This is a genomic window from Kitasatospora arboriphila (assembly GCF_039528095.1).
Classification (GTDB): domain Bacteria; phylum Actinomycetota; class Actinomycetes; order Streptomycetales; family Streptomycetaceae; genus Kitasatospora; species Kitasatospora arboriphila.
The window spans coordinates 111,516-167,038 of record NZ_BAAALD010000005.1 but is presented as its reverse complement, the minus strand read 5'-3'; the positions used below and the strand labels follow the sequence as shown (position 1 = coordinate 167,038).

Annotated in this window: 52 protein-coding genes and 2 tRNA genes (2 of these 54 cut by a window edge); 23 read left to right on the top strand and 31 right to left on the bottom strand. The window is 73.9% G+C overall.

Translation table 11 applies throughout. The annotated features are described in order from the left end of the window. Together ABD353_RS04765 and ABD353_RS04760 are read left to right on the top strand one after the other, a co-directional pair. Positions 1-1,093, top strand: the 3' portion of a protein-coding gene (locus tag ABD353_RS04765) for a M64 family metallopeptidase (RefSeq protein WP_344622180.1). Its footprint begins 134 nt before the window's first position; 1,093 of the gene's 1,227 nt are visible here — the last part of the coding sequence; its start codon lies beyond the left edge, outside the window; the stop codon is at positions 1,091-1,093. Between the two features lie 116 nt (positions 1,094-1,209). After that, the gene (locus tag ABD353_RS04760; RefSeq protein WP_344622179.1) at positions 1,210-2,526 is read left to right on the top strand and encodes an MFS transporter; all 1,317 of its coding nucleotides are present in this window, start codon (positions 1,210-1,212) and stop codon (positions 2,524-2,526) included. An 84-nt stretch (positions 2,527-2,610) separates the two neighbouring features. Here the strand turns inward: ABD353_RS04760 and ABD353_RS04755 are convergent, their stop codons facing one another. Both ABD353_RS04755 and ABD353_RS04750 read right to left on the bottom strand, forming a co-directional pair. Continuing rightward, on the bottom strand, positions 2,611-3,420 hold the full coding sequence (locus tag ABD353_RS04755) for a BRO-N domain-containing protein (RefSeq protein ID WP_344622178.1): 810 nt from the start codon (positions 3,418-3,420) through the stop codon (positions 2,611-2,613). Positions 3,421-3,584: 164 nt separating this feature from the next. Further along, on the bottom strand, positions 3,585-4,418 hold the full coding sequence (locus tag ABD353_RS04750; RefSeq protein ID WP_344622177.1) for a maleylpyruvate isomerase family mycothiol-dependent enzyme: 834 nt from the start codon (positions 4,416-4,418) through the stop codon (positions 3,585-3,587). A gap of 156 nt (positions 4,419-4,574) precedes the next feature. On the opposite strand from ABD353_RS04750, the gene ABD353_RS04745 reads away from it, so the two are divergent. The 3 genes from ABD353_RS04745 to ABD353_RS04735 all read left to right on the top strand — a co-directional run bounded on the left by ABD353_RS04745 (position 4,575) and on the right by ABD353_RS04735 (position 7,295). Next, on the top strand, positions 4,575-5,372 hold the full coding sequence (locus tag ABD353_RS04745; protein WP_344622196.1) for a carbon-nitrogen family hydrolase: 798 nt from the start codon (positions 4,575-4,577) through the stop codon (positions 5,370-5,372). Positions 5,373-5,605: 233 nt separating this feature from the next. Then, entirely contained in the window at positions 5,606-6,523 is a 918-nt protein-coding gene (locus ABD353_RS04740) for a GntR family transcriptional regulator (protein WP_344622176.1), read from the top strand. Between the two features lie 121 nt (positions 6,524-6,644). Next, positions 6,645-7,295, top strand: a complete 651-nt coding sequence (locus tag ABD353_RS04735) for a hypothetical protein (RefSeq protein WP_344622175.1) — start codon at positions 6,645-6,647, stop codon at positions 7,293-7,295. A gap of 93 nt (positions 7,296-7,388) precedes the next feature. Here the strand turns inward: ABD353_RS04735 and ABD353_RS04730 are convergent, their stop codons facing one another. Beyond that, positions 7,389-8,174: an SLATT domain-containing protein gene (locus ABD353_RS04730; RefSeq protein ID WP_425555073.1), complete on the bottom strand. Its 786-nt coding sequence runs from the start codon at positions 8,172-8,174 to the stop codon at positions 7,389-7,391. A gap of 466 nt (positions 8,175-8,640) precedes the next feature. Between ABD353_RS04730 and purD the strand changes: the two genes are divergently transcribed. The 4 genes from purD (at position 8,641) to ABD353_RS04710 (ending at position 14,523) form a co-directional block, all read left to right on the top strand. Next, entirely contained in the window at positions 8,641-9,882 is a 1,242-nt protein-coding gene (purD, locus tag ABD353_RS04725) for a phosphoribosylamine--glycine ligase (protein ID WP_344622174.1), read from the top strand. A gap of 520 nt (positions 9,883-10,402) precedes the next feature. Next, the gene (locus ABD353_RS04720) at positions 10,403-11,875 is read left to right on the top strand and encodes a hypothetical protein (protein WP_344622173.1); all 1,473 of its coding nucleotides are present in this window, start codon (positions 10,403-10,405) and stop codon (positions 11,873-11,875) included. Positions 11,876-12,038: 163 nt separating this feature from the next. After that, positions 12,039-13,580, top strand: coding sequence for a N,N-dimethylformamidase beta subunit family domain-containing protein (locus tag ABD353_RS04715; RefSeq protein WP_344622172.1), 1,542 nt, complete (start codon positions 12,039-12,041; stop codon positions 13,578-13,580). 43 nt (positions 13,581-13,623) lie between these two features. Further along, complete coding sequence (locus tag ABD353_RS04710) at positions 13,624-14,523, top strand: phosphoribosylaminoimidazolesuccinocarboxamide synthase (RefSeq protein ID WP_344622171.1); 900 nt, start codon at positions 13,624-13,626, stop codon at positions 14,521-14,523. A gap of 173 nt (positions 14,524-14,696) precedes the next feature. On the opposite strand, the gene ABD353_RS04705 is transcribed toward ABD353_RS04710, so the two are convergent. The 7 genes from ABD353_RS04705 to ABD353_RS04675 form a co-directional block, all read right to left on the bottom strand. Continuing rightward, the gene (locus tag ABD353_RS04705; protein WP_344622170.1) at positions 14,697-15,311 is read right to left on the bottom strand and encodes a response regulator; all 615 of its coding nucleotides are present in this window, start codon (positions 15,309-15,311) and stop codon (positions 14,697-14,699) included. Next, positions 15,308-16,555, bottom strand: a complete 1,248-nt coding sequence (locus tag ABD353_RS04700; protein WP_344622169.1) for a sensor histidine kinase — start codon at positions 16,553-16,555, stop codon at positions 15,308-15,310. The genes ABD353_RS04705 and ABD353_RS04700 overlap by 4 nt, the downstream gene beginning before the upstream one ends. A gap of 113 nt (positions 16,556-16,668) precedes the next feature. Continuing rightward, a complete protein-coding gene (locus tag ABD353_RS04695; protein ID WP_344622168.1) occupies positions 16,669-17,514 on the bottom strand; it encodes an ABC transporter permease in 846 nt (281 codons plus the stop codon). After that, on the bottom strand, positions 17,511-18,485 hold the full coding sequence (locus ABD353_RS04690) for an ABC transporter ATP-binding protein (RefSeq protein ID WP_344622167.1): 975 nt from the start codon (positions 18,483-18,485) through the stop codon (positions 17,511-17,513). The genes ABD353_RS04695 and ABD353_RS04690 overlap by 4 nt, the downstream gene beginning before the upstream one ends. A gap of 160 nt (positions 18,486-18,645) precedes the next feature. Then, positions 18,646-18,718, bottom strand: a tRNA-Gly gene (locus tag ABD353_RS04685). A 54-nt stretch (positions 18,719-18,772) separates the two neighbouring features. Further along, a tRNA-Gly gene (locus ABD353_RS04680) sits at positions 18,773-18,845 on the bottom strand. A 139-nt stretch (positions 18,846-18,984) separates the two neighbouring features. Further along, a complete protein-coding gene (locus ABD353_RS04675) occupies positions 18,985-19,302 on the bottom strand; it encodes a histone-like nucleoid-structuring protein Lsr2 (protein WP_030274670.1) in 318 nt (105 codons plus the stop codon). Positions 19,303-19,755: 453 nt separating this feature from the next. Between ABD353_RS04675 and purS the strand changes: the two genes are divergently transcribed. The 5 genes from purS (at position 19,756) to ABD353_RS04650 (ending at position 25,682) form a co-directional block, all read left to right on the top strand. Further along, the gene (purS, locus tag ABD353_RS04670) at positions 19,756-20,016 is read left to right on the top strand and encodes a phosphoribosylformylglycinamidine synthase subunit PurS (RefSeq protein ID WP_199922992.1); all 261 of its coding nucleotides are present in this window, start codon (positions 19,756-19,758) and stop codon (positions 20,014-20,016) included. After that, a complete protein-coding gene (purQ, locus tag ABD353_RS04665; RefSeq protein ID WP_344622166.1) occupies positions 20,013-20,690 on the top strand; it encodes a phosphoribosylformylglycinamidine synthase subunit PurQ in 678 nt (225 codons plus the stop codon). The genes purS and purQ overlap by 4 nt, the downstream gene beginning before the upstream one ends. After that, positions 20,690-22,945, top strand: coding sequence for a phosphoribosylformylglycinamidine synthase subunit PurL (gene purL, locus ABD353_RS04660; protein ID WP_344622165.1), 2,256 nt, complete (start codon positions 20,690-20,692; stop codon positions 22,943-22,945). The genes purQ and purL overlap by 1 nt, the downstream gene beginning before the upstream one ends. Positions 22,946-23,013: 68 nt before the next feature. Further along, positions 23,014-23,823 (top strand): maleylpyruvate isomerase family mycothiol-dependent enzyme, encoded by an 810-nt coding sequence (locus tag ABD353_RS04655; protein ID WP_344622164.1) that lies wholly within the window; start codon positions 23,014-23,016, stop codon positions 23,821-23,823. Positions 23,824-23,930: 107 nt separating this feature from the next. Further along, a complete protein-coding gene (locus ABD353_RS04650; RefSeq protein ID WP_344622163.1) occupies positions 23,931-25,682 on the top strand; it encodes a WD40 repeat domain-containing protein in 1,752 nt (583 codons plus the stop codon). Between the two features lie 110 nt (positions 25,683-25,792). Here ABD353_RS04650 and ABD353_RS04645 read toward each other — a convergent pair whose 3' ends face one another. The 4 genes from ABD353_RS04645 to ABD353_RS04630 form a co-directional block, all read right to left on the bottom strand. Next, the gene (locus ABD353_RS04645) at positions 25,793-26,665 is read right to left on the bottom strand and encodes a DUF3152 domain-containing protein (RefSeq protein ID WP_344622162.1); all 873 of its coding nucleotides are present in this window, start codon (positions 26,663-26,665) and stop codon (positions 25,793-25,795) included. A gap of 215 nt (positions 26,666-26,880) precedes the next feature. Then, a complete protein-coding gene (locus ABD353_RS04640; protein WP_344622161.1) occupies positions 26,881-27,456 on the bottom strand; it encodes a hypothetical protein in 576 nt (191 codons plus the stop codon). 151 nt (positions 27,457-27,607) lie between these two features. Continuing rightward, positions 27,608-28,021, bottom strand: a complete 414-nt coding sequence (locus ABD353_RS04635) for a DUF3151 domain-containing protein (RefSeq protein WP_263104466.1) — start codon at positions 28,019-28,021, stop codon at positions 27,608-27,610. 128 nt (positions 28,022-28,149) lie between these two features. Continuing rightward, positions 28,150-28,602 carry a MoaF-related domain-containing protein gene (locus ABD353_RS04630; protein WP_344622160.1) on the bottom strand — a complete coding sequence of 151 codons (453 nt, stop codon included), beginning with the start codon at positions 28,600-28,602 and terminating at the stop codon, positions 28,150-28,152. 410 nt (positions 28,603-29,012) lie between these two features. Here ABD353_RS04630 and ABD353_RS04625 point away from each other — a divergent pair, with 410 nt between their 5' ends. Both ABD353_RS04625 and ABD353_RS04620 read left to right on the top strand, forming a co-directional pair. Then, positions 29,013-30,644, top strand: coding sequence for a class I adenylate-forming enzyme family protein (locus tag ABD353_RS04625; RefSeq protein ID WP_344622159.1), 1,632 nt, complete (start codon positions 29,013-29,015; stop codon positions 30,642-30,644). Next, positions 30,641-31,021 carry a hypothetical protein gene (locus tag ABD353_RS04620; protein WP_344622158.1) on the top strand — a complete coding sequence of 127 codons (381 nt, stop codon included), beginning with the start codon at positions 30,641-30,643 and terminating at the stop codon, positions 31,019-31,021. Before ABD353_RS04625 ends, ABD353_RS04620 begins: the two co-directional genes overlap by 4 nt. A 52-nt stretch (positions 31,022-31,073) precedes the next feature. Here the strand turns inward: ABD353_RS04620 and ABD353_RS04615 are convergent, their stop codons facing one another. Then, a complete protein-coding gene (locus tag ABD353_RS04615) occupies positions 31,074-32,240 on the bottom strand; it encodes an acyl-CoA dehydrogenase family protein (RefSeq protein WP_344622157.1) in 1,167 nt (388 codons plus the stop codon). Positions 32,241-32,553: 313 nt separating this feature from the next. Between ABD353_RS04615 and ABD353_RS04610 the strand changes: the two genes are divergently transcribed. From ABD353_RS04610 to ABD353_RS04600, 3 genes are all read left to right on the top strand, one after another. Continuing rightward, positions 32,554-33,204 (top strand): ScbR family autoregulator-binding transcription factor, encoded by a 651-nt coding sequence (locus ABD353_RS04610; protein ID WP_344622156.1) that lies wholly within the window; start codon positions 32,554-32,556, stop codon positions 33,202-33,204. Between the two features lie 211 nt (positions 33,205-33,415). Further along, complete coding sequence (locus ABD353_RS04605; RefSeq protein WP_344622155.1) at positions 33,416-34,438, top strand: ScbA/BarX family gamma-butyrolactone biosynthesis protein; 1,023 nt, start codon at positions 33,416-33,418, stop codon at positions 34,436-34,438. Between the two features lie 60 nt (positions 34,439-34,498). Continuing rightward, on the top strand, positions 34,499-34,972 hold the full coding sequence (locus ABD353_RS04600) for a LysR family transcriptional regulator (RefSeq protein WP_344622154.1): 474 nt from the start codon (positions 34,499-34,501) through the stop codon (positions 34,970-34,972). On the opposite strand, the gene ABD353_RS04595 is transcribed toward ABD353_RS04600, so the two are convergent. From ABD353_RS04595 to ABD353_RS04580, 4 genes are all read right to left on the bottom strand, one after another. After that, a complete protein-coding gene (locus tag ABD353_RS04595) occupies positions 34,873-35,466 on the bottom strand; it encodes a TetR family transcriptional regulator (protein WP_344622153.1) in 594 nt (197 codons plus the stop codon). The two genes, ABD353_RS04600 and ABD353_RS04595, sit on opposite strands and share 100 nt — an antisense overlap. 182 nt (positions 35,467-35,648) lie before the next feature. Then, complete coding sequence (locus ABD353_RS04590) at positions 35,649-37,316, bottom strand: AMP-binding protein (RefSeq protein WP_344622152.1); 1,668 nt, start codon at positions 37,314-37,316, stop codon at positions 35,649-35,651. Next, positions 37,313-38,095, bottom strand: coding sequence for a class I SAM-dependent methyltransferase (locus ABD353_RS04585; RefSeq protein ID WP_344622151.1), 783 nt, complete (start codon positions 38,093-38,095; stop codon positions 37,313-37,315). Before ABD353_RS04585 ends, ABD353_RS04590 begins: the two co-directional genes overlap by 4 nt. A gap of 185 nt (positions 38,096-38,280) precedes the next feature. Next, positions 38,281-39,036, bottom strand: coding sequence for a helix-turn-helix domain-containing protein (locus tag ABD353_RS04580; protein WP_344622150.1), 756 nt, complete (start codon positions 39,034-39,036; stop codon positions 38,281-38,283). Between the two features lie 303 nt (positions 39,037-39,339). Between ABD353_RS04580 and gap the strand changes: the two genes are divergently transcribed. The 3 genes from gap to hisC all read left to right on the top strand — a co-directional run bounded on the left by gap (position 39,340) and on the right by hisC (position 42,486). After that, a complete protein-coding gene (gene gap, locus ABD353_RS04575; RefSeq protein ID WP_344622149.1) occupies positions 39,340-40,347 on the top strand; it encodes a type I glyceraldehyde-3-phosphate dehydrogenase in 1,008 nt (335 codons plus the stop codon). A 139-nt stretch (positions 40,348-40,486) separates the two neighbouring features. Next, on the top strand, positions 40,487-41,386 hold the full coding sequence (locus ABD353_RS04570) for a pyridoxamine 5'-phosphate oxidase family protein (protein WP_344622148.1): 900 nt from the start codon (positions 40,487-40,489) through the stop codon (positions 41,384-41,386). Positions 41,387-41,415: 29 nt separating this feature from the next. Beyond that, entirely contained in the window at positions 41,416-42,486 is a 1,071-nt protein-coding gene (hisC, locus tag ABD353_RS04565; protein WP_344622147.1) for a histidinol-phosphate transaminase, read from the top strand. A 153-nt stretch (positions 42,487-42,639) separates the two neighbouring features. On the opposite strand, the gene aroA is transcribed toward hisC, so the two are convergent. The 12 genes from aroA to ABD353_RS04505 form a co-directional block, all read right to left on the bottom strand. Further along, positions 42,640-43,878, bottom strand: coding sequence for a 3-phosphoshikimate 1-carboxyvinyltransferase (aroA, locus tag ABD353_RS04560; protein ID WP_344622146.1), 1,239 nt, complete (start codon positions 43,876-43,878; stop codon positions 42,640-42,642). Beyond that, positions 43,875-44,345, bottom strand: coding sequence for a type II 3-dehydroquinate dehydratase (locus ABD353_RS04555; protein ID WP_344622145.1), 471 nt, complete (start codon positions 44,343-44,345; stop codon positions 43,875-43,877). Before ABD353_RS04555 ends, aroA begins: the two co-directional genes overlap by 4 nt. Positions 44,346-44,358: 13 nt before the next feature. Then, positions 44,359-45,519, bottom strand: coding sequence for a prephenate dehydrogenase (locus tag ABD353_RS04550; protein ID WP_344622194.1), 1,161 nt, complete (start codon positions 45,517-45,519; stop codon positions 44,359-44,361). After that, the gene (aroH, locus tag ABD353_RS04545; RefSeq protein WP_344622144.1) at positions 45,519-45,893 is read right to left on the bottom strand and encodes a chorismate mutase; all 375 of its coding nucleotides are present in this window, start codon (positions 45,891-45,893) and stop codon (positions 45,519-45,521) included. The genes ABD353_RS04550 and aroH overlap by 1 nt, the downstream gene beginning before the upstream one ends. Further along, the gene (locus tag ABD353_RS04540; RefSeq protein WP_344622143.1) at positions 45,893-47,287 is read right to left on the bottom strand and encodes a class II 3-deoxy-7-phosphoheptulonate synthase; all 1,395 of its coding nucleotides are present in this window, start codon (positions 47,285-47,287) and stop codon (positions 45,893-45,895) included. The genes aroH and ABD353_RS04540 overlap by 1 nt, the downstream gene beginning before the upstream one ends. Positions 47,288-47,472: 185 nt before the next feature. Then, positions 47,473-48,720: a multidrug effflux MFS transporter gene (locus ABD353_RS04535; protein WP_344622142.1), complete on the bottom strand. Its 1,248-nt coding sequence runs from the start codon at positions 48,718-48,720 to the stop codon at positions 47,473-47,475. A gap of 128 nt (positions 48,721-48,848) precedes the next feature. Beyond that, positions 48,849-49,487 carry an NAD(P)-dependent oxidoreductase gene (locus ABD353_RS04530; RefSeq protein ID WP_344622141.1) on the bottom strand — a complete coding sequence of 213 codons (639 nt, stop codon included), beginning with the start codon at positions 49,485-49,487 and terminating at the stop codon, positions 48,849-48,851. A gap of 46 nt (positions 49,488-49,533) precedes the next feature. Beyond that, positions 49,534-50,334 carry a class II aldolase/adducin family protein gene (locus tag ABD353_RS04525; RefSeq protein WP_344622140.1) on the bottom strand — a complete coding sequence of 267 codons (801 nt, stop codon included), beginning with the start codon at positions 50,332-50,334 and terminating at the stop codon, positions 49,534-49,536. 38 nt (positions 50,335-50,372) lie between these two features. Beyond that, a complete protein-coding gene (locus ABD353_RS04520; RefSeq protein ID WP_344622139.1) occupies positions 50,373-51,920 on the bottom strand; it encodes an FAD/NAD(P)-binding protein in 1,548 nt (515 codons plus the stop codon). A 160-nt stretch (positions 51,921-52,080) separates the two neighbouring features. Continuing rightward, positions 52,081-53,115: a hypothetical protein gene (locus tag ABD353_RS04515; RefSeq protein WP_344622138.1), complete on the bottom strand. Its 1,035-nt coding sequence runs from the start codon at positions 53,113-53,115 to the stop codon at positions 52,081-52,083. A 21-nt stretch (positions 53,116-53,136) separates the two neighbouring features. Continuing rightward, on the bottom strand, positions 53,137-53,634 hold the full coding sequence (locus ABD353_RS04510) for a flavin reductase family protein (protein ID WP_344622137.1): 498 nt from the start codon (positions 53,632-53,634) through the stop codon (positions 53,137-53,139). 27 nt (positions 53,635-53,661) lie between these two features. After that, positions 53,662-55,203: a 4-hydroxyphenylacetate 3-hydroxylase family protein gene (locus ABD353_RS04505; protein ID WP_344622136.1), complete on the bottom strand. Its 1,542-nt coding sequence runs from the start codon at positions 55,201-55,203 to the stop codon at positions 53,662-53,664. A gap of 247 nt (positions 55,204-55,450) precedes the next feature. On the opposite strand from ABD353_RS04505, the gene ABD353_RS04500 reads away from it, so the two are divergent. Next, positions 55,451-55,523: the 5' portion of a CGNR zinc finger domain-containing protein gene (locus ABD353_RS04500; protein ID WP_344622135.1), read on the top strand. Its footprint extends 671 nt past the window's final position; 73 of the gene's 744 nt are visible here — the first part of the coding sequence; the start codon lies at positions 55,451-55,453; its stop codon lies off the right edge, out of view.

Genomic DNA, 55,523 nt, shown 5'->3' with positions numbered 1-55,523 from the left:
GCTCACCGACCGCGGTGCGCCGCCCGCCCAGAACCGGATCGACCTCCGGGTGCCCGGTGCCGCCCCCAGCATCGACATCCGGCGCGCCGGCGACCCGGCCAACCGGATCACCCTGGTGCTGCTCGGCGACGGCTACACCGCGGCCCAGCAGCCGCTCTTCCGGGAACAGGCCGACCGGGCCTGGCGGGCCCTGATGGAGATCGAGCCGTTCCGCACCTACCAGAACTTCTTCAACATACGGAGGGTCGAGGTGGTCTCCCCGGTCGCCGGCATAGCCGAGGCCGAGGACGGCCGACCCACCGACACCCCGCTGGGCATGCACTTCTGGTGCGAGGGCACCGCCCGGCTGCTCTGCGCCGACGAGTCCGCGACCGCCCGCTACGCCGGCGAGGACGCCGGACCGCAGTTCCTGATAGCGCTCGCCAACTCCGAGGAGTACGGCGGCGCGGGCGGCACCGGCGTCACCACCCTGGCCGGCGGCAGCCCCGACGCCGGCCGGATCATCCAGCACGAGATCGGCCACACCGTCGGCGACCTCGGAGACGAGTACGACAGCGCCCCCGACGACCCCGACTACGCCAACCTCTCGGCCGTCGACGCCGACGAGATGCTGCGGACCCACACCAAGTGGTGGCGATGGCTCGGCGCCACCTCGCCGGACGGCGGCGGTGTGGTGGGCGCCTACCGCAGTACCAACGGCCTCTACCGGCCCACCGCCGACTCCGTGATGCGCACCCTCGGCGGGCAGTACAACCTGCCCTCGCGCGAGGCGATCGTCGAACAGATCTACCGCCGGGTGAAGCCGCTGGACGGCGCCGCGCCCACGCCCGGTGTGGTCACCGGGCGGCCGAGGCTCCAGGTGAGCGCGGTGCCCCTGGAGGGGACGCGCCAGCTGGCCGTCGAATGGACGGTGAACGGGCGGCCGGTGGCGGCCCCCGGCGGCACCTGGCTGGACACCGCCGGCCTGACACTCGCACCCGGCGCCCGCGCCACCGTCACCGCGACCGTCCGCGACACCACCGACTGGGTGCGCGACGAGGCGTTCCGGGACCGCTTCATGACCCGCACGGTGAGCTGGACGCTGACCGGCTGACCGGTCGACCGGCGTACTGGTGGCGGTCCGTGGTGCGTCCGGGGGTGTCCGCGGCGCGGACCCGGTTCGTACCCTGCCGGATTGATCCGGTCATGGGATGACTAGGCTCAGGGGCCATGAGCGCGGACCCCGTCGGCACCACCCGTCCCCCGTCCCCCCTCGTCCCGCCGCAGCCCCTCGTCCGTCCCGTGCCGCCCGGCGGCCGTGCCGCCTGGGCGGCCTGGGCCGTCGGCGCCTCGGTCTACCTCCTGGCGGTCGTCCACCGCACCAGCCTCGGCGTCGCCGGCCTCGACGCCGCCGCCCGCTTCGGGATCGGCGCCTCCGCCCTCTCCACCTTCGCCATCCTGCAGGTCCTGGTCTACGCCGCCATGCAGATCCCGGTCGGCCTGCTCGTGGACCGCCAGGGCGCCCGGCGGGTGCTGCTGCTGGGCGTCCTGCTGATGAGCACCGGGCAGCTGGCCTTCGCCTTCGCCACCTCCTTCGGCCCGGCCCTCGCCTCCCGGGCCGTGCTCGGCTGCGGCGACGCCATGACCTTCATCAGCGTGCTCCGGATCGCCGCGCACTGGTTCCCGGCCGCCCGCAACCCGCTGATCGCCCAGCTCACCGGCCTGGTCGGGGTCGGCGGCAACCTGGTCACCACGGTCGTCCTCGCCCGGGCCCTGCACGAACAGGGCTGGACGGCCACCTTCGCCGCCATCGCCCTGGCCGGCGCCGGGATCTTCGCGCTCGTCGGACTCGTCCTGCGGGAGGGGCCCGGGCACGACCGCCGGACCCGCCGCAGCACCCCCGCCCCCACCACGTCCGTCGGCCGACAGATCCGGGACGCCTGGGCCGAACCCGGCACCCGGCTGGGGCTGTGGGTGCACTTCACCACCGCCTTCCCCGCCAGCGCCTTCGGCCTGCTCTGGGGCATGCCCTACCTGGTCGAGGGCCAGGGCATGAGCCGCACCGCCGCCGGAGGGATGCTCACCCTGCTGGTGGTCAGCAACATGGCCTTCGCCCTGCTCTTCGGCCGGACGGTCTCCCGCAGCCCGCGCAGTCGGATGCCGCTCACCCTCGCGGTGATCACCGCCACCGCGCTCTGCTGGGCCGCCGCCCTCGGCTGGCCCGGCGGACGACCGCCGCTCTGGCTGCTGGTGGTGCTGATCACCGTCATGGGCAGCAACGGCCCCGCCTCACTGGTCGGCCTCGACTACGCCCGCTCCCACAACCCCGCCGAACGGCTCGGTACCGCCTCCGGCATCGCCAACATGGGCGGCTTCGTCGGCGCCGTCGTCACCCTGCTCGGCATCGGCGTCCTCCTCGACACCCTCGCCGGCGCCGACGGCACCCACTCCGCCGAGGCCTACCGCTGGGCCTTCTGCTGGCAGTACGTGCCGCTGGCGGTCGGCACCGCGATGATCCTCCGCCTCCGCCGCAGGGCAGGGCACTGAGAGAACGCCAATACCCTCGCCTCGGGCGAGGGTATTGGCCGTTTCCGCAGGTCAGAAACCCTGACCTCGGCTGAGGGTTGCCACTCAGGCCTCGCCGATCTCCCGGAGCAGGTCCGCGATGTCGAGCGGCGCCCCCGAGAAGGTGACCCGGCCGAGCTCGCACCGGACGGTGCCGCCCGGGTGGTTGCGGCGACCGGTCTCGGCCAGGTGCCGGATCAGCTCGACCAGCTTCAGCCGCGGGCAGCGCGGCAGCACCACGCTCCCGCGGATCCCGACCCGTTCCACACTCGGGCAGCTGTAGTACGGGCCGAAGGGCGGCCCGCTGTCCTCGCCACGGCCCGGCACCCTGAACTCCATCTCGCCGTGCCGGCAGTGCACCGTGCCGTCCGAGCGGACATGGGCGCCGACGCCGTCACCCCGCGTGACGTCGGTGAGGATCTCCACCTGCTCCCCGACCGCCTCGGCCAGGGTCTCGGCCATCCGCGCCCGGTGGTGGCCGAGGTCGAAGTCACCGCGCCTGATCGAGGGCAGCAGCTCCCCGGTGATCCACTCCTGGAAGGGCTGGGCGGCCGGCTTCCGGGACCTCACGATCAGCCGGTACAGGCCCGCTTCGTTGATCAGGCCGAGCACCGGATTTCCGCGTCCGTAGGGTTTCCCATCTGCGGAAACATCGAATGGGTTACTTGAAATAAGGGTTAGCTCGCGGCTGTCGACCGTCCGCCGGTTGCCCGGTCCGACCAGGTCGGCCGCCCGGCTCGCGTTGTCGCGCCCGAGGATCCTGCACACGTCCGCGGTGACGAACCACGGCTCCCCGTCGATCATCACCACCCTGATCGGCTGCCCCGTGATCGGGAAGCTCGACGGCACCAACACCATGTCGGTCTCGTCGTGCATACCGCCCCTCCTTCACTCTCGGTGACGGGTTCTGCACACATCAACGAGTCCGAACGCGTGATGTGGCGGTCGGCAAGCGTCGTACGGGGGTACGAGGGCGTGCGCCACCCGCGCGCGGGGGCGTGCGCCAGGGAAGGCTCCCGAAAGGGCCGGGGGCGGGGGTGTCAGGGGGTCAGGGCGAAGTGGGCCAGGATGCGGGCGGCGAGTTCGGTGTCGCCGTCGACGCGGACGGCGTGCGCGGCGATCTCGGGGCGGACCCGGCCGCAGGCGAGTCGGAGGTAGGTCTCCCAGTCCAGGTGGAACTGGACGTCGGGGGCGAGGCCGACGGAGGTGTCCACGCTGCCGTGGCCGACGGCGTTGACCCGGACGGTGCGCAGGAACTCCAGCGGGCCGCTGACGTCGAAGACCACCGTGGTGCCGGCCGGTGCGCCGGCGAGCTTGGCGACCACCTTGGGCAGCCCCTGGACCAGGTAGTCGCGGGCGACCGCCGCACCGGGGGAGTCCAGGTTGCCGGGCACCTGCAGGGCGCGGCGCAGGTCCTGCTCGTGCACCCAGACGTCGAAGGCGCGGTTGCGCAGCAGTTCGGTGTAGCTGATGTCCCGGGAGAGCGGGCCGGCCGGCCAGCGGACGAGGTCCTCCGGCTGCTGGCGGGCGTTGCGCAGGGCGCGCGAGCGGCGGATGACCGTGTACTCCAGCTCGCTGGTGATCTCCACCGGCGTGTGGCAGCGGCGCTTGTCGACCGGCAGCTCGACGTAGCGGGCGAACTCGCTGGTGACGTGCCGCAGGTCGCGGGGGAGGGAGTGGATCGGCCGGGGGTCGCCGAGCAGCTCCGACTCGACGGCGATGATGTGCGAGACGATGTCGCGGACCGACCAGCCGGGGCATTCGGTGGGCCGGTTCCAGGAGTCGGTCGGCAGCGGGGCCAGCAGCTCGGCCACGGACTCGATGGACTGCGTCCACGCGTCGGTGTAAGCCTGCACGGTCTGGTTGTCCGTCACGGGTATCTCCGGCCCTCCGTCAGCTTCCAACACGCCCCGCCGGCCGCCGCCGGGACCTGGGGGCGCAAGCGCTACCCGCACGTTACGCTGTCGGGTCACAGCAGGGCAGCGCTTTCGGGTGATGATCGTAGGACTCTTGCCGTGGACGGTGGTACTGTGCGCGCTTCATTGATCCAACTCGCGGTCTCCGATTCCGAGCCGCCCGCCGAGCGGCGGTCCCGCGCCGCGGCGCTGGTCAGGGCCCAGGAGGGTGCGGACCTGGTGGTGCTGCCGGAGCTGTGGGCGCTCGGCGGCTTCGCCTACGAGGCGTGGGCGACCGGGGCCGAGCCCCTGGACGGGCCCACCGCCGAGGCCATGTCGGCGGCCGCCCGGGCGACCCGGGTGTGGCTGCACGCCGGTTCGATCGTCGAACGCGATCCGGACGGCCCGATCTACAACACCTCGTTGCTGTTCGCGCCGGACGGCACCCTCACCCACACCTACCGGAAGATCCACCGCTTCGGCTTCGACAGCGGTGAGGCGGTCGCGATGGGTGCGGGCCAGGAGATCGTCACCGCCGCCACCGACCTCGGCCGGCTCGGCCTCGCCACCTGCTACGACCTGCGCTTCCCCGAGCTGTTCCGGGCCCTGCTGGACGACAGCGCCGAGCTGCTCGTGGTGCCGGCCGCCTGGCCGGAGCGCCGCCGCGAGCACTGGACGCTGCTGGCCCGCGCCCGGGCCGTCGAGGAGCAGGCGTTCGTGCTGGCCTGCAACACCGCGGGCACCCACGGCGGGGTCCCGCAGGCCGGGCACAGCCTGGTGGTGGACCCGTGGGGCCGGGTGCTCGGCGAGGCCGGCCCGGACGAGGAGGTGCTCACCGTGGAGTTCGACCCGGCGGAGGTCGGCAAGGCCCGCGCCGACTTCCCGGTGCACCGCGACCGGCTGCTCGGCATCCCCGCGCCCGTCCAGCGCTGACGCCCGTCCGGCGTTGACGCCGGGCCGCCGCCTCCCGGCCGCCGCCTGCCCCGGCGTACCGTCCCCGTCCGCCCGGCCGGTGCGGCGGCCGCCCGCTGCCCGGCAGTCGGTGTCTGCTGTCCGGTTATGGGCGTGATGGGGTACTTGTGCACCCCGGGGGCGACTTTGAGAAGATGGGCCGCCACCGCCTTCCGCGCTGGCCCCGTGACGCCCGCCGAGGAGGGGTGGCCCGCATGTACGGCACCGGTGCCGCCCGTCCCCCGATCCAGCGCAACAGCCTGCGCGAGCAGATCGCCGACGCGCTGCGCGAGGAGATGATGGCCGGCCGGCTCGCCGCCGGCCGGAACTTCACCGTCAAGGAGATCGCCGACCTCTACGGGGTGTCCGCGACCCCGGCCCGCGAGGCGATGGTCGACCTCGCCGCCCAGGGGCTGCTGCGCACCGAGCACCACCGGGGCTTCACCGTCCCCGCCTTCACCTGGCGGGACTTCGTGGAGATCTTCGAGGCGCGCACCCTGCTCACCGACAGTGCGATGCGCCGGCTCACCGCGCACCCGGCCCGGGGTTCCGGGAGCTACGACTGGTCCCGGATGCCCTCGCTGCGCCGCCGGGCCGACGCCGCCGCCCGCGCCTCCCGGCAGGGCCAGCTGGACGTGCTGGTCGGCTGCGACCTGCGGTTCTGGCAGGAGGCCGCGGCCCTGCTCGGGAACGCCCGGATCGCCGACTACCTCGGCTGGCTGCGGGTGCAGTCCTGGATGTTCGCCGCCCCCTACCTGCGGCAGGTGGGGGACCTGGGCGGGGTCTGCTGGGACCGGCACGGCGACCTGGTCGACCGGATCGAGGCCCGCGACCTGTCCGGGGCGCACCGGGTGGTCAACGACTACAACCTGTTCACGCTGGAGCTGCTGGGCCGGTTGGCGGGCGAGGAGACCGACGAGGTGCCGGTGGCGGCTCTGCTGCGCGCGCCGGTCGCGGGCGCCTCCGAGCCGGGCCCGCAGGCCGCCGCCCCGGCCCCGGCCGTCCCCGCCGCTCCGGCCGCGGTGGCGGAGGAGGCCACCCGGGTCCCGCCGCCCCGGTCGGTGCCGCCCGGGCGCTTCGGGCGGCCGGTCCGCCCCTCCGGCCCGGTGCCGGGCCGCACCTCTCCGTCCTGAGCGGGGACGCCGTCCTCGGCCCCGTGGGCCCGGCGGGGCACCGGTAGGGTGGGCGCTCGTTCCCCGACCACCGTCGGCGGCGCGCGCGCCGCGTCCGACCCCCGGAGAGGATGAGCCGGCCATGGCCTGCGACCTCTGGCTCGTCCCGCTCGTGGACGTCCTCACCTACAACCCCGAGAACCCCTTCCGGGACGACCTCGTCCGCTACAACGCGGTGCTGGCCGGCCACGGGCTGCCCGAGGTCCCGGTGCACGGCTACGCGCCCGGCATCACCGGTGAGGTCGAGCCGATAGCCGCCTTCGACTACGACTCCCTCCACTTCCTGCGCCGCGCCTACCTGTTGGGCGTGACCGGCTTCCAGATCACCCCGGTGGACGCGCTCGGCGGCGACTACGAGCAGCTGCTGGAGATGTTCGAGTCCACCGCCGAACAGTCGCACCTGGTCTGGCACTTCGACCACGCCGGGGCGTACGTCCCGGTGGAGTTCCCCGTCCCGCTGGTCGACGACGCGCTGCTGGCGACCGGCGGCCCGCTCGGCTCCTCGTACGGTCTGCTGCGCGAACTGCAGGCGGTGGCACCGGTGTTGGGCATCGACGTGCTCGAACCGCCGGCACCGACCCGGCCGCTCTCGCCGACCGGCCTCGAACAGCCCTTCGCCCCGCCGCTGGACGAGGCGCACCACCCGTTCGCGCGGGAGCGGCACGCCTGGGCCGGCCTGTACGCGGCGGCGACCCGCAGCGTCACCCAGGGCTCGATGATCGTCTTCGCCTGAGCCCGAGCCTGAGCCCGAGCCGGGGCCTCGGCCGCGGCCGGCACACGGAAGGGCGGGCCCGCCGGGCCCGCCCTCTGCTGTCGGTGCGCGCGGTCAGCGCAGCGGGCCCTCCGGCGGGCGCTGGCGCGGCATGGTGGGCCGGGTACCGGGCGGCGGCAGCACCCGCACCTGGGCGCCGATCCCGCCCTCGGAGCGGCCGCCCCAGACGCCCGGTGCCTGGGTGGGCAGTTGGGTCATCGTCGCGCGGAACTCCAGCATCCACTCCGAGGTCTCGGTGCGGACCATGTCGGAGACGTCCTCGCAGAACCGCCGCAGCACGCCCAGGCAGCGCTCGGCGGCCTCGCCCGCGGTGCCCTCGGTGGGGCCGAGCACCTCGCGGACGCACTCCGAGGCCCAGTCGAACTGGAAGGCCTCCAGTCGCCGCTGCAGCGCCTGCGCGGTGGAGACGTCCCGCATCCAGCCGGAGGTCAGGCCGAAGCCGCGGTCGGTCAGCAGGCAGGCGGCCGACGCCGCGAGGCCCACGTAGCCCCAGCCGGCGGCGCCGTCCAGGACCCCGGTCATGCCGACCAGCGGGGCGCTCACCCCGGCGACGCCGGACACCGCGGCGCCGAAGCGCAGCAGCCGGGCCCAACGCCGCTTCCAGACACGGTCCTTGCGGTACCAGTCGATCGCCTCCACGGCCCGTTCCTCGGACCAGCGGTAGAGCTCCTCCAGCCGCTCGGCGGGCTCGCCCCAGTCGCCGAGCGGGAACTGACGGGCGCTCAGGTCGGTGCGGCGGCGCGTCGGAGTGCGGCCGGCCGAGGCCGGGGAGGGCTGGTCCTCCTCACCGACGTCCTTGCCCCAGGGGCTCTCCTCGGGTTGCATTTCCGGCTGGCTCACCTGTGGGGCTCCCTGTGGCGGGTGACAGTGCAGTCCTGGCTGGACGCCCGGCTGACGGTGCGTCTAACCGACGCATCGTCGGACATGGCTCCGTGCGCGGGTGGTGTGAGCCGCCCATGGTGCCGTGCTCCGGCAGTCCGCCGGTTCTCGTCCATCAGCACTTCTTACCCCCAAATGGCTTACCGTGGGGGCGCTTCGGCTGTGATCGTTATCCGAATTCGGGTCCGGAAGCCGAGGTGAGAGGGTTTCGTCGGGCGGCGAGATTTCACTCTTCCGAGCGAGGCCGGGCGGGCCCGCGGACATGACCCGCGGCCTGCGGCGGCGCCCGGTGGCCGCCCCGGCCCCCTCCGGATTGGACGATCCTCCAGATCGGATGCGCCGAAAAGCGGCAGCATTGGAGGTTTCGCCACAGTCGGCACCCCGGCGGCACGAGCACGGATCCGGCCACCGACTACCCTTGCCAAGCGTGAAGGTCCTCGTAATCGGCGGCGGCGCCCGCGAACACGCCCTGTGCCGCTCACTGTCCCTCGATCCCGCCGTCACCGAGCTGCACTGCGCCCCGGGCAACGCCGGGATCTCGCAGGTCGCCACGGTGCACCCGGTCGACCAGCTGGACGGCGCGGCCGTCACCGCCCTGGCCCGGGAGCTCGCCGCCGACCTGGTGGTGGTCGGCCCCGAGGCCCCGCTGGTGGCCGGCGTCGCCGACCCGCTGCGCGCGGCCGGCATCCCCGTCTTCGGCCCGTCCGCCGAGGCGTCGCAGCTGGAGGGCTCCAAGGCCTTCGCCAAGGACGTGATGGCCGGCGCCGGCGTGCCGACCGCCCGCTCGTACGTCTGCACCACCGCCGAGGAGGCGGCCGCCGCGCTGGACGCCTTCGGCGCCCCGTACGTGGTCAAGGACGACGGCCTGGCCGCCGGCAAGGGCGTCGTGGTCACCTCCGACCGCCAGGCCGCGCTGGAGCACGCCGCGGCCTGCGAGCGCGTGGTGATCGAGGAGTACCTCGACGGCCCCGAGGTGTCGCTCTTCGCGATCACCGACGGCACCACCGTGCTGCCGCTCGTCCCCGCCCAGGACTTCAAGCGCGCCCTGGACGGCGACGAGGGCCCCAACACCGGCGGCATGGGCGCCTACTCGCCGCTGCCCTGGGCCCCCGAGGGCCTGGTCGAGGAGGTGCTCGCCACCGTCCTGCAGCCGACCGTGGACGAGCTGCGCCGCCGCGGCACCCCGTTCTCCGGCCTGCTCTACGCGGGCCTCGCGCTGACCTCGCGCGGCACCCGCGTGATCGAGTTCAACGCCCGCTTCGGCGACCCGGAGACCCAGGTCGTGCTGGCCCGGCTGCGCACCCCGCTGGCCGGCGTGCTGCTGGCCGCCGCCGAGGGCGCGCTGGCCGGCCTGGAGCCGCTGCGCTGGGACGAGGGCGCCGCGGTGACCGTGGTCGTGGCGTCCGAGGGCTACCCGGCCGCGCCGCGCACCGGCGACCCGATCGAGGGCCTGGCCGAGGTCGCCGACGAGCACACCCACGTGCTGCACGCCGGCACCCGGGCGGGCGAGGGCGGCGAGGTGCTCAGCGCCGGCGGCCGCGTGCTGTCGGTCACCGCGACCGGCGCCGACATCGCCGAGGCCCGCGAGCGGGCCTACCGCGGGGTCGCGAAGATCTCGCTCAAGGGCTCGCACCACCGCACCGACATCGCGCTGAAGGCCGCGCAGTAGCGCACGGCCGTCGACGGCGCCGAGGGCGCTGCCTCCGCGGGGACACCCCCATGGGCGCAGCGCCCTCGGGCGTTTCTCGACCCGTTCGGCGGACCTCCGGAGGTTCCCTGAAGCCGGGAATCCAGCCCTTCGGGTGACTCATGGGGCATCCGGCTGACGCAACCGGCGCTCCGGTCGTAGGGTGCGCTGAATCGCGCCCGCCCGCGGTGCCGGACCGCGTCACCCGCGGTACCGCCGCCGGGTGGGGCGACGCTCCCGGGGGGATGCTGGGGGCGTCCGGATTGTTCGCACCGTCACCAGGACGAGTGGAAAGCGGTGCGATCCGGAACACCCATCTGCACGAGGGCGTCAAAACTGTCAGAAGAGCCATGCAGGATGCACAACCGGGGGCGGCTGCCGCCGAGCCCCGGTCGGATACTGATCATTTCGAGTCGCTCGGACGCCTCGGCCACCGGTCCCGCCGGTCCTGCCGGCCCCGGCCCACTGGCCTCCGACCGCTCCGAAGGGGGTGCCGCGCCGAATGGCCGCTGTCGACGCCGCACGCGCGCATGCCCAGGCCGTGCTGCGAATCCGTGGCTGGGCCCTGGCCGCCACCGTTGTCCCCGCCGCCCTGGCCGTCGTGCTGCTGGCGGGCCGTCTCACCGGCCGGATCGGCGCGCCGGGCTCGCCCGACGGCGGCACGTGGGACGCCGTCCGCTGGGCGGTGGCCGCCGTCGCCGTCCTGGCGCTGGTGACCGGCTGGCTGGTGCACCGCTCGCACCGCACCGCGGTGCCGCCGGCCACCCCGGCCGTCCCGGTCTGCCCGGAGGAGGCGCCCGAGCTCTACCGGCTGCTGGTCGACCTCGCCGAGCGCCTGGAGGTGCCCGTGCCCTCCGGGATCGCGCTGACCCCGGACTGCGACAGCTGGCTGGAGGAGCCCGCCGGCCCGCACCGCCGGGGCACCCCGCACCCGGCGCCCGTCCTGGTGCTCGGCTCGCCCTTCCTGTGGTGGATGCGGGCCGGTGAGCTCCGCGCCCTGCTCGCCCCCGTGGTGGCCGGCACCGCCGTCGCCGCCGACACCGACATCGCCGCCGCCCGGCGTTTCGTCCGCAGTCTGGACGCCGCGCTCGGCGAGCCGCACCGCGGCCCGGCCGCGGTGATCGACCGGATCAACCGCCTGCTGCTCGGCGCCTGCCGCGAGCACTCCGCCGAGCTGGAGCGCTCGGCGGCGGCCTGGGCATCGCACCAGGCCAGGGCGGTCGACTACGGGATGCGGATCGCTGCCCAGGAGCAGGTCGGCCTCGCCTACGCGGGGTGGGACCGCCTGCTCACCCGGGTCGCGCTGCCCGCCTGGCGGCTCGGCCGCCACCCCGAGCACCTGAACGCGGGCGTGGTCGCCGCGCTCACCGAGCTGGCCCGCCGCGACCGGCTCGCCGACGGCTACGAGACCCGCCTCGGCGACCGGCCCGCCTGCGACCTGCTGGAGGAGCCGGGCCGGGTGGACGCCGCCGTCTCGCTGCTCGCCGCCGACCTGCTCCACCAGGTGCCGCCCGGCGGCTGGCAGCCGCTCGAATGGGACGCCTACCCGGGCGAGGTCGCCGTGCGCGGCTGGCGCGACAAGTCCGCCGTGCTGCAGGCCGCCCTGGACGACCCGGGGGCCGGGCGGGCCGACGGCCCGCCGCTCGCACGGGTGCTCGCCCGGCTCGCCGCCGGCGGCGGAGACGCCCTGGCCGCCGCGCTGGCCGGCCGCTGCGGCCACACCGCGCCCGGCCGCCACGCCCGCGACCTGCTCGCCGACCACCTCACCGCGATGGTCAGCTGCGCCGTGGTCGACGCCGGTGCCGCCGTCGCCGGCCTGGACTGGCTGGACGGCCCGGTGCTGCTGATGGGCGGCGTACGGCGGGCCGACCTCGTCGCGGTGGTCGGCCAGGCCGTCGAACTCGGCAAGGACGCACCGCTGCGGGGCTGGTTGGAGACGGCGGGCGTGCGGCTCGCGCGCCCCGTGCGCAGTTGATGACGAATCATGCGGAATCGGGCGTCTTGCCTACCAGTTGCTACGGTGGGGTGACGCAGTGCCAGCAACCTGTGGTGTGCTGGACCGCACGCACATCCGTGTGGCACATGCCAGTCGCGGACGGGCGCGCCGAGCCTGACGCCGGCGACCGTGGGAGGGGCGCGTGGGGACGGAACTCAACCGCCGCTGGGAGTCCGGCACGCTGGCGCACGGCGTGTCCGACCCCTTCGGCCAGGGGCCGCTGCCGTGGCTGCGCAGCCCCGACCAGTACCTCGCCGACGGCGGGGTGCCGTGGTACGTCAGCGTCGACGCACCGGGCCAGCAGCCGCTGAGCGCGCCCCGGCCCGCGCCGGTGGTGAACAGCCCGGCCAACGCCGACGACGTCGACCAGCAGATCAAGGGGTTCGCCTCGGCCGGCGTGGTCCGGCCCGGCGGCTCGGTGGACTTCCGGGTGACGGTGAACCCGCCCCGCGAGTTCACCGTGGACGTCTACCGGATCGGCCACTACGGCGGCGACGGCGCCCGCCAGGTCACCTCCAGCCCGCTGATCTCCGGCCTGGCCCAGGCCGCGCCGCTGGTCGTCGGCCGTACCGTCTCCTGCCACCACTGGTGGCAGTCCTGGCGGCTGCACATCCCTGCGCACTGGCGCCCCGGCGCGTACGTCGCGGTCCTCACCACCGCCGACGACCGGCACCGCAGCCACGTCCCGTTCACCGTCCGCGACGCCGACCCGGAGCACCCGGCGGACCTGCTGCTCGTCCTGCCCGACGTGACCTGGCAGGCCTACAACCTCTTCCCCGAAGACGGGCACACCGGGGCCAGCCTCTACCACGCCTGGGACGGGCAGGGCCGGTTGGTCGGCGAGTCCGAGGCCGCCGTCACCGTCTCCTTCGACCGCCCGCACGCCGGCGCCGGACTGCCGCTGCACGTCGGCCACGCCTACGACTTCATCCGCTGGGCCGAGCGGTACGGCTACGACCTGGCCTACGCCACCGCCACCGACCTGCACGCCGGCCTGGTCGAGCCGGAGCACCACCGCGCGATGGTCTTCCCCGGGCACGACGAGTACTGGTCCGAGCCGATGCGGCGGACGGTCGAGTTCGCGCGCGACACCGGCACCTCGCTGGTCTTCCTCTCCGCCAACACCATGTACTGGCGGGTCGACCTCTCACCGGGGCCGTCCGGCGAACCGAACCGGCTGCTCAACTGCCGCAAGCGGCAGAAGGTCCCGGCCGGCAACCCGGCCGCCGGGCTGCCCGGCACCCCGGGCGCGCTCTGGCGCGAGGCCGGCGAGCCGGAGCAGGCCCTGCTCGGCGTGCAGTACGCCGGGCGGGTCCCCTCGCCCGCCCCGATGATCGCCCGCAACACCGGCCACTGGCTGTGGGCCGGCACCGGCCTCCAGGACGGCGACCCGCTGCCCGGCCTGGTCGCCGGCGAGGCCGACCACTACCACCCGCGGGCCCCACTGCCCGACCACACCGAGCGGACCCTGCTCGCCCACTCCCCGTACCGCGACAGCGCCGGGCGGCTGCGGCACCAGCAGACCTCGCTCTACCGGGCGCCCAGCGGCGCGTACGTCTTCGCCGCCGGCACCTTCGCCTGGTCGCCGGCGCTGGACCGTCCCGGGCACACCGACGAGCGCGTCCAGCGGGCCACCGCCAACCTGCTCGACCACCTCTGCAAGGAGGCCGGCGGGCCGACGTGAAAGACTCGGGCCGTCAGCCCCCTTCCCTGAGGACGAGACGACCTTGAGCGGATTTGTCACCAAGCCCGAGCCCGTCCAGGTTCCCGGCCTGGTCCACCTGCACACCGGCAAGGTGCGCGACCTGTACCGTGCCGCCAACGGCGACCTGGTGATGGTGGCCAGCGACCGGACCTCCGCCTTCGACTGGGTGCTGCCCAACGAGATCCCGGACAAGGGCCGCATCCTCACCCAGCTCTCGCTGTGGTGGTTCGAGCGGATCGCCGACCTGGTGCCCAACCACGTGGTCTCCACCGAGCTGCCGGCCGGCGCCCCCGCGGACTGGAAGGGCCGGACGCTGATCTGCCGCAGCCTGGAGATGGTGCCGGTCGAGTGCGTCGCCCGCGGCTACCTGACCGGCTCCGGCCTCGTCGAGTACCGGGACTCCCGCACCGTCTGCGGCATCGCCCTCCCCGACGGCCTGGAGGACGGCTCCGAGCTGCCCGCCCCGATCTACACCCCGGCCCTCAAGGCCGAGGTCGGCGAGCACGACGAGAACGTCCCCTACGAGGAGACCGCCCGCCGCCTGGGGGCCGAGCTTGCCGCCACCCTGCGGCAGACCACCCTCGCGGTGTACGCCCGGGCCCGGGACATCGCCCGCGACCGGGGGATCATCCTCGCCGACACCAAGTTCGAGTTCGGTCTGCTGGACGGCGAGCTGATCATCGGCGACGAGGTGCTGACGCCGGACTCCTCCCGCTTCTGGCCCGCCGACGAGTGGCAGCCGGGCCAGGTCCAGCCGTCCTTCGACAAGCAGATCATCCGCAACTGGCTGGCCTCGCCGGAGTCCGGCTGGGACCGCACCGGCGAGGAGCCGCCGCCGGCCCTGCCCGCCGAGATCGTCGAGCGGACCCGCGCCAAGTACATCGAGGCCTACGAGCGCCTCACCGGGACGTCCTGGGCCTGACAGGGAGCCACACCGGGCCAGCCACATCAGGGCGGGGGAACTACGCAGTCCGGGGGTGGGCACCGTGACGAACAGGGGATGACCCCGATTCGTCCGTGAGCCCCATCCGGGTTGCGCAGTTCCCCCCGGCCTTCGGCCGGGAGGTGCTCCCACGCGCCCCTGTGCTGCCCGTCTTAGATCCAGCCGTGTTCGCGGGCTATGCGGACGGCGGCGTGGCGGTTCTCGGCGCCGAGCTTGCCGGCGGCGGAGGACAGGTAGTTGCGGACGGTGCCGGGGGAGAGGGCGGCCCGTTCGGCGATCTCGGCGATCGAGGTGCCGTGCGCGGCGAGCTCCAGGACGTCGGTCTCCCGCGGGGTGAGCGGACTGTCGCCCGCGCTGATGGCGTCGGCCGCGAGCTCCGGGTCGACGTAGCGGCCGCCCGCGACGACCGTGCGGATGATGCCGGCGAGGTCGGAGGCGGAGACGGTCTTCGGCAGGAACCCGCGCACCCCGACCTCCAGGGCCCGCTTGAGGTAGCCGGGCCTGCCGTGCCCGGTGACGATCATCGTCCGGCAGCTCGGCAGGACGTGTCGCAGCTCGGCGGCGACCTCCAGCCCGTCGAGCCCCGGCATCTGCAGGTCGAGGACGGCGACGTCGGGCCGGTGCGCACGGGCCATGGCGAGGGCCTCCGGCCCGGACGCGGCCTGGGCGACGACCTGCAGGTCGTCCTCCAGCCCGAGCAGGGTGGCCAGGGCGCCGCGGATGAGGTGCTCGTCGTCGGCGAGTAGGACGCGGACGGGATCGGTCACGGGGCGGCCACCTCCAGGGCCGGGAGGTCGAGCGGGAGCGATGCGGTGAGCCGGAATCGGCCCGGGTCGGCGGGCGGGGTGGCGAGCCCGCCGCCGTGGGCGGCGAGCCGTTCGCGCAGGCCGAGCAGGCCGGTGCCGGGGTGGTCGCGGTCGGCCGCCGGGCCGGTGACGCCGTCGTTCTCGACCGTCAGCCGGGCCTGCCCGCCGTCGAGGCGCAGGGTGACCGTGCAGTGCCCGGCCTCGCTGTGCCGCAGCACGTTGGTGGTCGCCTCGCGGACGACCCAGCCGAGCACGGACTGGGCCGTGAGCGGCAGGGCGGCGGAGTCCGGGCCGAGGTCGATGTCGCACTCGACGCCCGCGGCGCGCAGCACGGACCGGGCGCCGGCGACCTCGGCGGCCAGGTCGGCCGTCCGGTAGCCGCGGACGACCTCGCGGACCTCGCGCTGCGACTCCTGGGCGATCCGCTGGACCTCGACCATCTGGTCGGCCGCCTCGGTGCGGCCGCGGCGGGCGAGCTGGACGGCGAGCTCGCTCTTCAGCGCGATGGTGGTGAGGTTGCGGCCGAGCACGTCGTGCAGGTCGCGGGAGAAGCGGAGCCGTTCCTCGGCGACGGCGAGCCGGGCCTGCGCCTCGCGGGCGGCGTCGAGCTCCCACACCACGGCGGCGATCCACGCGGTGCCCCGCCAGGTCGCGCCGATGAAGACCATGGCGATCCCGGAGCCGACGGCCAGGCCGAGCGCCGTGGCGGTCGGGATGCCGGCCAGCGCCGCGGCGGGGACGGAGAGCGCCAGCCCGAGCAGCCCGATCGGCGCGGTGGCCTTCAGCGGGACGGCGACGGCCACCGGGGCGAACCAGAAGACGAGCAGCCAGGTGGCGGTCGCGACGCCGGTGGGGACGGGATCCTCGCCGGTCGGGTGGGTGGTGCCGAGCACGGCCCAGTAGCAGAGCAACGTGCCGACGCTGAAGGCGACCAGCCAGCCGGTGGGCCGGGAGCGGCGGCCGAGGTAGTGCGCGAGCCCGGCACGGCAGCAGACGACGAACAGTGCCGTGGCGGTCAGCGAGGCGGCGACGGCGGAGAGCCGGACGGTGCCGGGCAGTTCCGCCCCGTGCTTGCCCGTGACGGCGCCGAGCAGGAGCAGCGGCTGCAGCAGGCCGGTCAGGTAGAGGGACCAGCGGATGAAGAGCTCGGTGAGCTTGGGCTTGCCCAGCGCCCGCCAGCGCCGCGACGGCCTCAGCAGATCCACGTCGTCCCCTCTCGACGGATGCACGGTCGTCAGATCCTCCCATCGGCGGTGGCCGCCGGACTCCTCCGGTGCGGCGGGTACGGCGGACACCCCGGTGTTCCGGCGGGCGGCGGTCAGCGGCGCGGCTCCCAGCGGAACCAGCGGCGGGCGGCCCAGACGGCGGCGGCGAGCCAGACCAGGCCGAGGCCGAGGTGCGGCAGGGCCTCGACCCAGCTGCCGAGGAAGTCGGTGGGCGCCTTGGAGCCGTCGGTGCCGAACCAGCCGAGGCGGATCAGCTGGAAGGCCGGGGTGGTGGGCAGCAGGCGGCAGGCGGTGGCGAGGCCGTCCGGCATGGTCTCCAGCGGGAGGAGCAGGCCGGAGCCGAGCTGGGCGAGCAGCAGCAGCGGCAGGGTGGTGATGCCGGCGGTCTCCACGGACTTGGTGAAGGAGCTGGTGGCGGCGGCGAGCGCGATCAGCAGACCGGTGCCGAGCAGCAGGCCGGCGGCCATCAGCAGCGGGTTGACCGGGGCGGGCAGGTCCAGCCTGGCGGCGCCGACCGCGCCGACGACGCCGCACTCCAGCAGGCCGAGGACGACCGAGGGGAGCGCCGTGCCGGCCAGGATCTCCAGGTCGCGGGCCTCGCCGGTGCGCAGCCGCTTGAGCACGAGTTCGCCGCGGCGGGCGACGTAGGCGGAGGTGAGGTTGTAGTAGACGACGAAGAGCAGGATCAGTCCGGCGACGCCGTTGACCAGGTTGGCGTGCAGGTCGAGGTTGGGGGTGGTCTCGGCCTGCTGGTCGAGGATGCCCTTGAGGCTCATCATCATGACCACCGGCAGGGCGACGGCCATGAACAGCGCGGTGCGGTTGCGCAGCAGCAGGGTGGCCTCGGTGCGGCCGAGGGCGAGCAGACGGCCGGCGGTGGTGGTCGTGGCCGGGGCGCCGGGTGCGGAGGTGGCTGCAGTGGCGGCGTGCGTGGTCATCGGGGGCTGCCGATCGTCTCGGGGGTGGCGGCCGCTTCGGCGGCAATGGCGAGGAAGGCCTCTTCGAGGGTGGCGCTGCGGGCCTCCAGGCCGCCGAGCGCGACGCCGTGGTGGGCGGCCCAGCCGAGCAGGTCGGTGAGGTCGGCCTGGAGCTGCGGGGTGCGGACGGTGATCCGGCGGCCGTCCGCGGTGATGTCCGCGGCGGGCAGGGCGGGCAGGCCGATCGCCTCGTACGGGCCGCAGCGCTCCGGGAGTTCGAAGGCGATCTTGGCCGGGCGGCCGGCGATGACCTCGGAGACGGTCCCGGTGGCGGCGATCCGGCCGGCGTGCATGATCGCGAGCCGGTCCGCGAGCTCCTCGGCCTCCTCCAGGTAGTGGGTGGTGAGCAGCACGGTGGTGCCGTCCTCGCGCAGCGTGCGGACCAGCCGCCAGACCGCGGCGCGGGCCTCGGGGTCGAGGCCGGTGCTGGGTTCGTCGAGGAAGAGCACCTCGGGGCGGCCGAGCAGGGCGACCGCGAGGTCGAGACGGCGGCGTTCGCCGCCGGAGAGCTGCTTGACCCGCACCCCGGCACGGCCGCCGAGGCCGACCAGGTCGAGCGCCTCGCCGACCGGGCGGGCGCCGCTGGTCAGTCCGGCCCAGCCGCGGCAGGTCTCGGTGACGGTGAGGTCGCCGGGGAAGCCGCCCTCCTGGAGCATGATGCCGATCCGCGGCCGGACGGCGGTGCGCTCGCGGTGCGGGTCGTGGCCGAGGACCCGGACCTGCCCGCCGGTGGGGGCGGCCAGTCCTTCGAGGAGTTCCATGGTGGAGGTCTTGCCCGCGCCGTTGGTGCCGAGCAGGGCGAAGAGCTCGCCGCGGCGGACGGTGAGGTCGAGGCCGCGGACGGCGTCGAAGCCGCCCGGGCCGGTGGGGCCGTAACGGCGGTGCAGGTCCACGGCCTCGACGGCCGGCCCGGAGTGGCTGGTGTCCTTCATGCCTCCAGCCTCCCGGCGGGCGGCGCGCGGGGTCAGTGCGTACCGTCACCGGCTGCCGGTGCGCTTGCACGGGTGGGCGGTGACAAATGTCATCGGCGGTGCCGCGCGTGTCGGCAGCACGACGAAGGGCCCCCTCTGCGAGGGAGCCCTTCGTACTCGGAGCGGACGACGAGATTCGAACTCGCGACCCTCACCTTGGCAAGGTGATGCTCTACCAACTGAGCCACGTCCGCATGCTGTTGAGTTGTACTGCTGCACTGCTACTGCTGTGTTGCTCGAACACTGCGAGCGGACGACGAGATTCGAACTCGCGACCCTCACCTTGGCAAGGTGATGCTCTACCAACTGAGCCACGTCCGCACGGTGCCTCGGCACCGATCGCCCCTCCCGGCTGCCTTTCGGCCTCCGGTTGCGGCGACGAGAAATACTCTACCCCATCGATCGGAGTGCTCGCCCCACCCTTTCCCCGGAGGGGTACCGGGGCGGGGCGGCGGCACGCTCAGTTGGCCTCGGCGAACTGCTCGTAGACGGCCTTCGGGATGCGGCCGCGGGCCGGGAGGTCCATGCCGTGCGACTGCGCCCAGGCCCGGACGGCCTGCGGGTCGGGGGTCAGGGCGGTGCGCCGGAAGGACTTGCCGGTGCGGCTCTGCCGGCGGCCGGCCGCGACGAACGGGGCGAGGGCCTCCCGCAGCTTCTCCGCGTTCTCCACGGAGAGGTCGATCTCGTACGACTTCCCGTCGACACCGAAGTGGACGGTTTCCGCGGCGGTGCCGCCGTCCAGGTCGTCGGAGAGCGTGACGACTACACGCTGAGCCATGGGTGTCAATCCTCTCGGGCAATTCGGCCGCCGGATGCTGGTGTCCGGTGGCCCGTCCGCCGGCGGCGCGCACGGCGGCATGCGGGCATGCCGTGCCAAATGACAGCCGATGGCTGCCGCCGGTCGCCCTATTCTGCACCCAAAGAGGCTGGAAATCGAAGGCCTCGGCATTCCTTTTTTCCGGATATTCACGAGGCTTCACGAGGGTGCCGGATAGTCGGGGATAGTCGTGGTCGACATGTCCGGTGTGCCGGTATTCGGGTGTTCTCGGCCCGGCCGGCCGGGGCGCCATTGAATCCGGAGAAAGGGGGCGTGCGGGGGCGGCTCGAACGTGCGGAGCCCTTGCGGCGTAAGGGGCGTTTGTCTACGCGCGTCACCAGGACCGACCCGCCGGGAGGCCCGAAATGCCAGGTAGTCTGAAGGTCCCCCGCCTTCACGCAATCACCACCGGGAGTGCCAGTGGCACGCGTCGTAGTCGACGTCATGCTCAAGCCGGAGATCCTCGACCCGCAGGGACAGGCGGTGCAGCGCGCACTGCCGCGTCTCGGCTTCGCCGGGATCGCCGACGTCCGCCAGGGCAAGCGTTTCGAACTGGAGCTGGAAGGGCCGGTGGACGACGCCGCGCTGGCCCGCATCCGCGAGGCCGCCGAGACGTTTCTCGCCAACACCGTGATCGAGGACTTCACCGTCCGCGTCGAGGGAGAGGCGAAGTGACCACACGCGTCGGCGTCGTCACTTTCCCCGGCTCGCTCGACGACCGCGACGCCCAGCGCGCGGTGCGCCTCGCCGGCGCCGAGCCGGTGGCCCTCTGGCACCGGGACAAGGACCTGCACCAGGTCGACGCCGTCGTCCTGCCGGGCGGATTCTCGTACGGCGACTATCTGCGCTGCGGGGCCATCTCCCGCTTCTCGCCGGTCATGGACACCATCATCGAGCAGGCCCGGCAGGGAATGCCCGTCCTCGGTATCTGCAACGGCTTCCAGGTGCTGTGCGAATCGCACCTGCTGCCCGGTGCGCTCACCCGCAACGACTCGCTGCACTTCGTCTGCCGCGACCAGAAGCTGCGCATCGAGAACGCCGACACGGCGTGGACGTCCGATTACAGCAGCGGCCAGGAAATCGTCGTGCCGCTGAAGAACGGCGAGGGCCGCTTCGTCGCCGACGAGCACGTCCTGGACGAACTCGAGGCGGAGGGCCGGGTCGTGGCCCGTTACCTCGACGTCAATCCGAACGGTTCGTACCGCGACATCGCCGGCATCGCCAACGCGGCGGGCAACGTCGTCGGCCTGATGCCGCACCCGGAGCACGCCGTGGAGCCGCTCACCGGCCCGACCACCGAGGGCCTGGGCTTCTTCACTTCCGTCCTGAAGCAGCTGGTGAACGCCTGATGAGCCTCGACACCGTCAAGAACGCCGAGCAGACCCCGGACGCCGCCCAGCCCTGGGCCGAGCTCGGCCTCAAGGAGGACGAGTACGCGCGCATCCGGGAGATCCTCGGCCGCCGTCCGACCGGCGCCGAACTCGCGATGTACTCCGTCATGTGGTCGGAGCACTGTTCGTACAAGAGCTCCAAGGTCCACCTCAAGCAGTTCGGCGAGAAGGCCCCGGAGAACGACGCGATGCTCGTCGGCATCGGCGAGAACGCCGGCGTCGTCGACGTCGGCCAGGGCTACGCGGTCACCTTCAAGGTCGAGTCGCACAACCACCCGTCGTACATCGAGCCCTACCAGGGCGCGGCCACCGGCATCGGCGGCATCGTCCGCGACATCCTCGCGATGGGCGCCCGCCCGGTCGCGGTGATGGACCCGCTGCGCTTCGGTGCGGCCGACCACCCGGACACCCGCCGGGTGCTGCCCGGCATCGTCGCGGGCATCGGCGGCTACGGCAACTGCCTGGGCCTGCCGAACATCGGCGGCGAGGTCGTCTTCGACTCCTGCTACCAGGGCAACCCGCTGGTCAACGCGCTCTGCGTCGGCGTCATGAAGCACGAGGACATCCACCTCGCCAAGGCCTCCGGCCCCGGCAACCGGGTCATCCTCTACGGCGCCCGCACCGGCGGCGACGGCATCGGCGGCGTCTCCGTGCTCGCCTCGGAGACCTTCGACGCGACCGGCCCGGCCAAGCGCCCCGCCGTCCAGGTCGGCGACCCCTTCCAGGAGAAGCTGCTCATCGAGTGCACCCTGGAGATCTTCAAGGAGGACCTGGTCGCGGGCATCCAGGACCTCGGCGGCGCCGGCCTGTCCTGCGCCACCTCGGAGCTGGCCTCGGCCGGCACCGGCGGCATGCGGATCGAGCTGGACACCGTGCCGCTGCGCGACAACACGCTCTCGCCGGAGGAGATCCTCATGAGCGAGTCGCAGGAGCGCATGTGCGCGATCGTCGAGCCGGCCAAGGTCGACCGCTTCCTGGAGATCTGCGAGAAGTGGGACGTCATCGCCACCGTGATCGGTGAGGTGACCGACGGCGAGCGCCTGGAGATCTTCTGGCACGGCGAGCAGGTCGTGGACGTGCCCCCGCGCACCGTCGCCCACGAGGGCCCGACCTACCACCGCCCCTTCGCCCGCCCGGACTGGCAGGACGCGCTGCAGGCCGACGCCCCCACCGCCGAGCGGCTCGCCCGCCCGGCGGACGGCGCCGGGCTCAAGGACGCCCTGCTCAAGGTCGCCGGCTCGCCGAACCAGGCCTCCAAGGCGTGGATCACCGACCAGTACGACCGCTACGTGCTCGGCAACACCGTGCTCTCGGTGGGCGAGGACTCCGGCATGATCCGGATCGACGAGGAGACCAACCTCGGCGTCTCGGTCGCCACCGACGGCAACGGCCGCTACGCCAAGCTGGACCCGTACACCGGCGCCCAGCTGGCCCTGGCCGAGGCGTACCGCAACGTCGCGGCCGGCGGTGCCAAGCCGCTCGCCGTCTCCGACTGCCTCAACTTCGGCTCCCCCGAGGACCCGGACGTGATGTGGCAGTTCGCCGAGGCGACCCGCGGCCTCGCCGACGCCTGCCAGGTGCTCGGCACCCCGGTCACCGGCGGCAACGTCTCGCTGTACAACCAGACCGGCGACGTCGCCATCCACCCGACCCCGGTGGTCGCGGTGCTCGGCGTCATCGACGACGTCACCCGCCGCACCCCGATCGGCTTCGGCGAGCAGGGCCAGCTGCTGTACCTGCTCGGCGACACCGAGGACGAGCTCGGCGGCTCGGCCTGGACCCAGGTCGTGCACGGCCACCTCGGCGGCCTGCCGCCCAAGGTCGACCTGGAGCGCGAGCGGCTGCTCGGCGAGATCCTCATCGCGGCCTCCCGCGACGGCATGATCGACGCCGCGCACGACCTCGCCGACGGCGGCCTCGGCCAGGCGCTGGTGGAGAGCTGCCTCAAGGGCGGCAACGGCGCCCGCGTCGTCGTCCCGGAGGGCACGGACCCGTTCGTGTTCCTGTTCTCCGAGTCGGCCGGCCGCGCGGTGGTCTCCGTGCCGCGCAGCGAGGAGGTCCGGTTCAACGACATGTGCGGTGCCCGCGGCCTGCCGGTCGCCCGGATCGGTGTCGTCGACGGCGACGCCCTGGAGGTCCAGGGCCAGTTCACCGTCACGCTGGCGGAGCTGAAGGACGCCCACACCGGCGTCATCGAGGCCCTGCTCGCCTGACGGATGCGCACGTCCCGAGGGGCGGCCGGCTCTGCGGAGCGGGCCGCCCCTCGGCGTACGCTGCCGGTATGCCGACGAAGACCCGCACGTACGACCCGGCCAAGGTGCGCGCCGCGCTCGCCGGGCAGACCGAGGCGCTGCGCGGCGCCGTCCGCGGCCTGACCGCCGCCCAGCTGGACCTGCCGACCCGCCTCGGCGACTGGCGGGTACGGGAGTTGGTGTCGCACCTGGGCATGGTGGTCAGCTGGGTGCCGGCCCACCTGGACGAGCCGCTGCCGGATGCCGCGGCGATCACGCCGCTGGACTGGGCACGGAAGACCCGTACCGCGGCCGCCACCATCAACGACATCGCCGAGGAGCTCGCGGCCGGCCCGTTCGCGGGCACGCCCGCCGAGGTGGCCGCCGAGTTCGACCGCCGCTGCGACGAACTGCTCGCCGTGCTGGCCGGCCCGGCCGCGGCGGAGACCGGGCGGCTGATCGGGATGCGCTTCGGCCCGATGCCGCTGGCAGACTTCCTGGTCACCCGGCTGGTGGAGACCGTGGTGCACGCCGACGACCTCGCGGACGCCCTCGGCACCGCCTTCCCGCACGACCGGCAGGCGGTGGCCGCGGCGACCCGGCTGCTCGCCGACGCCTTCGCCGACCAGGTGCCGGGCGGCGCCGTCGAATTGCGGATCCCGCCGTACGCGGTGGTGCAGGCCGTCGAGGGCCCCCGGCACACCCGCGGCACCCCGCCGAACGTCGTCGAGACCGACCCGCTCACCTGGATCCGGCTGGCCACCGGCCGGCGCGCCTGGCCGGACGCGGTCGAGGCGGCCGAGGTGCACGCCGGCGGGGAGCGCAGCGACCTCCGCGGCTGGCTGCCCGTCCTGGGCTGACGCCCGCCGCTGCGGCCGCGGCGGCGCCGCAGCGGGGTGACGGACCCTCGGGGTGTCGGTGCTCAGTAAGCTCATGGGTCGTTCACCGGGCTACGAGGGGACCAGGCATGAGTGACGGTGCGCGTCGGATACCGCCGCTGAGGGCGGGCCGCAAGCCGGCCGGACGGGCGCTGCTGGGCTGGCTGGCCGACCCCCGCGCGCCGCGGCTGTGCCGGGTCGCCGGCTCGCCCGGGGCGGGCAAGACCCACCTGCTGACCTGGTTCGGCGAGGCCTGCACCGGGGAGCGGCTGCCCGAGCCGCAGCGGGTGCACGCGGTGCTCGACGGCGAGCGGCTCACCGTCGACAGTGCGCTCTGGCTGCTCGGCCGCCGCCTCGGCCACCTGGTGCACAGCCCGGGGGAGCTGATCACCGCCCTGGCCGACGAGGGCCGGCCGGTGGTGGTCTGCGTCCCGGACCTGGGCCGTGCGGTGCACCCCTCGCACCTGGTGGCTGGGCTGCTGCGGCCGCTCGCCGAGTCCGAGCTGGTGCGGCTGGTCGTGGAGGCGCCCGACGGCGGCGCGGCGGCCGCGGCCTTCGGCACGGCCGTCGCGGAGGCCGCCGTCCTGGACCTCGACCGGCCGGAGTGGACCGACCCGGCCCGGTTCGCCGCCTGGGCGGCCTCGGTCGGCGGCGACCCGGCCGCCTACCCCGGCCCCGGGGCGGCCGACGGCAGCGCCGGGCGGCCGGCGGAGACCGCGGCCGAGCTGATCGCCCGGGTGCCGCGCCATCCCGACGGCCGGCCCGACCTCGGTGCCGCCGACGAGGCGCTGCTCGGCGACCTGTGGACGGCCGCCGCCAAGGACGGCTCCGCCTCCGGACTGCTCGCCGACGCCCAACTCCTCACCCGTGCGCGGCCGGTGGCGGTCACCGCGGCCATGGACTTCGTCAACGGTCCCGTCCCGGACGCCTGGACGGCGGCCGGCCCGGCCCTGGTCGGCGAGGACGACCCGGCCGTCCGTGCCGCGGTGCTGCGCACCCGTCTGATCGGCATGGACGACACCGCGGCCGACCGGCTCGCCGAGGTGCCCACGCCCTGGCGGGCGGAGTGGGCGATGTGGCCGGGCTCCTCGAAGGGCTGGCCCGGCCCGGTGGCAGGTCTGGCGGTGGGCACCGGCGGCTACGCCGGGCAGCTGCTGCTGGCGGATCCGGGCGGCGTGGTGCGCACCGTGGACACCTCGTCCGGGCGGCCGCTGGCCCGGGTCGCCCTGCCGGACGCCCGGCCGCTGCGCGGGCTGGCGGCGGCCCCGGACGGCACCGTGCTGCTGCTGGACGCGGAGGGGACCGCGGCCGTGCTGCCGGAGCCGGCCGGGCAGCCGGCGGGCGGGGCCGCCGCCGAGCAGGCGCTGCACGCCCTGCAGGCCGCCGTCCGCGGCGAGTTGAGCGCCCTCGCCACCACCGGCCCGCAGGGGCTGCCGGCGGTGGCCGACGACACCGGCTCGGTCCACCGCTGCCGGCCGAACGGCGGTACGGACGCCGAGAAGCTGCACGAGGGCCCGGTGACCGCGCTCGCCGGCACCGCCGGACTGCTGCTCAGCGGAGGCTTCGACGGGGCGGTGCGGCGCTGGGACGCGGCCGCGGACGGTCCGGAGGCCGAACCGGTCGACCGCCGCGGCAGCCAGGTCACCGCCGTGGCGGCGGTCGACACCCCGGCCGGGCCGGCGACGGCCGCGGCGTGGGCGGACGGTCTCGTACGGCTCCGCCGGCCGGGCGCGGACGGCCCGGTCGACCTGCGGCTGGGCTCGCAGGTCTGGGCGCTGGCGCTCACCGCCGAGCTGCTGGTGGCCGGCACCGGGGAGGGCGTCGCGGCGATCCGCTGCTGACGGCCCGCCACTGCCGGTACGGCGTCCGCGGCACCGGTCCGGGGGCGCCGGCCGGGCAGTACCGAGCGGCCGGGAGCACCGAGCGGCCGGGCGGCGCGGGACGCCGGGTGCTACGGAACGGCCGGCCCGCTGATGTAGGTGCCGTCCGCGGTGTAGGGCCAGGCGTTGGCGACGCAGCCGTTGAGGCCGTAGATCTGCTGCATCATGGCGGGGGCGGGCTTGCCCTTGCCCGGGCAGCCCTCGTGGCCGTGGCCGATCCGGTGCCCGACCTCGTGGTTGACGATGAGCGCCCGGTAGTCGTCCAGGGAGCCGCTGAACTGCGGCGAACCGGTCAGCCAGCGCTTGGAGTTGACGACCACCTGCTTGCCGACGTCGCAGTTGACCTCGCCCTTGGTGTCCAGGCCGGCCGAGCCGCAGATCCGGTCGACGGTGTCGGGCGAGGCGACCTTCACGGTGAAGTCGTAGACGCCGTCGGAGACCAGCTTGAAGCCGTTCTTGCCGTCGGTCGTCCAGCTGCGCCTGTCGCCGAGGATCGTCTGGACCTGCTGGGCGGCGGCCTGCGGGTCGATGCCTATGCCGTCCTCCACCTCGACCCGGTAGCGCCGGATCAGGCCCTTGCCGACCGCATCGCCCTTGGAGGTGGCGACGGTGAAGGTGCCCTTGCCCTTCTCGGTGACGGCGGTCGGGCTCGGGGTGGGGCTGGGCGTGGGCTTCGGGGCCGGGGCCGGTGACTCGGTCTTCTTGACGGCCGGAGCGGCGCTGCTGGCCAGCGGCGGGATCGGCCGGGCCTGGGCGGTGGGGCCGCCGGCCCCGGTGTCCTTGGCGCCGCCGAGCACCATGAAGGCGGTGCCGCCCAGCACGGTCAGTGAGCAGAGCAGGCCGACGCCGAAGACGGTGCGCCGCCGTGCCCGGCGCCGCCGCTGCTGTCGGGCGCGGCGTCGGCTGGGCGCGGGTGCGTTCCTGGTGGCGGAGGCTGCTCGCACGAGGTGCTTTCTGGTCGGCGACGGGGCGTGACGGACCGTCATGGTGTTGCAGGATCGATACCGTCGATCCACCCTCGCACGCAACCGGCCCGCATGTCCACATACTCGGTATGCATCGGCCGCCCGGTGCGGGTCGCGTCCGGGCTGACGCCACGACTGGAGACGCGCCGCGCCCCGGGTCGGTTGCGGGCGCGGCTCGCCCCGCCGCGGCGGCGTCAGCGCAGGTGGAAGGAGCGGGCGGGCCGGCCGGTGCCGGGGGCGAGGTCGACCAGGTGGACCTCGCCGCCGACGGTGACGCGCAGCCGGTCCGGGCCGTCCCACGCGACGGAGGTCAGCCCGGCCGACGGATCGTCACTGGTGAACTCCCCGAGGTGCCAGCGCCGTTCGACGAGCCCGGTGGCGTCGTCGACGTAGACCCGGCTCAGCGTGTCGACCCAGTCCGGCGCCTCCTCGACCACCAGCACGCGGTCGGGGCGCCCGGGCGCGGCCTGCCGGAGGGTCACCTCGCCGTTCCAGAAGAACCCGAGGAACTGCGCGGCCGGCAGGACGGCGGCCAGCGCCGCGCCCACCAGGGCGGTCTCGGCCCGGACGAGCGGGGAGCGCGTCCGCCGCACCAGCGCGGCGGTGAACAGCACGATCGCGGCGGTGCCCAGCACCACCGGGTGGTCGCAGATCCGGGCCAGCAGCAAGGGGCCGCCCGAGCGCCCCGCCCACAGGCCGGTGCCCAGCACGGCGAGGGCCGCCGCGCCGGCCAGGACGAGGGGCCGTGCCCCGCGCAGGTGCTCCGCCATGCCGATCCCGCCCTCACTGCCGCGTCCGGCCGTCCCGGTGCCGGCGCAGAGTCTGCCGGATCGGCGGGCGGGCCGTGCGACGGGGCCCGGGGGTGCGCGGGAAGTCCGCGGGCGGCCGTGGCGGCCGCCCGCGGAGTGTCGCGGCGGGCGGTCAGCCCAGCATGTCGGCGGCGGTCGGCGAGCTGTCGCGCAGGAACTGGGCGCAGCGCTCGGCCTCGTCCTTCTCCTCGATGGCGGCGGCCGCCCGGCCCAGGGCGTGCAGGGCGCGCAGGAAGCCGCGGTTCGGCTCGTGCTCCCACGGCACCGGGCCGTGGCCCTTCCAGCCGCTGCGGCGCAGCGCGTCGAGGCCGCGGTGGTAGCCGGTGCGGGCGTAGGCGTAGGACTCGACGACGCGGCCGGCGGCGTAGGCGTCGTCGGCCAGCTGCGCCCAGGCGAGCGAGGACGTCGGGAACTTCGCCGCGACCTCGGCGGGCGAGGCGCCCTGAGCCAGCGCCTCCAGCGGGCCGGGCTCGGCCGGGAGGTGGGTCGGCGGCGGACCGCCGAGCAGGTTCTCGTGAATGCTCATGGGCTCCAGTCAACCACTGCCGGGCGGCGTGCCCGGGTACCGCAGGGAGGGGCGGTACCCGGGCACGGCCGGGGCGCGGCGCCGGAAGGGGGTCGGGCGCGGCGCGCCGGGTGCGGGCCGGAAGGGGGTCAGGCCACGCAGCTCATGGTGGCGCTGTGCAGCTGGCCGAGGCGGGTGCCGGTGGCCGTGGCGAAGGTGAAGTACACCTTCACGGTGTTGTTGTTGAAGTTCATGACGTGGCTGACGGTGACGCCGTTGGGCTCGACCCAGTTGGTGAAGTAGAGGCCCCAGCCGACCTGGGCGGTGGCCAGGGCGGCGTCGAAGGTCTCGCCGACGCCGGTGCCGGCGACGGTCTCGGAGTGCAGCGAGGTGCCGTCCGCGGAGTAGGTGTTCTTGTAGACGTTCCCGTTGTCGACCGTGATCAGGTAGGTCTTGCCGGCGAACGGGGGCAGGCTGGTGCGGGCGGCGGAGGCCGTCGCGGCCGCGGTGCCGTCGTCGGCGGAGGCCTGTCCGGCGACGAGGGTGGCGCCGCCTGCGGAGAGGGCGAGGGCGGCGGCGAGGGCGACGAAACGGCGCTTCATGGGGCTGTTCCTTCCACGGTGGGACGGCTGGCGGGGCGCGGTGGGACGGTGCCCGGCCGAAGCTACCGACCGGCCGGACGGGGGTGTTGCCGGTCCGCGCACCGGGCGTCGTGGATCCGCGCACGTCGGTCGTGTCCGCAGGTGGGGGCGGTGGTGGCGGGGTGGGACGGGGGTCGGCCGGGGGTGCCGGCGGGCCGCACATCGGTCCTGCCGATGGCTATTGATACCTTCGGGAAGGTTTGTTTCTATCGGGTGGGTGTCCCGACGCGTGCCCGCGCATTCGGCGGCGACCGCGTGCAGCGAAGAAGAGCCCGACCTTCCCCAGCGAGACCGCCGGGCAGGTGTTCCGGCGCCCCAACCGATGGATGAACCAGAAGGGCCAACTCCAGCCCACTGGAACGGAGTTCGAGATGATCAAGCTGCAAGACGCCCTGCGGCACGCCGCTGAACGCCCGGACCACGTCGCACTGGTGGACGGCGGACGCCGGATCACCTGGAGCGAACTGGCCGACGAGATAGCCAAGGTGGCCGGCGGCCTGGCCGCGGTGCTGCCCGGGGGACGGCCGGCCCGCGCCGCCTTCCTCTGCTGCAACGGCTGGGAGCTGGTCGTCACCATGGCCGCCTTCGAGACGCTGGGCGTGTCCGTCACCGGCCTCGACTTCGAGGCCACCCCGGAGGCGACCGCGGACGCCCTGGCGCAGCTCCGCCCGACCGTCGTGGTCAGCAGCAAGCTGCACCGCCCGCTGCTCATCGCCGCCGGCTGGGCCGACCGCGAGGGCGTGCTGCAGGTCCACCTGCACGGCGTGGGCGAGGAGCTGGCCGCGCCCGAGCCGGTCGTCCCGGACCCGCAGGCCGGCGAGCCGGTGCACTACTCGACGCTGGCCGCCGCGCAGACCGCCGTGACCGCGCAGATCTCCCAACCCTACGAGCACTTCGCGGTGAGCTACGACGTCGCCGGGAACCCGCGGCTGGTGGTCCGCCGCCGCTCCTTCGAGGCCCGCCGGCTCGCCGAACTGGTCGACGAGTTCGCCTTCGACGAGGACGACACCTACCTGGTGACCGTCCCGATGTACCACGCGTCGAGCCCGGGCTGGGCGCGGGTGTTCTTCGCGCTGGGCGGCACCGTGGTGCTGGGCCCGTACCACGACCTCGCCGAGATGTGCCGGCTGATCACCGACGAGGGCGTCACCGCCACCCTGATGGTGCCGCCGGTGCTCTCCCGGCTGCTCGCCCACCCGGCCTCCGCCGAGCTGCGGCAGACCTCCCGGCTGCGCTTCCTGCTCACCGGCGGCCAGCACCTCAACCGCTGGATCGTCAACGAGGCCTGGGACCGCTTCGGCCCCGTCCTGCACCACTACTACGGCTCCACCGAGACCGGGCTGGTCACCCTGCTCGGCCCGGACGAGCTGGCGCTGTCGCCCTGCCGCTCCGGCCGCGCGATGCCGGGCATCGGCATCGCCGTGCTGGACGCCGAGCACCGACCGCTGCCGCCCGGCGCGCGCGGCCGGGTCGCCGTCGCGAGCTACCAGCTCATGGACGCCTACGGGGACGCCCCCGCGCCCTCCGTGCTGGTCGACCTGAGCGACGGCCAGGGCCCGCGGCCCTTCCTGCTCACCGGCGACGACGGCGTCATCGACTACGAGGGCCGGCTGGAACTCACCGGCCGGACCAGCGGCGCGGTGCGGGCCCGGGCCGACGGCGACCACGACTCCGCCTTCTTCGGGCTGGAGACCGAGCTGCTCGACCAGCCGGCCGTCCGCGACCTGGCCGTGCTGCGGGTCACCGTGCCGGACCACGGCCCCGTGCTCGCGGTGCCCTTCGTCCCGGTCGCCCGGGACCTGGAGGCGTCCGCCTACCGGGCGGTCAGCGCGGTCTGCGCCCGCCGGGTGCCGTGGATCTCCGCGCACGTGATCGCGGTCGACGCCATCCCGTACAGCCCCACCGGCACCATCCGCACCGGCGAGCTGCTCACCGAGATCATGCCGCTGGTCAACCTCTACATCCACCTGGACAAGCAGTCAGCTACGGAGATCCCCGCATGACCACGCCGGTTCCGCCGCACACCTCCGACGACCAGCTGGACGAGGCCGACCTCGGCACCCGGCTGCTCTCCCTCGAACGGGCGCTCACCGAGCTGCCCGCGGCCCGCCAGACCGCCGTCCTGATCGGCGAACTCCCGGACCACGGCGACGTGCTGCTGGTGGCCTTCGTGCCGGCCGACGCCGAGCGCGAGGAGTCCACCCAGCGCGCCGCCCGGGCCGCCTGCGCCCGGCTCGTCCCGGCGCTGCCCGCGCTGGTGATCCCGGTCGACGACATCCCGTACACCCTGGACGGCGAGCTGCGCGGGCAGCAGCTCTTCGACGAGATGCTGCCGCAGATCGCCCGCGACCTGCTGCTGCCCAAGGAGATGTCGGCCTGAGCCGGACTCCCCGGTGCCGGTCGCGCCCCGGCGCCCGGGCCGCACCCCTGCCTCAGCCGGCGTACGCGGCCAGGCCCGTCCGGGTGTACTCGGCGGCCGCCGCCTCCCAGCTGAGCGCGCCGTGGGCGGCCAGCGTGTGGACGTCCCGCCAGGCCCGCTGGAGCGCCGAGTCCTCCCACTGGGCGGCCACCCCGCCGGCCCGGAAGAGCCGCTCCACCGCGGAGACGGTGAGTTCCACCGCCAGCGCGGTGTCCCGCAGGTTGCGGCCCACCGCGCGGTCGCCGACGGCCCCGGCGTCCGCCCGCGTCGCGGCGTCCGCCAGCAGCGAGGCCGCGATGTCGATCTCGGCCGAGGCCCGCGCCATCACCTCGCAGCGGGCCGGGCTGACGGCCGGACCGCCCGGACCGTGGGTGTCCGCCAGCGGCGCCGCCCAGGCCTTCAGTGCGCCGCGCGCCGCCCCCACGGCGGGCGCGGCGAAGGCGAGCCCCGCCACCAGCCGCGGCGGCACGCCGTGGCAGCGGGCCCGGTCCGGGGCCGCGGAGGCCCGGACGAGGTCCATGAAGGCCAGACAGCGGTGCGCCGGCACGGCCAGGGGTTCGGCCACGCTGACGTCGTGGCTGCCGGTGCCCCGCAGCCCGTTGCTGTGCCAGGTGTCGTGGACCGTCACCGCCTCCCGGGGGACGGCCACGATCAGGAAGTCGCCCGGCAGGGCCGCCGGGTCGGGCAGCGCGAGCAGCACCCACGCCGCGTTCCGGACCCCGCTGACGCACCGCCAGCGGCCGGTGACCAGCACCCCGCCGTCGGCCGTCCGCTCCAGCCGGCCGGTCGGCGGCACGAGCGCGGCCGCGATCGGGACGTCCGGGGAGGCCCCCCAGATCTCCTGCTGGCCGGCCTCGGGCAGGAAGGCGGCCAGCCGCCCGTGGGCCGCCTGCAGGGCGGCGCACCAGGCGGTCGAGGTACAGCCCTCCGCCAACGAGGCGGTCGCCGCGACGAGTTCGGTGAAGCTGCCCTCCGCGCCTCCCCAGCGGCGCGGGACGAAGTGGCGGGCGAAGCCGGAGCCGGCCAGCCGCTCGGCCAGCGCGGCGTCGAGGCCGCGCAGCCGGTCGGTCTCGGCGGCCCGGCCGAAGGCGGTCGGGCGGAGCGCGTCCGCGGCCGACGTGAGTGACCCGGGCAGCCCGGTGGTCCGGGCCGTGGTGCAGGGATCGTCCAGAATGCTCAACGTTGTCTCCCCCTGTCGTGGACTGGCGTCACGTGCCGGGACGACGCCGGCCGCCGGCAGGGCCGGGGCACCCGTTGCCCGTTCGGTTAGCGGCGCAGCGGGCGGGGACGTCGTCGTCGACGAGGACAGCGTGGCCGACCGGAACCGGTCGCGGAAGGCGGCCGCAGCCACGGGGTGCGGATGCGGGCGTTCCGGAGCACGGGTACGTGGCCGGCTGCCGTCGTACCGCAGAATATTTGGAACATACCTTCGTGACGTTATGATTCGCGCGAAACTCCGGCACGACCGTGCCGGCACCCCTGGAGGTTGAGCCATGGCGGCCAGCGGGAATCCGGTCAGCGGCACCAGCAGGAGCCGGGGAACGGCAGCAGGTCGGAGCGCTCCGGCCCTGAAACAGGCGCGGGCGCTGCGCACCCGGGCGACGGTCCTGGAGGCCGCCGCCGCACTCTTCGCCCGCAAGGGCTTCAAAGTCGTCACCATGCAGGAGATCGCCGAGGAGGCCGGTGCCACCAAGGGCGCCGTGTACTTCCACTTCCCCAACAAGGAGGCGCTCGCGGCCGAACTGGTCGGCAGCTTCTACGCGGCCGCGCCGAAGACCACCTCGGCCCTGGCCGACCCGGACCTCAAGCCGCTGGAGACCGTCCGCCGGCTGACCATGGAGACGGCGCGCAGGCTCCGCGACGACGCGGTGGCGCAGGCGGCCGTCCGGCTGCAGACCGAGCGCATGGTCACCGACGCCGAACTGCCGCTGCCCTTCATCGACTACATCGCCGTCTACACCCTGCTGCTGGAGCGGGCCAAGGAGGCGGGCGAGCTCCCGGCGGACGCCTCCGCGGCGTCGCTGGCGCGGACGATCGTCGCCTCGTTCTTCGGCGTCCAGCACGTGTCGTGGATCCTGAACGACCGCGCCGACGTGGTCGCGCGGGTCGAGGAGCTGCTGGACCTGATCCTGCCGGGGAGCTGACCGCCCCGCGCACCCCGATTCCGGCGGGGGGATCGGCTCCGCGCAGTTCTGCGCGGAGCCGATGCCCCCGCTTTTCCCTTGTGGCGAAAGGGACTTGGGGGAGGGTCAAAGCTTGGCAACATACCTTCCCGGAGGTATATTTTCTTTCGGTCCCAGCGTCGGACCCTGGCCAGTGCCCTGTCGTTCACAGCCCCGTGGGGGAAGGCTCGCGATGGACACCTTTGCACCAGATCAGCTGACCCATCCGACGGCCGGACTGCTGCCGCGGCAGCGGAGCGCCGCAGATCTCGACTTCCATCGAACGGTGTCGCGCAAACTGGTCCACAAGGCCGCGGTCTCCGAGGTGTTCCTCACCGATTCGGCCAGAGCCACTGCGGACAGCTACCTGCTGGCCGCCCAGTGGCCCCGCGACCACGCGGTCTTCCAGCCCGGACCGGGCGGCACCGCGGACAGCATGGTCATCATCGAGACGGTCCGCCAGGCCACCATGTTCACGTTCCACGAGTACTACGGCGTGCCGCTCGAACTGCCCTTCGTCGCCAAGAGCTTCGACTTCGAGCTGACGGACGACCAGGCCGCGCGCGGCTCCGTCGGGGCGCCGCAGGAGGTCACCCTCGACCTGGTGGTCGACATGCCCGCCGAGCGCCGGGCCGGCCGCCGGATGCCCTTCCGGACGCACACCGTCGTCCACGCCGGCGCCGGGCGCCCCTGCGCCCGGGTGACCATCGGCGGCGAGATCCTCGACCCGGCGCTCTACCGGCGGCTGCGGGCCGCCCGCCCGGCCGAGCCCGGCTTCCCGGCCGAGGACGGCGGCGCGGTCGCCGCCACCCCGGCCCAGGTGGGACGGCGGCGCCCCGACGACGTGGTGCTGCTCGCCGCGCAGCCGGGCGACGACGCCCGCTGGCGGCTGCGGGTGGACCAGGGCCACCCCACCTTCTTCGACCACGGATCCGACCACGTCCAGGCGGTGCTGCTGCTCGAGGCCCTGCGCCAGAGCGGGCTGCTCGCCGACGGCCCGGCCCGGGGCGCCTCCGCCGAGGTGCTCACCGGCCTGCGGGTCGAGTTCCACGCGTACGGCGAGTTCGGCACACCGATCCTGCTCGACGCCCGGGCCACGGGCGGCGAGCCCGGCACCCGGACCGTACGCGCCACGGCGGCCCAGGCGGGCCGTCCGATCGCCCAGGCGGACCTCGTGTTCCGCCCGGCCGCCCTGCCCGGCGGCCCCACGTCCTGACGGACCGCCGGGTGCGTCCGTGCACCGCCGTGCCCGCCGGCCCGCTCCGAAGGAGTCCTGATGGAACTTCAGCATCTGCGTTCGTTCCTCGAGGTGTCGAGCGAGATGAGCTTCACCCGGGCCGCCAAGAAGCTGAACTACGCGCAGTCCAGCGTGACCGCGCAGATCCAGCACCTCGAGGCCTCGCTCGGCGCCGTGCTGTTCGACCGGCGCGGCCGGCGGATCGCACTGACCGAGAGCGGCCTGCGGCTGCGCCCGGTGGCGGAGCGCATCGTCGCGCTGGCCGATCTCGCCCACCGCGAGGTGGCCGGCGTGGCGGACCGGCCGTCCGGCCGGGCCGAGCGCCCGGTCGCCGAGGCGGCCGGACAGGCCCTGGGGCGGGCCGCCGTGCCCCGCCGGGCGGGGGTCAGGCTGCCCGCCCAGCGGGGGCGCCTTCAGCTCACCCAGCGGGCGCCCAGGGCGGGCAGCAGCACGTCCCAGGACGACCTGACCCGGGTGATCAGATCCAACTCCTCGCGCACCGACCCCAGATAGTGCGCGCCGAAGATCACGGTGGTCATCAACTGCGCCACCGGCTCCGGCGGGTAGTCGGAGTCCATCTCGCCCTGCTGCTGCGCCTGGACGACCAGGCGCAGCAGCGTGCGTTCCACGTCCGACACGAAGGCCGGCGTCCGCTTGGAGGACTGGGCCTCCTCGAGCAGCAGCCGCAGGGCCGCGTTGACCCGGATGTCGCGGTGCAGCCGGGCGACCAGCGCGCAGGTCACGTTCTTCAGGGTCGCCACCGGTGAGTCCGGGCTGTCGCCGACCCCGTCCTCGATCAACTTCCATGCGTCGTCAAGGTGTTGGACGAGCGCTGCGGCCAGTTCCTCCTTGGAGGCGAAGTGGCCGTACAGGGCTCCCTTGGTGACGCCGGTGCTCTGCGCCACATGGCCGAGGTTGGTGTTGGCGTAGCCGTGGGCGGCGAACTCCCTCGCTGCGGCGTCCAGTACCGCCTCGTACGTCCTCCGGGCCCGCTCCTGTTGTGCCATCGGCTTCCTTCCGTTCAACCACGTTGCCCGTGAACTCACGTACCGCAGTTCATGGTTCGAAGGCAAACCCTTCTTCCGGACCCCCGTCTATCGTCCATTCCCTCTCCATAAACACACGAGCGGCCCTCGGTCTGCCGGGTTGTCCGGACCAAGGGCCGCTCGGTGCGTGCCGCGGCGGGGTGTCAGGCCCCGGTGCCCGGTCCGCCGGCGGTGCCGGCCTCGTGGCGCTTGCGCAGCTCGGCGCGGCGGAGCTTGCCGATGCCGGTCTTCGGCACGTCCTCGCGGGCGAGGGTGACGACCCCGCCCAGGCGCACCCCGTACCGCTCGGTGACCAGGTCGCGGATCCGGCGGTCGGCCTCGTCGGTGCCGGTGCCGCCGCGCGGGTGGTAGAAGACCACCAGCTCCTCCTCGCCGCCGGCCGCGGTGCACGGCGAGACGATGGTGAAGGAGGGCTCCACGAAGGGGAGTTCCTCGACCAGCGCCTCGATCTCGTGACCGTGGTACTCGGCGCCGTTGAGGGTGATCAGGTCGTCCACCCGGCCGGTGACGGTGAGGATGCCGTCCTCGATCACGGCCAGGTCGCCGGAGCGGAACCAGCCGTCCCCGGTGAACGACCTGGCGTTCTGCTCCGGGTTCTCGTAGTAGCCGGAGAACACCGGGTCGCCGGTCACCTGGAGGCGGCCGACGGTGCCGGCCGGCAGCAGGGCGTCGTGCTCGTCCACGACGCGCAGCCGGACGCCCGGGTGCGGCCGGCCGACCGGGACGAACCGCTCGTCGCCCGTGGTGTCCGGGTCGAAGACGAAGTCGACGATGCCGGCCGAGGTCTCCGACATGCCCCAGCCGGGGTGCATCGAGGTGCGCGGCAGGCCGAACGGGGCCAGCAGGTCGAGGAAGCGCCGGATCACCCGGGCCTTGACCGACTCGCCGCCGTTCATGATGTAGCGCAGGCTGCGCAGGTCCCAGTCCCGGCCGGCGATCTCCTCGGCGCGGTCGTTGACCAGGCCGAAGGCGAAGTTGGGCGCCCAGGTGGTGTCGCAGCCGTGCCGGGAGATCTGCTCGAACCAGCGGGTCGGGTCGTCCAGGATCCACTCGGTGCGGGCGTGCACCTGGGTGCAGCCGAGCAGCACGTCGCGGGCGTGGAACATGACCAGGCCGCCGATGTGGTCGAGTGGCATCCAGTTGAACGAGCGGCTGGTCACGTCCAGCCGGCGGACCTGCGCGGTGGCCGTGGAGCGGGCCAGCACGTTGCGGTGGGTCAGCGCGACGGCCTTCGGCACGCCGGTGCTGCCGGAGGTCAGCAGCAGGACGGCCAGGTCGTCGGCGCGGGCCGGGTGCAGCTCCTCGGCCGGGGCGTGGCCGCGCAGCTCGCCGGTGCGGCCGAGCCAGCGGCCGGCCTCGGTCATCGCCCGGCCGGCCGGGGCGCCGTCGTCGCCGACGACCACCCAGGGGTTGTCGTAGCCGGCCCAGATCCACTCCAGCTGCTGGGCGGCGGCCTCGGGGGCGTCGGTGCGGCCCGGCGGCACCGGGATCGGCACCAGGCCGCCGAGGACGGTGGCCCAGAACGCGGCCAGCAGGTCGGACTCCTCGCGGATCTGCAGCAGCACCCGGTCGCCGGGGCGGGCGCCGCCCGCGCGCAGACCGGTGAGGATCCGCCGGGCGCCGTCCAGCAGCTCGGGGTAGCCGAGCACGGTGTCGGAGCCGTCCGCGCGGACGAGGTGGATCCGGCCGGCGTCGGGCCGGGCGGCGGCGCGCTGCAGGGCCTCGCCGAGGTTGCAGACCGGGAGGTCGGGGGCCGGGCCGCCGTCGAGGACGGCGTCCGGCAGGGTGCGGGTGTCGGCGGGCGCGGTCATGCGGCGGCCTCCTCGCCGGTCGCGGTGGCACGGGCGACGAACAGCAGCGGGCCGCGGCCGATCCGCGGGCCGGGCTCCTTGCGGAAGCCGCCGTACTCGGCGACCACCTCGAAGCCGGCGTCCACCAGCAGGTCGCGGACCTCGGGGGCGGTGAAGACGGTCTGGTCGAAGAAGTTGGCGTACATCGAGACGGTGCCGTCGCCGTCCCGGGCGATGATCGTCTCCTCGTTGCGCCAGACCGCGCGGTGGGCGTGCACGGACTGCCGGGCGAGCCGGGTGACGAGCAGGCCGTCGCCCTGGTGGTGGGCGATGATGTTCGGCTGGTAGCCGTCCACGAAGTTCAGCAGGTGGCCGATGTCCACCACGACGTGGCCGCCGGGGGCGAGCCAGCCGCGGACGGACTCCAGCAGCTGCCGCAGTTCGCCGCGGTCCAGCTGGTTGAGGGTGCTGAACAGGCTGTACACCAGGTCGAAGCGCCGGTCGGTGCGGTACTCCTCGGCCCGGGTGTGCACGTACTCGACGGCGGCGGAGCCGGGCTCCGGGGCCTTCGAGGCGGCGTACCCGGTGAAGGCGGCGCTCTGGTCGAGGCCCGTCCCGGGGTGGCCCAGGGCGGCCAGGGCCCGCAGGTTGGCGCCGGTGGCGCTGCCGATGTCGAGCACCGACCCGCCGGGCGGCAGGTACGAGGCGAGGAACTCGGTCTCGGCGGCGAGGTCGCGGAAATCCTTGCGGATCACCTCGTAGAACTCGCCCGGGTATTCGAAGCTGGACAGGCTGGACAAGGAGGAGGGCCTTTCGCTCGGGACCGGCGGGCGCCGGTCGTCCCGGGCCGTCCGGTCGGTGCCGGACGGCCCGGCGGGCGGCGTGGTTCGGGCGGTGCGGGACGGCGGTGCGGGCGGTGCGGCGACACCGGCCGGGCGGCCCGGCGGACGGCGTCGGGTCGGGCCTCCCGGCGGGCGGCGCCGGGTCAGGCGGCGTCGGTCAGGCGTGCGTGGTCGCGGCGGTACTCGCGCGGCGAGATGCCGTAGCGGTCGCGGAACAGCCGGCTGAAGTGCGAGGCGCCGTACAGGCCGGAGCGCTCGCCGATCATCGCGATGGTGAGGTGCGCCAGCCGCGGGTCGCGCAGCTCGGCGCAGCAGCGGTGCAGCCGCTCGTCGCGGATCCAGCTGGCCGGGCTCTGGCCGTGCTCCTGGAAGAGCTTCTGCAGGTAGCGCAGCGAGATGTGGTGGTGCTGCGCGAGCATCTCCGGCTTCAGCTCGGGGTCGGCGAGCCGGCTGCGGGCGAAGTGCTTGATCCGCTGCAGCATGGCGCGGCGGGCGAGGCCGGAGCTGCGGGCCGGGCGGGGCGAGTCCTGGTCGCGGTCCATGTAGTCGGCGCACGCCTGGGCGACCAGCCCGGTGATGCCGCGGGCCAGTAGTTCGGCGGTGCGGTCGGAGGGCAGTGCGCCCTGGTCGGCGAGCTGGCGCAGCAGCTCGGGGACGGCGAGCGGGTCGGACAGCGGACAGCTCACCCGCAGGTAGGCCTCGCCCCCGCGGGTGCGGTGCTGGGAGACCCGGACGTCGTCGCCGTATTCCGGGGCGGTGCCCTCGACGACGGTGATCCGGACCCTGCCGAGGCTGACCTCGCTCACGTTCTCCACCACCGGCTGCACGGGCGGCTCCGGCGCCCGGCGCGGTGCCGTTCCGTACTCGGTGTGCCCGTTCTCGGTAGGCATTGCATCCATGGCTCCCCCGCGAGGACTTGAGGCCGCGTCAGCCGGTACCCGGTCCGCCCCGGGAGGGCGGACTCCTCCATCATGGAAACATACCTTCTGGAAGGTATGCGGTTTTCATCGGCAGCAGTGATGCCCGGCCCGCTGTGAAGCGCTCCGGCCGGATCGTGCGCGGCCACACAACAACCCGTGCGCGTTCAGACAAGTCGCCCGGCCGGGCCCCGCCTAGCGTCGGCGGTACAGATCAGTGCCGGGCGCGCGGATCACCGGCGCTGCGCGCGTCCCCCTGTGCACCCACCCAGAAGGGGCCCACCCGTGGCAATCAAGGTAGGCATCAACGGATTCGGCCGGATCGGCCGGAGTTTCCTCCGCGCCGCACTTGAGCAGAACGCCGACATCGAGATCGTGGCGGTCAACGACCTCACCGACGCGGCGACCCTGGCCCACCTCCTGAAGTACGACACCACGCTCGGCAAGCTGCCGGTGCCCGTGACGGCGGGCCAGGGCGAGATCGTCGTCGACGGCCGCAGCATCCGCGTCACCGCCGAGCGCAACCCGGCCGACCTGCCCTGGGCGGAGCTGGGCGTCGACGTGGTCGTGGAGTCCACCGGCGTCTTCACCGACGCCGAGAAGGCCAAGGCGCACCTCGCGGCCGGGGCCCGCAAGGTCATCATCTCGGCCCCGGCCACCAACCAGGACCTCACCATCGCGATCGGCATCAACGACGCGGAGTACGACGAGGACGTCCACAGCGTGGTCTCCAACGCCTCGTGCACCACCAACTGCCTCGCCCCGCTGGCGAAGGTCCTCAACGACGGCCTGGGCATCGAGCAGGGCCTGATGACCACCGTGCACGCCTACACCCAGGACCAGAACCTGCAGGACGGCCCGCACAAGGACCTCCGCCGGGCCCGTGCAGCGGCCGGCAACATCGTGCCGACCAGCACCGGCGCCGCCAAGGCCATCGGCCAGGTGCTGCCCGAGCTCAACGGCAAGCTCGACGGCTACGCGCTGCGCGTCCCGGTCGTCGTCGGATCGGTCACCGACCTGACCGTCACCGTCGCCCGCGACACCACCGTCGAGGAGGTCAACGCGCTGTTCGCGAAGGCCGCCGAGGGCGCGCTGGCCGGCGTCCTGCGCTACACCGACGAGCCGCTGGTCTCCAACGACATCGTCACCGACCCGGCGTCCTGCATCTTCGACTCCGGGCTCACCAAGGTCATCAACAACCGCACCGTCAAGGTCGCCGGCTGGTACGACAACGAGTGGGGCTTCTCCAACCGCGTCGTCGACACCGTCCTGCTGATCGGCAAGCACGCCTGACCGGCGCCGCCGACCGCACACGCGGGCCGGGCACCCGGGGCGAACCCCGGGCGCCCGGCCCGCGCCCGTGAACCGAGCGGGCGACCCGCGGCGAAGACGCGCCGCACCGGACGAACACCCGCACAGAGAGGGCCGACCCATGGTCAAGACGCCGTACCACGAGGGCGAGCAGGCGGTGCAGCAGCGGGCCGGCGAGGGCCACCCCGGCTGGGGCTCGCCGATGTTCGAGGCCGCGATCCCGCCGCCGTTCGACATGTTCCTGCGCCGCCAGCGGATGCTGGTGATCGGCGGTGTGGACGACGACGGCGCCGCCTGGTCCACCGTCCTGACCGGCCCGCGCGGCTTCGCCGGCGCCGTCGGCTCCCACACCATCCACGTCAAGGCCCTGCCGGTGGCCGGCGACCCGCTGGAGCACGTCTTCGACGACCAGCGCGACATCGGCATGCTCGCCATCGAGCCGCAGACCAGCCAGCGGATCCGGATCAACGGCGTCGCGCAGCGCGAGGGCGACATCCTCGTCGTCACCACCGAGCAGGTCCTCGGCAACTGCCCCAAGTACCTGCAGCAGCGGGTGCTGCGCCCCGACGCACCGCAGGCCGCCGCGCCGGCCGTGCGCCGCTCCACCGTGCTCGACGCCGACCAGCAGCGCTTGATCACCGGCGCCGACACCTTCTTCATCGCCAGCCGCGCCCCGCAGCACGGCGCCGACGCCTCGCACCGCGGCGGCGCGCCCGGCTTCGTCGAGGTCCCCGCGCCGAACAGGATCGTCTGGCCGGACTACTTCGGCAACTCCTTCTACATGACCCTCGGCAACCTCCAGCTCGACCCAGCCTGCGGCCTCACCTTCCTCGACTGGGAGGCCGGCCACGCCCTGCACGTCACCGGGAAGGCCCGGATCGACTGGGACGAGTCCCGCACCAAGGCCGTCCAGGGTGCCCTGCGGCTGGTCGAGTTCGACGTCGAGCAGGTGGTCGAGGTCCGTGACTTCACCACCCTGCGCTGGAAGTTCGCCGCCCCCTCGCCCTTCAACCCGACCTGATCGGGCCCCGACCGCAGGAGGTACCCGCCGTGAGCCGCTACGACGCCCCCCGGCTCAGAGCCGCGCTGGCCGCTGTCCCGGACTACGTCCCCGGCCGCTCCCCGCGCCAGGGCTGCGAGAACCTCAAACTCTCCTCCAACGAGAACCCCTACCCGCCGCTGCCCTCGGTCGTCGCCGCCGTCCGCGAACAGGCCGGCCGGATCAACCGCTACCCCGACCCGGCCTGCACCGCCCTCGCCGAGGCGCTCGCCGCCCGCCTCGACGTCCCCGCCGACCGGCTGGTCTTCGGTACCGGCTCGGTCGCCGTCGGCCGGCTGCTGGTCCGCGCCACCGCCGGACCGGGCGACGAAGTCCTGTACGCCTGGCGTTCGTTCGAGGCGTACCCGATCATGGCCGAGGTCTGCGGCGCCACCTCCGTCCGGGTGCCGCTGCTCGCCGACGAGCGCCACGACCTCGACGCCATGGCCGACGCGGTCACCGACCGCACCCGGCTGATCTTCCTCTGCACCCCCAACAACCCCACCGGCACCGTCGTCCGCCGCGCCGAACTGGAGCGCTTCCTCGACCGGGTGCCGAGCGACGTGACGGTCGTCCTCGACGAGGCCTACACCGAGTTCGTCCGCGACCCGGACGCCGCCGACGGCCTCGCGTTCCACCGCCGGCACGGCAACGTCGTGCTGCTGCGCACCTTCTCCAAGGCCTACGGCCTGGCCGGCCTGCGGATCGGCTACGCCGTCGCCCACCCCGAGGTGGCGGCCGTGCTCCGCAAGGTGGGGCTGCCGTTCGGCGTCAGCGGGCTCGCCCAGGACGCCGCACTGGCCTCGCTCGCCGCCGAGGACGAACTCCTCGACCGGGTCGAACTGCTGGTGAAGGAACGGGCCCGGGTCACCGCGGCGCTCCGGGAGAGCGGCTTCGACCTGCCGGACAGCGAGGCCAACTTCGTCTGGCTGCGGCTGGGCGGGCGCACCGCCGCGTTCACCGAGGCCTGTGCGGAACTCGGCGCCGTGGTCCGGCCGTACGGGACGGACGGCGTGCGGATCACGGTGGGGGAGCCGGAGGCCAACGACGTGGTCCTGCGGGCGGCTGCCGCCTGGCGGTGACGGACAAGGGGCGCGGGGAACTGCGCAGTCCGGGATGGGCGTCGGAACGAGTCAGGGCCGACCTGATCCGTCCGTGCGCCGCATCCGGATTGCGCAGTTCCCCGCGCCCCTGAGGTGCTCTCCGTCGTTCCCCGCGCCCCTGTGGGCTCTTCGTCAGGCGAAGAGGCGGGCGAATTCGGTGTGGAACTCGGGGAAGGTCTTGTCGACGCAGGACGGGTCGTCCAGCACGATGCCCGGCACCCGCAGGCCCAGGACGGAGAAGGACATCGCGATCCGGTGGTCGCGGTGACAGTCGACGAGGCCGCCGGAGACCGGTCCGGGGTGCACGGTGAGCCGGTCCGGGCCCTCCGTCACCTCGACGCCGAGCCGCCGCAGGTTGCCGGCGACGGCGGCGATCCGGTCGGACTCCTTGAACCGGGCGTGCCGGATGCCGGTGACGGTGATCGGCCCGTCCGCGAGCGGTGCGACGGCCGCCAGCGTCATGAAGGTGTCGGAGATGTCGCCCATGTCGACCTCGAAGCCGCCGCGCAGCCGCCCCGTCCCGGTCACGGTGGTCCCGTCCTCGCCGATCTCCACCTCGGCGCCGGCCCGCCGCAGCACCTCGACGAACCGCAGGTCGCCCTGGAGGCTGTCGCGGCCGAGTCCCGGCACGGTGACCGACCGGCCGGTCACCGCCGCCGCCGCGAACACGTACGAGGCGGTGGAGGCGTCCGGCTCGATCCGCAGGTCGGTGGCCCGGTAGTCGCCGGTGACCCGCAGCCGGCCGTCCGGCCCCTCCGCCACGTCGGCGCCGAAGCGGCGCATCAGCGCCACCGTCATGTCGATGTAGGGGCGGCTCACCAGGCCCGCCGCGTGCACGGTGAGCGGGCTGCGCATCAGCGGGGCGGACAGCAGCAGACCGGTCAGGTACTGGCTGCTGCTGGTGGAGTCGAGGGCGATCTCGCCGCCCTGCAGTCCGGTGGTGCGGACGGCCAGTGGCAGCCGGCCGCCGGGCCCGGCCGTCACTTCGGCGCCGAGCCGCACCAGGGCGTCGACCAGCGGGCCGAGCGGGCGGGCCCGGAGCTGCTCGGTGCCGTCCACCTCGAAGCGGCCGAAGCCGGCCGCGGCGAGCACCGGCAGGAAGCGGGCGGCGGTGCCGGCGTCCTCGCACCAGATGCGGGCGCGGCCGTGCGGGCCGCGGCCGGTGCCGTGCACGACCCAGTCGCCGTCCTGCTCGTCCACCCGCACGCCGAGCGCCTCCAGCGCCCGGCGGAAGGCGACGGTGTCGGCGCTGACCAGCGGTGCCCCGAGCCGGCTCGGGCCGAGCGCGGCCGCGGCCAGCAGCAGCGCCCGGTTGGTGATGCTCTTGGAGCCCGGGATGCGGGCGATCGCCCCTCGGGCGGCGGTGGTCACGCGATGGCTCCTCGGGGTTCCGGACGGGCGCCCGCCCCGGCGAGGCGGGCGACGGCGTGCAGCGCGAGCCGGTAGGAGTCCGTCCCGAGGCCGGTCACCGCGCCGTCGACCACGTCGGACAGCACGGAGACCCGGCGGAACGGCTCGCGCGCGTACGGGTTGCACAGGTGTACCTCGATCGCCGGGGCACGGCGCAGCGCGAGCGCGTCCCGCACCGGGTACGAGCAGTGCGTGAACGCGGCCGGGTTGAGCACCAGCGGGGCCGCCTCCTCGGCGACCCGGTGCAGCCAGCCGACCAGTTCCGCCTCGCTGTCGGTCTGCAGCACGACGGCCCGCAGGCCGAGCTCGGCGGCGGTCTCCTGGCAGACCCGGACGAGTTCCGGGTAGGCGGCGCGGCCGTCCCGGCCCGGCTCGGTCAGACCGAGCCGGGCCAGGTTAGGGCCGTTGAGCACGTAGACCAGCGTCACTGCTGCTCCTTCGTCAGCTCGGCACGGAGACGCGGTCCGCGGTGCTGCGGTCCCGGTCCTCGGCGCCGGCGGCGCGGTTCGCGTAGACCGGGCGGATCCGCTGCACCGTCCAGTTGGCGGCCAGCAGCCGGTCGGCGAGCAGGCCGGCCGCGTCGGTGGCGACCACCAGTTCAACCAGACCGCTCGGGCGGCCGGTGGAGTGGTCGATCGACACGTCCTCGATGTTGACGCCAGTGTCCTGGACGGCGGCGAAGAGCCGGGCCAGTTCGCCGGGCCGGTCGCCGATGACCACCGGCACCAGCGCGCCGCCCGCCGTACCGGGCTTGCCGGGCAGCCGGGCCCGGCCGGCGTTGCCGCGGCCGAGCAGGTCGATGACCCGGGTCATCTCCTCGGCCCGCTTGGCCGCGTCGACCTCGGCGAGGCCGCGCAGCGCCCGCACGGTGGTCGCCAGGTCGTCGGCGAGTTCGCTGAGCACGTCGGCGACGGCGGTGGCGTTGGACTCCAGGATGTCGCCCCACAGCCCGGGGTCGCCGCCGGCGATCCGGGTCATGTCGCGCACCCCCTGGCCGGCCAGCCGGGACGCCTCCTCGGGGGCGTTCTCCAGCCGGGCGGCCATCAGCGCGGCGACCACGTGCGGCGCGTGCGAGACGAGTGCCACCGCCCGGTCGTGCGCGTCGCTCTCCATCACCACCGGCACCGCGCCGCACATGGCGACCATGGCGAGCGCCCGGTTGAGCGTCTCCCGGGAGGTCATCTCGCAGGCGGTCAGCACCCAGGTGCGGCCCTCGAAGAGGTTGGCGCAGGCGGCGAGCGGCCCGGACCGCTCACGGCCGGCCATCGGGTGGCCGCCGACGAACAGGGACGGGTCCGGGGCGCCGCCGAGCACCGCCCGCTCGGTCTCGTGCTTGACGCTCGCCACGTCGGTGTAGGCGTGGGCGAGGCCGCGGGCCTGGTGGTCGGCCAGCACCCGGCCGACCGCGCTCGGCGGCACCGCGATCACCGCGATGTCCACCGGCTCGTCCGGCGGGCAGTCCACCCCGCCGCCGAGCGCGACGGCGGTGCGGACGGCGTCCCGGTCGGTGTCGAGCAGGTGCACCAGCACCCCGCGGCGGCTCAGTGCGAGCGCCACCGAGGTGCCGATCAGTCCGGCCCCGACCACCGCGGCGGTACGGATCACCGGGCACCCGCCATCGGCTGCGCCAGGTCGGGGCGCAGGGCCCGGGCGCCGCCGAGGTACACGTGCCGGACGCGGTCGCGGGGCAGCGGGGTCTCGGCGGTGACCAGCACCCGGACGGTGCGCGGCAGGCCGCCGTCGACGTCCATCTCCTGGGCGCACATCAGCGGCACGTCGGTCAGGCCGAGGTCGCGGGCGGCGCGGGCGGGGAAGCCGCTGCGCAGGTCGGGGGTGGCGGTGAAGAGGATCGAGACCAGGTCGTCGGGGACGAGCGAGTTCGCCTCGATGATCTCCTGGAGCAGCAGGCGGGTGGCGTCCATGACCTCGACCGGGTCGTCCCGGTCGACCTGGATCGCCCCGCGGACGGCGCGCATCAGCGCACCGCCTGGACGGTCCGGACGCCTGCGGCGGTGCCGCGGCCCCGGTACATCTCGGCGACCAGGAAGGCCAGGTCGAGCGACTGGCTGCGGTTGAGCCGCGGGTCGCAGGCCGACTCGTACCGCTGGTGGAGGTCCTCGGCGACCAGGGCGTGGCCGCCGCCGACGCACTCGGTGACGTCGTCGCCGGTGATCTCGACGTGGATGCCGCCCGGGTGGGTGCCCAGCGAGCGGTGCACCTCGAAGAAGCCGGCGACCTCGTCCAGCACCGCGTCGAAGCTGCGGGTCTTGTGGCCGGTGGAGGCGGTGAAGGTGTTGCCGTGCATCGGGTCGCAGACCCAGGCGACCTGGGCGCCCTCGGCGGTGACCTTCTCGACCAGCCGCGGCAGCAGGTCGCGGATCTTCTCCGCACCCATCCGGGTGATGAAGGTGAGCCGGCCGGGGACGCGCTTCGGGTCGAGCCGGTCGATCAGGCTGAGCGCCTCGTCCGCGGTGGTGGTCGGGCCGAGCTTGACGCCGATCGGGTTGTTCACCTTGGAGGCGAACTCCAGGTGGGCTCCGTCCAGTTGGCGGGTGCGCTCGCCGATCCACAGCATGTGGGCGGAGACGTCGTAGCGGTCGTTGGACCGGCTGTCGAGGCGGGACATCGCGCACTCGTAGTCCAGGATCAGCGCTTCGTGGCTGGTGTAGAACTCGGTGCGGTGCAGCTCGGTCGGGTCGACGCCGCAGGCCCGCATGAACGAGAGGGCGGAGTCGATCTCCTCGGCGAGCCGCTCGTAGCGCTGGCCGGCCGGCGAGGTGCGGACGAAGTCCTGGTTCCAGGAGTGCACTTCGCGCAGGTCGGCGTAGCCGCCGGAGATGAACGCGCGGACGAGGTTGAGGGTCGCGGCGGAGGAGTTGTACATCCGCAGCAGCCGCTGCGGGTCGGGCACCCGGGCCTCGGCGGTGAACGCCAGCCCGTTGACCGAGTCGCCGCGGTAGGTCGGCAGGGTGACGCCGTCCCGGGTCTCGGTGGGCTGCGAACGCGGCTTGGAGTACTGGCCGGCGATCCGGCCGACCTTGACCACCGGCACCGAGGCGCCGAAGGTCAGCACGGCGGCCATCTGCAGCATGGTCTTCAGCTTGGAGCGGATCTGCCCGGCGGAGACGCCGTCGAAGGTCTCCGCGCAGTCGCCGCCCTGCAGCAGGAAGGCCTCGCCGCGGGCCACGGCGGCCAGTCGGGCGGTCAGGTTGTCGCACTCCCCGGCGAACACCAGCGGCGGGTAGGTGCGCAGTTCGTCGCAGACCCGCTCCAGGGCATCGGGGTCCGGCCAGTCCGGCTGCTGGGCCGCGGGCAGGGTCCGCCAGGACTCCTCCCGGGACAGGACGTCGGTCGAGGTTGCGAACGGCATAACGATCTCCGGCTCGTGAAATGGGACGCGGTGCGGCAGAGCGTGCGAGGCGATCGGGGCGCAACGCCCGTACTTCAGTGGTTCCGGGGGAGCGGGGGCTTGCACGGTGGAGCGGGTGGTGCGGGTGGTGCGGGGGAGAGCGAGGGGCCGCCCCGCCGGGACGGGCCCGGCGGGGCGGCGGAGGATCAGGCGTGTGCGGCCTGCTCCGAGCGGGCGGCCGCCCCGGCCGCCGGGGCCGGCGCGGCCGCGGCGCGGGTCAGCGCGGCGAAGGAGAGCAGCGCGCCGCTGCCGAGCACCGCGATGACGATGCCCATCGGCACGGCCGTGCCCTCGCCGGCCAGGCCCACCAGCGGCACCACGGCGGCGCCGATGATGTGCTGGGACAGGCCGAGCAGGGCCGCCGCGGAGCCGGCCGAGTCGCCGTGCTCCTGCAGGGCGAGCGCGGTCGCGGTCGGCATGACCAGGCCGACGCTGGAGACCACCACGAACAGCGCGACCAGCAGCGGCACCAGGCCGCCGTCGGCGAGCACCGTGACGAGCAGGCCGAGGCCGCCCACCGCGGAGCCGGTCAGGCCGATCGCGAGCAGCGGACGCGGGCCGGTGCGGTGCACGATCCGGCCGCAGATCTGCGCGCAGACCACCAGGCCGGCCGCGTTGACCGCGAACACCGCGCTGAAGCCCTGCGGGGACATGCCGTGGATGTCCTGCAGCACGAACGGCGAACCCGCGATGTATGCGAACATCGCCGCGAAGGCGAGGCCGCAGGCCAGGTTGTAGCCGACGAAGACGCGGTCGGAGAGCAGCCGGCGGAAGACCGGGCCGGTCGCCTTCAGGCCGCCGGTGCGCCGCCGCTCCACCGGGTGGGTCTCCGGCAGGCCGACGGCGACCACGACGAGCAGCAGCGCGCCGAGGACGCCGAGCAGGGTGAAGACGCCGTGCCAGGAGGTGAAGCGCAGCAGCTGACCGCCGGCCACCGGGGCGAGCACCGGCGCCAGGCCGGTGATCAGCATCAGCAGCGCGAAGTACTTGGCGGCCGCGGCGCCCTCGTGCTTGTCGCGGACGACCGCGGCGGCGATCACGATGCCGACCGCGCCGCCGAGGCCCTGGATCGCGCGCAGCGCGACCAGCAGCCAGATGTTCGGTGCGACGGCGCACAGCAGCGCGGCCACGGTGTAGACGCCGAGGCCCCACAGCAGCGGCTTGCGGCGGCCGGCGGCGTCCGAGATCGGGCCGGCGAAGAGCTGGCCGAGGCCGAGGCCGAGCAGGCAGGCGGTGAGGCTGAGCTGGCCGGCCGAGGCGCTCGCGTGCAGGTCGTGGGTGAGGTCGGGCAGACCGGGCAGGTAGGTGTCGTTGGACAGCGGACCCAGTGCGGTGAGTGCGCCCAGGATGGCGACGACCGCGCCGCCGCCCTTGGCCCTGGCGGTGGATGACATGGTTTCGGGTTCCCTCCGGAGTGGTGGCGCGCCCGGTGGCCGGCGGGGGCCGGCGGCCGGGCGGGCCGGTGGTGCTGATGCGGGGTGCGGACCGTCGGGTGGGGCCGTCGGTCCGCCGGTACGCGGTGTCAGTACGCGACGGAGACCCTGGTCCGCAGGGCCCGTCCGCCTTCGAGCTGGTCGACGAAGGCGACCGCGTAGTCCGGGATGCTGATCCGGGACCGGCCGTCGGCGTCGACCAGCAGGTCGTCGCCGCTCAGCCGGTAGGCCCCGGTGCGCTCGCCGGGCTCGATCAGCTTGGCCGGCGAGATGTACGTCCAGTCGAGGTCGTCGACCTCGCGGTAGCGGCCGAGCGCCTCGATCTGGGCGAGGGCGTTGGCCTTCCACAGCTCCGGGAAGTGGGGGTCGTCCACGACGCGGGTGCCGTCGGGGGTGCGCAGGCTGCCGGCGCCGCCGAGCACCACCAGGCGCTTCACGCCGGCCTTGCGCAGGCCGGCGACGAGGCCGCCGGTGGCGCCGAGGAGGATCGTCCGGTCGTCGTCCGCGCCGATCCGGGGGCCGACGGCGGAGGCGACCGCGTCGTGGCCCCGGACGAGCTCGGCCACCTGCTCGGCGTCGGCGACGTCACCGGCGACGAGCGGGACGGCCGAGCCCGCGCCGGTGCCGCCGGAGCGGGTCACCCCGGTGACCTCGTGGCCGCGGGCGACGAGCTCCTCGGCGATCGCGGCGCCGATGTTCCCGGTCGCTCCGAACAGCAGAACCTTCATGACCACTCCTCGTGTGGCAGGGGTGTGCGGTGTGCCCGACGGGTCGTCACTCGTCGAGCAGGTCGGGCTGCTCGTGGACGATCTCGTCCCAGAGCAGCTGGAAGCTGAAGCGGCCCAGCTGGGCGTCGCCGAAGCCGGCGCCCGCGGAGAGGGCCTGCTCGTGGCTGAAGCTCTTCGGGGTGCCCGCGGCGAGCGCGAGCAGCTGGACCTCGGCGCAGCTGTCGAAGGTGAAGAACCAGTGCACGGCCTCCTCCAGCGAGCCGCCGACCGTGATCAGGCCGTGGTGCTGGAGCAGGATCGCCCGGTTGTCGCCGAGCTTCTGCGCGATGTCCTTGCCCTGTTCGACGGCGACCGAGGGGCCCTCGTACTCGGTGTAGAGCACCTGCTTGCCGTAGAAGGCAGCGGACTCCTGGTCGATCGGCTCCAGCAGCCGGCCGAGCGCGCCGAGCGCCCGCGAGTGGGCGGTGTGGCCGTGCGCGGCCGCCTCGGCGTCCGGGTTCATGTCGTGGATCGCGGAGTGGATGACGAAGGCACTCGGGTTGACCTTGTGCCGGCCCTCCACCACCGTGCCGTCGGAGTCGACCAGGATCAGGTCGCCGACGGTGACCCGCTTGAACGAGACGCCGAACGGGTTGACCCAGAAGTGCCCGGGCAGCTCGGGGTCGCGGACCGATATGTGGCCCGATATGCCCTCGCCGAAGCCGTACTTGCCGAACAGCCGCAGTGCGGCGGTGAGCCGCTGCTTGCGGTACCGGCGCTCCTCGGCGGCGGTGGCGAACCGCGCGTCGCCGGGCAGCGGCAGGCCGGTGGCGGTGTCCGCCAGGTAGCTCGGGGTGGTCGTGGTCACGGGGGTGCTCTCCTTGGCTCTGGACTCGGGGCGCCGGGTCAGGCGCTCTGCAGGACGCGCTCGGCGCGCAGGCCGGCGATCCGCTGGGAGTGCGCGAGGACGGCACGGACGATGTCCTGGCTCCGGTCCACCAGCGAGGGGATACCGAAGGTGAAGAACAGCGTCCCGGCCGCGATGTTGCCGAGCGCGTACCAGCGCGGTTCGGGCCGGCCCTCGACGGCGAGCCGGCTGGTGGCGCGGGCTATGTGCAGGCCGCCGTGCGGGTGGCGGTCGGCGAGCCGGTTGCGGGTGAGCGAGTTGACCAGCGGGGCCGCACCGACGGGGATCTTGCCCTCGGAGGCGTTGACGGCGTTGATCACCACGTCGGCCCGGAAGGCGTCCTGCTCGGAGGTCTCGACGGTGTAGCCGCCCTCGGGGCCGGCCGCGATGTCCTGCAGGCCGGAGACGATCTGCAGCTGGCCCTCGTCGGCGAGCCGCAGCAGCTCGGTGGCGCTGCTCGGCGGCATCGGGCAGCAGAGGCTCATGATCGTCCGGTAGTGGGTGCGCAGCAGCTCGACCTTGTCGCGCTCGGAGAGCAGCGGCCAGATGTCCGGGCCGGTGTCCGGCACCGCGCGCTGCAGGATCCGCAGGCCCAGGTCGGGGGAGTCCACCTCGGAGAGCTGGCGGCGCAGCCGCTCGACCGGGTGCTCGCGGTGCGCGCCGGTGATCTCCTCGATCACCGCGGTCAGGTCGGCGCCGGCCTCGGCGAACTCCTTGCCGATCAGGTCGGCGATCTCCTGGAGGCGCAGGCTGGTCTGACGGCGGGACAGCCGCTGCATCTTCTCCGGGGTGACGTGCCTCAGGTCGAAGTGGACCGGCTTCTGCCGGACGCCGGGCAGCATGCCGCGCCGGGAGAGCAGGCTGATCCGGCCGCGGTGCCCGCGGGAGGCGAGCGAGATGATGATGTCGACGGCGGTCAGGCCGCTGCCGATCACGGCGACGTGCTGGTCCGGGGCGACGGACTGCAGCTTCTGGGTGATCGGGTACGGGTCACCGATGAAGTTCCCGCTGCCGGTGAGCCCGTACACGTCCTTGGGGCTGTCGCCGCCGACGCAGAGCACCGCGTAGTCGAAGGCGCGCACCCGGCCCTCGTTGGTGCGCAGCATCGCGCGGCCGGCCGCCAGGTTGGCGGAGGTGACGGACTCGCTCACCAGGTCGATCCGCCAGCCGCGCAGGCGCAGCTTGGCGAGGGCGGCGTGCGCGGTCTGCTCCAGGTACTCCCCGTACTCGGTGCGCGGAGCGAAGCGGGCGCCGGCCCTGGGGTCGAGGCCGGTGGTGCCCTCGGGCAGGCCGAGGATCCGGTCCCGGGTCATGAGCCACCGCTCGAAGTGCCGGTCGTCGCCGGCCCGGACCGACATGTCGTCGGGGGTCGCGTTGACCTTCACCGTGGTGGTGTCGGACTGGTACGCCCGGCCGCGCCACAGGTGCGGCGACGGCTCGAAGACCGTGAGGTTGCCGGGCGCGGTGTCGCGTTGGGCGAGGGCGTCGATCAGGCAGACCGCCGAGGCCCCGCCTCCGATGACTGCGAGTGAGATCGCCGATGACATGTCAGATTCCTGCCACTCGTGGATGTCCGGCGCCGTCCATGCGCTGTCTCCTCCGCGTATCCGAACGGCCTGTGGGTGCGGCCCGGCACCGGGGGTGGGGATGGCCCCCGGTGCCGGGCTCCGGGGGCAGGGCGGGGGAGGGCCCTGCCTGGTCGATGGCTCAGCTGTGCTGGTAGTTCTCCATCGAGACGGTGTAGTCGCCGCGGTTGGCGCGGTACTTGATGCAGTAGTCCTTCGGGTACCAGCCGGCCACCTGCCAGGCCTGCGGCTGCTTGATCGGGAAGCACCCGCTCTGGTTGGCGCCGGTGGCCAGGCCTTCGAGGTAGGCCTTGGTGATCATCGGCTCCAGGAAGCTGATCTTCGCGTCGTAGGCGCCGTAGATGAACGTCTGGGTGAACGTCTGGCCGTGCCACTCGGGGGAGCTCTGGTCGATCAGGTGGTTGCCCATCGCGACCTCGGCCACCCCGTTGTCTATGTAGCCGGAGGGCATGTACTGCGACGGGATCGGCTTGGTCGCCGTGGCGAAGTCGTCGCAGTTGATCGCCAGCGCGCACGGGCCGGGGCGGATCGCGTCCCGCTCGGCCTTCGGCTGGACGTAGAAGTGGAAGTCGAAGTGCGGGAGGTCGTAGATGCCCGCGGGGCCGTGGCCCATGGTGTTGTAGTTCAGCAGCGCCCACTTGTACGGGATGTCGGGCGTGTTGGTGAGCGCGGTGGGCAGGTCGAGCGGACGCTCGTGGCCGCCCATGCACTCGGTGTGCTCGTCGATGACGCCGTTGCCGTTGATGTCGTAGCAGTGGTGCTGGTCCGTCATCGTGGTCGGCAGGTTCTGCAGCATCGTCTTCGGGAAGACGAAGCCCATCGAGATCGGCTTGCCGTTCGGCTCCTGCTGGGCGTAGGTGCGCACGTTGCCGTTGCCCAGGGCGCTCGGCGTGCCGTACGAGGCGCACGGCCCCAGGTACGACGGGGTCGCCTGCAGCACCGGGTCGACGGCCACCTTGGGCAGGGTGACGGTGAACTCGGCGGTGGTGCTGGTGTTCCCGGTCAGACAGACCTTCACCGGGGTGGTGTCCACCGCCGTACCCGCCGCGCTCGCCGAGCCGGCGGCCGGCGCGAACAGGGCGGCGGTGCCGAGCAGGGCGGCCGCGGCGGAGGAGGCGATGAGGGGTCTCTGGAACGCGTTCTTCTTCGTGCTCATGGTGCTGCGATCTCCGTTGTCTCAGGAACGGGTGAGTTCGAGGGTGTGGAATCCGCCCTGGAGGAAGATGAGCGGAGCGGTGGAGTCGGCGGCGCCGAGCCGCACGACCTCGCCGATCACCATCACGTGGTCGCCGATCACCAGCTCGTCGCGGTAGGCGACCTCCATCCAGCCGGCCGCGTCGAGCAGCAGCACGCCGGTGGCGTCGCCGAAGCTGTGGGCGGCCTCGGACAGCGAGACCTGGCGCGACTCCGGGTCCTTGGCGAAGGCGCGGGCGTGGCTCTCGGACTCGCCGTCCAGGATCGAGACGCCCCACACGCCGGCGGTCCGCAGGTCCGCGAGGAACCGCGAGTCGTGCCGGAAGCAGAGCGTGATGATCGCCGGGTCGAGCGAGACCGAGGTGAGCGAGTTGACCGTGATGGCGTCGTGCCGCCGGCCGTCGGCGCCGTCCGTGTAGGTGCTGACGACGCAGACCCCGGTGGCGAAGTGACGCATGACGCTGCGTAGATCGTGGTTCATTACCGCCTCCTGTGAGCGGAGGCCGGGTCAGTCGGTCTCGGCCCAGCGGCCGCTGCGCCAGCCGTCCAGGTCGTAGTCGTCCATGGCCTTCTGCACGAAGTCGCCGTACTGGTCGAGCAGTCCGGCCGCGCGGGTCCAGTTCAGGGTGTCCAGGCGGACCTGGTCCGGGCCGCCCGCGTAGTTGAGCTCGTACAGCTCGTGGCGGGCGCCGAACTCCGAACCGACCGCGTCCCAGGCCATCTTGAAGAGCTTGGCGCGCTCCTCCGCGGTGGTGCCGGAGCCGCGGTAGTAGCGGTCGAACAGCGGGCGCAGCTCCGGGTTCTGGAGGTCCTTGTGGCTGGACGGCGTCATCAGCAGCGCGCCCGCCAGGTGCTCCTCGAAGAACTTGTGGGTGCGGTCCCAGCTGATCGGGGCGAGCGCCCGGTAGCCGGCCGAGTAGTCCATCCGCGGCAGGACGGTGCCGCCCTCGGCGGGCTCCGGGTCCATCGCCATCGCGGTGGTGACGGCCCAGGTCTGGTGGCGCCAGGCGAGCAGCTCGCCGAGGCCGGCCTGGACGCCGCGGAACTTGTCGGTGCCGTTGAGGCGGGTGCCGCGGTCCAGGACGCCCGCCATGAACTCCAGCTTCACGGCCATCCGGATCGCGCCCTGGAAGAAGCCGCGGGAGAGCAGGCCCGAACGCGGGAAGTACTGGTGGATCTTCTCGGTGTCCCGGTAGATCAGGACGTTCTCCCACGGGATGAACGCCTTGTCGAAGACCAGCACCGCGTCGTTCTCGTCGAACCGGCTGGAGAGCGGGTTGTCGAACGGGCTGTTGGCCTTCTTCTCGTACGACGGGCGGCAGATCACCTTCATGCCCGGCGTGTTCAGCGGCGCCATGAAGGCCAGCGCCATGTCCTCGGCCTTGCCCTTCTCCAGGTTGGCGAGGTGGATCTGGCCGACGAAGGCGACGTGGGTCAGCGCGGAGGCGGTGGCCATCAGCTTGGCGCCCTCGACCACGATGCCGTCGTCGCGCTCCTCGACGACCTTCAGGTAGACGTCCGGGATGTCGTGCGCGGCCTTGTGGCGGTCGACCGGCGGGTTGACGATCGCGTGGCTGATCGCCAGCGCCTGGCGGGCGTACTTCTCGTACCAGGCGCGGGCGTTGTCGCCGAACGGCTCGTAGAAGGAGTGGGTGACGGCCAGGCCGGCCATGAAGGAGGCCTTGTAGTCCGGGGTGCGGTTCATGAAGCCGTAGCTCAGGCGCGCCCAGTGCTCGATGGCGTCACGGGCCTTGACCAGGTCGTCCGCCGTGTGGGCCGGAGTGAAGAACCGGTGGACCCGGGCGCCGGTGTACCGGTCGACCGTGGTCATCATGTCCTTGGTGTCCGGGTGGTGCAGCGCGTCGTACAGGTGCGCCATCGAGCGGGCGGCGTTGCGGAACGCCGGGTGCTCGGTCACGTCCTTGACCAGCTCGCCGTCGATGTACACCTGGCGCCCGTCACGCAGGCTCTCCAGGTACGTGTCGCCGTTCAGCAGGTCGTTGGGCGCCTCGGCGCCCGGCTGTGCCAGGTCTGATTCGGCCTGAGCCATCGTGCTTCACTCTCCCCATCGGGCGTTCGGATCTGCGTGTCCGGGTCTGGCACATCCGAAGCTAGAAAAGATTCCCGTGGGTCAGTTATGAGGCCGCGCACGGCCTCTGGCCGTTGCGCGCACACCGGGCGCCCACCCGTTCCGGCGCGCCCGGCCCGGCGCCAGACTGGCCCGGTGCCGCCGCACTGCCCGCGCAGTGCCGCCCGGGGACGGGGGAGAGCGGCCCGACACCGGCCGAGGGAGCACGATGCGCGCACACGGCACACCGCTGACCACCCTGGCGGACGCCCGGGTCACCCTGCTCGACCTCGCCCTCGGCG

What these genes read in the sequence shown, in the direction of transcription:
- ABD353_RS04760 (WP_344622179.1), top strand. Translation starts at nt 1,210, where the DNA reads ATGAGCGCGGACCCCGTCGGCACCACCCGTCCCCCGTCCCCCCTCGTC.
- ABD353_RS04620 (WP_344622158.1), top strand. Translation starts at nt 30,641, where the DNA reads ATGACCACGCCGGTTCCGCCGCACACCTCCGACGACCAGCTGGACGAG.
- ABD353_RS04695 (WP_344622168.1), bottom strand. Translation starts at nt 17,514, where the DNA reads ATGACCACGCACGCCGCCACTGCAGCCACCTCCGCACCCGGCGCCCCG.
- ABD353_RS04530 (WP_344622141.1), bottom strand. Translation starts at nt 49,487, where the DNA reads ATGAAGGTTCTGCTGTTCGGAGCGACCGGGAACATCGGCGCCGCGATC.
- ABD353_RS04735 (WP_344622175.1), top strand. Translation starts at nt 6,645, where the DNA reads ATGGCCTGCGACCTCTGGCTCGTCCCGCTCGTGGACGTCCTCACCTAC.
- ABD353_RS04655 (WP_344622164.1), top strand. Translation starts at nt 23,014, where the DNA reads ATGCCGACGAAGACCCGCACGTACGACCCGGCCAAGGTGCGCGCCGCG.
- ABD353_RS04600 (WP_344622154.1), top strand. Translation starts at nt 34,499, where the DNA reads ATGGAACTTCAGCATCTGCGTTCGTTCCTCGAGGTGTCGAGCGAGATG.
- ABD353_RS04630 (WP_344622160.1), bottom strand. Translation starts at nt 28,602, where the DNA reads ATGAAGCGCCGTTTCGTCGCCCTCGCCGCCGCCCTCGCCCTCTCCGCA.
- ABD353_RS04625 (WP_344622159.1), top strand. Translation starts at nt 29,013, where the DNA reads ATGATCAAGCTGCAAGACGCCCTGCGGCACGCCGCTGAACGCCCGGAC.
- ABD353_RS04640 (WP_344622161.1), bottom strand. Translation starts at nt 27,456, where the DNA reads ATGGCGGAGCACCTGCGCGGGGCACGGCCCCTCGTCCTGGCCGGCGCG.
- ABD353_RS04740 (WP_344622176.1), top strand. Translation starts at nt 5,606, where the DNA reads ATGTACGGCACCGGTGCCGCCCGTCCCCCGATCCAGCGCAACAGCCTG.
- ABD353_RS04605 (WP_344622155.1), top strand. Translation starts at nt 33,416, where the DNA reads ATGGACACCTTTGCACCAGATCAGCTGACCCATCCGACGGCCGGACTG.
- ABD353_RS04595 (WP_344622153.1), bottom strand. Translation starts at nt 35,466, where the DNA reads ATGGCACAACAGGAGCGGGCCCGGAGGACGTACGAGGCGGTACTGGAC.
- ABD353_RS04635 (WP_263104466.1), bottom strand. Translation starts at nt 28,021, where the DNA reads ATGAGCATTCACGAGAACCTGCTCGGCGGTCCGCCGCCGACCCACCTC.
- ABD353_RS04650 (WP_344622163.1), top strand. Translation starts at nt 23,931, where the DNA reads ATGAGTGACGGTGCGCGTCGGATACCGCCGCTGAGGGCGGGCCGCAAG.
- ABD353_RS04720 (WP_344622173.1), top strand. Translation starts at nt 10,403, where the DNA reads ATGGCCGCTGTCGACGCCGCACGCGCGCATGCCCAGGCCGTGCTGCGA.
- ABD353_RS04690 (WP_344622167.1), bottom strand. Translation starts at nt 18,485, where the DNA reads ATGAAGGACACCAGCCACTCCGGGCCGGCCGTCGAGGCCGTGGACCTG.
- ABD353_RS04590 (WP_344622152.1), bottom strand. Translation starts at nt 37,316, where the DNA reads ATGACCGCGCCCGCCGACACCCGCACCCTGCCGGACGCCGTCCTCGAC.
- ABD353_RS04535 (WP_344622142.1), bottom strand. Translation starts at nt 48,720, where the DNA reads ATGTCATCCACCGCCAGGGCCAAGGGCGGCGGCGCGGTCGTCGCCATC.
- ABD353_RS04580 (WP_344622150.1), bottom strand. Translation starts at nt 39,036, where the DNA reads ATGGATGCAATGCCTACCGAGAACGGGCACACCGAGTACGGAACGGCA.
- ABD353_RS04510 (WP_344622137.1), bottom strand. Translation starts at nt 53,634, where the DNA reads ATGAACCACGATCTACGCAGCGTCATGCGTCACTTCGCCACCGGGGTC.
- ABD353_RS04505 (WP_344622136.1), bottom strand. Translation starts at nt 55,203, where the DNA reads ATGGCTCAGGCCGAATCAGACCTGGCACAGCCGGGCGCCGAGGCGCCC.
- ABD353_RS04755 (WP_344622178.1), bottom strand. Translation starts at nt 3,420, where the DNA reads ATGCACGACGAGACCGACATGGTGTTGGTGCCGTCGAGCTTCCCGATC.
- ABD353_RS04610 (WP_344622156.1), top strand. Translation starts at nt 32,554, where the DNA reads ATGGCGGCCAGCGGGAATCCGGTCAGCGGCACCAGCAGGAGCCGGGGA.
- ABD353_RS04540 (WP_344622143.1), bottom strand. Translation starts at nt 47,287, where the DNA reads ATGCCGTTCGCAACCTCGACCGACGTCCTGTCCCGGGAGGAGTCCTGG.
- aroH (WP_344622144.1), bottom strand. Translation starts at nt 45,893, where the DNA reads ATGCGCGCCGTCCGCGGGGCGATCCAGGTCGACCGGGACGACCCGGTC.
- purL (WP_344622165.1), top strand. Translation starts at nt 20,690, where the DNA reads ATGAGCCTCGACACCGTCAAGAACGCCGAGCAGACCCCGGACGCCGCC.
- ABD353_RS04570 (WP_344622148.1), top strand. Translation starts at nt 40,487, where the DNA reads ATGGTCAAGACGCCGTACCACGAGGGCGAGCAGGCGGTGCAGCAGCGG.
- ABD353_RS04520 (WP_344622139.1), bottom strand. Translation starts at nt 51,920, where the DNA reads ATGTCATCGGCGATCTCACTCGCAGTCATCGGAGGCGGGGCCTCGGCG.
- ABD353_RS04675 (WP_030274670.1), bottom strand. Translation starts at nt 19,302, where the DNA reads ATGGCTCAGCGTGTAGTCGTCACGCTCTCCGACGACCTGGACGGCGGC.
- ABD353_RS04515 (WP_344622138.1), bottom strand. Translation starts at nt 53,115, where the DNA reads ATGAGCACGAAGAAGAACGCGTTCCAGAGACCCCTCATCGCCTCCTCC.